We start from the raw sequence: 57,671 nt of genomic DNA on the forward strand, positions 1-57,671 counted from the left end.
GCCCTCTTTTTTCAGGTCGCGCATGTATTGATCCAGTTCTTCCAGCTTGCCCGCATCGGGGAAGAAGAAGGGATTCTGCTCAATCTGCGCCGCGTCAAACGCCTCGGCCTTGATGGGGCCGAGCTGGGAGAGAAAACCGGTGATCTCGATGCCATGCACCTGTTTGAGGTACTTCTTGGCGATCGCCCCAGCTGCTACCCGCATCGCGGTTTCGCGGGCGGAGGAGCGACCACCGCCACGATAGTCCCGCTGACCATACTTCTGGTGGTAGGTGTAGTCAGCGTGACCCGGCCGGAACAGATCCTTGATATCGGAGTAATCCTTGGAGCGCTGATCGGTGTTCTCGATGAGCAACCCGATGGAGGTGCCGGTGGTCTTGCCCTCAAACACTCCGGAGAGGATCTTCACCTCATCCGACTCACGGCGCGGCGTGGTGTAGCGGGAAGTGCCCGGCTTTCGCCGATCCAGATCCCCCTGCAGATCCGCTTCGCTTATCTCCAGCCCCGGCGGGCAGCCATCAACCACGGCGCCCAGCGCCAAGCCGTGGCTCTCGCCAAAGGTGGTGACCCGAAAGAGTTGACCAAAACTGTTCCCTGCCATGCGCGCTCCTGCTTAGTTCTTGTAGATGGCGAAATGATCCTGATACTGCACCAGCTCTTCACGGGTCATCACAAAGACGCCATGACCGCCGTTTTCGAATTCAACCCAGGTAAAGGGGATCTCGGGGAACTGGGCTTCCAGATGGATCATGCTGTTGCCTACTTCAACCACCAGCACGCCGTTATCCTTGAGGAAATCTGCCGCATGAGCCAGCAGACGCTTGGTCAGTTTGAGACCATCGGAGCCGGACGCCAGCGCCAGCTCGGGCTCGTGACGGAACTCGTCCGGCAGATCCGACATATCTTCGGAGTCCACATAGGGCGGGTTGGAGACGATGAGATCGTACTTGTCGCCCGCCGGCAGATCGCGGAACAGATCGGAGCGGATCGGAATGACCTGCTGCTCCAGCCCGTGATCGTTGATGTTGCGCTCGGCCACGTTCAGCGCATCGATGCTGATGTCGATGGCATCCACTTCCGCTTCCGGAAACTCGTGGGCCATGATGATGGCGATACAGCCGGAGCCGGTGCACAAGTCCATGATCCGGGTCGGTTCATGTTTGAGGAAGGGCGCGAAACGGTTGGCGACCATCTCGGCAATAGGGGAACGGGGAATGAGCACCCGCTCGTCCACGTAGAACTCCCAACCGGCATACCAGGCCTTGTTGGTCAGGTAGGCGGCCGGTACCCGCTCCTGTACACGGCGGATAATCAGCTCGGCGATGCGGTGACGCTCGCTGCTGGTGAGACGGGAGTGGCGCATGGCCGGGTCTACATCCGGTGGCAGATGTAACGCGGGCAGTACCAGCTGCACAGCTTCATCCCAGGCGTTGTCGGTTCCATGACCGTAAAAAATCCCGGCGTCGTTGAAACGACTCATGGCCCAACGCAACATGTCCTGGATGGTGTGCATCTCGGCAACCACCTCATCGATAAATATCTTGTCCAAATCCACCTCCAAGTCGAGTAATATCCGGCCCGAGCCCCGTTTACGTTGCGGGCAAGACGCATACCTAATACATGAGCATCTGATGAAAAAAACGCCCTCACCGACAGACGAGGAAACCCTGCTGTTCCGCGATGCGATAAAAGGTACCCGGAAAATCAAGCAAGATACCATAAGGGCCGAGTTACGCCCGGTCAAGCAGAAACGCGAATTGCGCGAAACCCGCGAAAAGCTTGGGGTTGACCACTATTTCAGCGATGAGTATCAGCCCCATCTCGACGACGATGGGCCGACCCGTTACGTGCGGGAAGATGTGTCAAAATTTGAGCTGAAAAAGCTCAAGCGGGGCATTTATCCGCCGGAGATCTACCTGGATCTGCACGGCATGAACCAGCAGCAGGCAAAACAGGAGCTGGCCGCCCTGCTCACCCTCTGCCAGAAAGAGAACATTCACGTCGCCTCGGTGATGCACGGCATCGGCAAACATATTCTCAAGCAGCGCATTCCCAGCTGGCTGGCCCAGCACCCCAATGTGCGCGCCTTCCATCAGGCCCCCCGTGAATGGGGTGGCGACAGCGCCATTCTGGTGTTGCTGGATATTGAAGAGTAGAAGGGAGTAAAAGCAGTGCCCCCACTCGCCCAGCCTAACGGGCCACTCGAATCGTAGCAGTGATAGAGTCGGGACAAGATTGGCCGCTAACCGGGGGATTTGATGCTGCGATAACCGAGAGTGGCACCTGAGGTTGCACAAAAGCAGCACCGCATCACCTCCAAGGAGACATATTCAGTCAGTACACCCATAGCCATTACCGGAAAACCCCTCCAGGCGCCGACCGGTGCGTTTGTGGTGCGCTGACAATCCTGGCTGTGGAAAAATCGGTAGCAAAGGGGGCGGCCAGCATCTTGTAGCGGACTTTGTAGCGGACTACACCACAATGGCTACCCCCCTCTAATATACCGTCACAAGAAATCACCATCTTGTTCACCATCCAGTCCACGTTTAAAGGCATATATTGCCAGCCTAACATCCCGTTACACTAAGTTGATTCGTGCAGAAAACAAATGAAATTTGCAATTTATCAGCGCTCGTTTCAGATGGTATTGATACAGTTCACCATTGTTCAGGCATAAGATAACCACTCTCACCTCCCATCATAACAGTTATGGAGGCTCTGATTATTCATCTCGCTGACAATATGAGATATTGCCACTCACTACTGGCCTGCGAATATAAGACAAGCTCACCCGAGCCCATATAAATATGTTCGTCGCAGCCATATTCCACGCTATTTAATTGGAACCTGCATGATGAAGTTATTCACTCCCCTTGTGATTGCCACGGCGATCTTCTCTTCCGTGGCAATAGCGACCCCTTCTCCCCATATCGTCGGCGCCACCCTTGGCTATGGCACCCAGTCATTCAAAGCCAAAAATGGGGAGCAGGCCGATGGCGGTGACAGCGTTACCGCCGATCTCTATTACCGTTATATGTTCAACGATTATATCGGTATCGATTCCGGAGTATTGTTTGGTAGCGGTGGTGTGGTCAGCGCCCTCTTCGATGCCACCCTCAATGACGTGAAAGATATCCATTACAAAGGGATCCGCTCTGCCCTGTATGCACAATACCCGGTCTCTTCCGGCAACAGCTTTTATGCCAAACTGGGCGCCAACGCCCACAGAGTCGAATACACCATCAACAAGGAAGATCAGAGCGACTCCGGGGTCGGTTTTTATGGCGCTGCGGGTTGGCAATATCGCTTTGATTCCGGCATCGGGCTCAATGCGGAGTACCAATATATCCCCATGCCTCGACTCGATGTCAAAGGGGTCAGTGTCGGCCTCAACTACCGTTTCTGATCCCGCCTGATGGGGCGATAACGGACAGATAACGGGTAAAAAAGCAGGGAGATATCTCCTCCCTGCTGCCTGCTTGTTTCCACTACCGATAGATCATGGTGATTGACCATGATCCCAACGGCAACCTTATTTGGTCACCACCACAGCCCAGGGACCACCTTTGGCGGGCTCATCTCCTTGCGTCCACCATTTGGCCTGATAGACGGTGCCCTTGTAGCTCACCTTGTTGCCCGCGGTATAGACCTTGCTGGCCTCCCAGGCAGGCTGGCCATCAAGGGGCGGGTCAACCGGATCGACTGGGGCAGGATCGAGCTTGGCGACGATCCGCACTTTCGGCCAGTTGGCGTGGGAACCGTAGAAGTTGGTCACGCACTTCTCGTAATCGCCCGGCGCCAGCGCAGAATAAGCGGTCTGAAAGCCCACCAGCTCGCACTCGAAAGAGTAACCGCCCGGGCGATCCGGATAGTATTTCCAGTTGCCATCCCAGTTGGTGTAAAGCACGTCGGTGGCACCGTTAAGATTGAGACTGCCATAGGGCGTCTGCTGCCAGCAGGTGTTCTTCTCATCTGCCTTGATCGGGATCTGGTAATGGTTGGCCAGCCCTTCCCAGTAGCGGATACGATTGACCGGCTGCCCCTTGTCCTTGTTCTGCTCGCCGCACTCGATACCGCCGTTGATGACGTTGATAGTGGTACCGAAGCCATAGCCAATGCCGGCATCGGCCTCCCGTTTTGAGGGTACCCAGGTGCGATCAATCACGTGCAGCATGGCCGGTTTCGGGGCCTGCGGGGTGAGGAAGAACCAGATGGCCGAAGCGAGGTTGAGCCAGGAGTCCGCCACCAGCCCCGGGTTGTTGAGCAGCACGGAGGCATCGCCATCAAACATCGCCTCGGAGAAGGCGCCGTAGTTGAAGTGGTAGGAGAGCTGCTTGGCGCCGCGGCCGAAGTACCCCTGACCCGTGCTGCAAGGCCACTTCTTGTTCTGCCAGTCGTTCTGGCCACAGCCGGTGGTGTAGCCGGTCTGTCCCTCTGACCAGCCCATCTCCCGCACATGCACCAGCGCCTGTTGCCACTCCTCCAGCCCCAGCGGGTTATCAGAGACGTTCTCCTTGGCAATATGGCCGCCCGTCTCCTGAGAGAAGTGGGCAAAGGCCGTCACAATGGATTTTTTACAGATCGCATCAGAATCGCGCCCATCGGTATATTCACCGCAGAACGCAGGAAATTTACCGATGGCCCGCAAGAAGCGGACATAGGTATATTCCGGCGCGGCCATCTGGGTTAAATATTCCCATTCAGATTGGGGAAATACCCGTTCAACCCGTTTTACGTTGTCAGGATTGCTTGCCAGACCCGGTTCAATGGCATCGACTATTTTATTTGACCGGGTGGCCAGTGCCTTGGCCCATATTGCATACATGGGGTTGGCCGTCTTGGCCTTTTCCACAGCGGCCAGATCCGGGGCCGCAATCACATATCCTCCCGCATTTTGCGGATCGGGTTGAATATTCATGGCTGCACTCATTGCGGCATAGCTTGGCAATGTGCAAGCGGCAGCGATCAGCCAGGCACAACGCTTGGGTTTGAACATGTTTATCGTCCTTGTTTGAATTAATGCGCTCCAAGAGTAGGTGTTCCAACAACTAAATTCACGATGAAAATTAAGAAATGCGCGTAATTTGTGAACCATTTCACCTTGTGCTACTCAACGCAGCTAAAACGACATAAAAGAACTCAAACGATGACCATTTTGGCCTGTTTTGTCACCCGTATGGGGAGGCGAAAGACGATCAGATGATCTGTCACCAATTTATTATTCGTGGCAAAAAAAATGGCTGACCCGCTTCACCCGTCAGCCATCAACAATGTTCAAATAACGCTCACAAAAAGCTCGGTGTCAGGAGCGCACGGCACGGATCAGGATATTGCGCGGGGTCATGGGTTTGGCACAGAACTCCCCCACTTCGACCCGATAGCCCTGCTCTTGCAAAAAGAGCGCGCGATCCAGCGCCAGCCAGATCTCGAGGGGACGGCGAAATAAATGACGTACCAGCTCCATGCGGGCGATATCACCAAAGCGACGCTCCCCGTGTTCCAACCAGGCGGGATAGTCCAGCCCGGCGGGCAGCACAATCCCTTTGCGCTCGGAAGCCCAAACGCAGAATGCCTCGAAGGTGCCGGTCAGCAGGCTCTTTTGCATATTGGGCACCGGCAGATACTCATCCACCCCGCGCACCTGACGCTGCAGGCAGTCAAACCCGAGCCGCCACACCACTTCCTGCTCGCGCAGACGGGCGATCCGCGCACCGCCGGTCACCGTCTCCTGCAACGGCAATTTGAGATCCGCCTTGCTCAACACCAGCTCGCTGGCGTTGGCCGCTACCGACAGCGGGCGATAGTGGCTGCTGCGGATCAGGTGGTAACAACAGGGAGAGATGGTCACTCCGCTAGCACTGCGCTCGGCTACCCGTTCCAGCAGATGGGTGTGTAGCTCGCCGCAGGCATGAAGCGCCATGGCATGGTGCTCGGGGGCGATCAGCGCCGCCGACTCGGGGGCAAAGGCATCGGCGCAGGTAAAAGTTATATTGGCGCCATCCCGCTCGGCCAGCAGCCGACCTTCGTCACAAAGCTGATCTTGCAACTCCAGACTGAGGATCGGAGCCTGTCGATGAAGTGATACCAGCCGCCCAAGGTGGCCCTTGCCAGCACACCACTCCAGATAGGGGCCCTGATGGGCAGGCAGACAGGCGGTGAACGACTCGATCTGGGCCTGCTTGCGCCCCGGCATATGCAGCGCCATCTCCTTGCTGCAGGTGATGGGCTCAGGGGTAAACGGGGCAAGCTGACTGAGTTGCTGCAGCTCGGCTCCCTCGGCAATCCAGGGGGCAAGAAGACTGCTGAGGGCATCCATATCCGCATCGAGCTCTGCCAACTGGCCGAGCGTCAGCCCATTGAGCAACGCCGCCAGTTCGGGCGCCTCATCGGCAAAGGCCATGGTCAAATGATGATATGGCTGATATTGCCACCAGCGTCGGTAGCGGGTGAGCAGTCGATCCAGTTGTTGAAAACGTTGAGCCAGCACGAATGCCCCTGCCTTGCAGTCAAAAAGGAGGCTCATTCTAGCGATCCCGCTTCAAATTGCACTCTCAATACCAAACGATCAGCGCCGCGCAACAGCACCGCCAACCCTGTGAGCCAGGGCAGACCTGACAAAGTACGGGGTTTTATGCTATATTCCGCCGCCTCTTTCACGCACCCCGCCAACGCGGGATGCTTTATCACTAGCTATGGGACCAACAACATGACCATCAACGCCATTCTGCAAGCGCGCGCGGGCGCCAAGTGTGAACTGTGCAGCGCCGAGCAGGCGCTGACCGCCTTCGTGGTGCCTCACTCCCCCGCCAGCGACGATGATCACAGCGTTGCTATCTGTGACACCTGCCGTGGTCAGCTGGAACAACCGGATACCCTGGTGGTCAACCACTGGCGTTGCCTGAGTGACAGCATGTGGAGCCAGGTGCCTGCGGTGCAGGTGATGGCATGGCGCCAGCTGAAAGCACTCTCCGGCAAGGGTGAAGTGTGGGCTCAGGATCTGCTGGACATGATGTACATGGAAGACGAAGCCAAGGCCTGGGCTGAAGCTGGTATTGCTGACGAAGATGACGACAGCGTACCGACCGTTGACTCCAACGGCGCCGTGCTGCAAGAGGGCGACTCCGTTACCCTGATCAAGGATCTGGATGTGAAAGGCGCCGGTTTCACCGCCAAGCGCGGCACCCTGGTCAAGGGCATCCGTCTGACCAACAACCCGCTTCATATCGAAGGCAAGGTCAATGGCGTGCAGATCGTACTGGTTGCTGCCTACCTGAAAAAGGCCTAAGCCAAGGGCTTTTGCTCTGCTGTCTGCTGCCAGAGCACAAGCACAACGGAAAAAGGATGGCGTCACGCCATCCTTTTTATACCCGCTTGCCGTAAACGGCCAACCTGAGCCCATAACAGGCCAGCCAAAGCAACAAGGCGCATCCGGATGGACGCGCCTTGTTTACATGGCCGATGCCGTTAACCGGCAGCGAAAACGGTCACTCAGGAGGAGAGCTTGCCATCCAGCTCGGCAATCTTGGCAGACCAGTAGGCCGGGCCGGTTTCGTGGATATTGTTGCCTTCGGAGTCGACCGCAACAGTCACCGGCATATCTTCCACTTCAAACTCGTAGATCGCTTCCATGCCGAGATCGGCAAAAGCTACCACACGCGCCTTCTTGATGGCCTTGGCCACCAGATAAGCGGCGCCGCCTACCGCCATCAGATAGACGGCCTTGTGCTGTTTGATGCTCTCGACGGTTTTCGGGCCTCGCTCGGATTTGCCGATCATGCCGATAAGGCCGGTTTCACCCAGCATCATGTCGGTGAACTTGTCCATCCGGGTGGAGGTGGTGGGGCCAGCCGGGCCAACTACTTCGTCACGCACCGCATCGACCGGGCCAACGTAATAGATGAAGCGGTTGGTGAAATCGACCCCTTCCGGCAGCCCTTCGCCATTTTTCAGCATGTCGGCGATACGCTTGTGGGCGGCATCGCGACCGGTGAGGATCTTGCCGGAGAGCAGCACGGTATCACCGCTCTTCCAGCTGGCCAGCTCGGCCTTGGTGATGCCATCGACGTTGACGCGGCGCACATTGCCACCCGCTTCACGGGTGATCTCCGGCCAGTCACTCAGTTTCGGCGGAGTCAGTTCGGCAGGGCCTGAACCATCCAGCTCGAAGTGAACGTGGCGGGTGGCGGCGCAGTTGGGGATCATCACCACCGGCTTGGAAGCGGCATGCGTCGGCGCAGATTTCACCTTCACATCCAGCACGGTAGTGAGGCCGCCCAGACCCTGGGCACCGATCCCCAGCTTGTTGACCTTGTCGTAGAGCTCGACCCGCAGCTTCTCTTCGGTGGTTTGCGGGCCACGGGCGATCAGCTCCTGAATGTCGATGTGCTCCATCAGGGCCTCTTTGGCCAGCACCGCCGCTTTCTCGGCGGTACCGCCGATGCCGATGCCCAGCATGCCGGGCGGGCACCAGCCTGCGCCCATGGTCGGCACGGTTTTCAGCACCCACTCGACGATATCGTCAGAGGGGTTGAGCATCACCATCTTGGATTTGTTCTCGGAGCCGCCACCTTTGGCCGCGATGCTCACTTCCACCTTGTTGCCGGGGATCATGTCGATATGCACCACGGCAGGGGCGTTGTCTTTGGTGTTTTTGCGACTGCCGGCCGGATCGGCCAGCACGGAGGCGCGCAGCGGGTTGTCAGGATTGGTGTAGGCACGACGGGTCCCTTCGTCCACCATCTCCTGCACCGTCATGTCGCTGTCCCACTGGACTTGCATGCCGATCTTGACGAAACAGGTCACGATGCCGGTGTCCTGGCAGAGCGGGCGATGACCTTCGGCGGACATGCGGGAGTTGATCAGGATCTGGGCCAGCGCATCTTTGGCGGCCGGGTTGGCCTCACGGTCATACGCCGCTTTGGCAGCCTGAACAAAATCCAACGGGTGGTAATAGGAGATGTACTGGAGGGCATCTGCGATAGAATCGATGAAATCCTGTTTTTTTATAATGCTCATATCATCCTCACTGGTCCTTGTCTCTGCCACGGAGCAGGGCAAGGGCTTCCATATGATGGGCCGTGCTGACGTGCTGGCTAAAAACTATCAACCAGCAAAAAACGAACGACACGGCAGTTTTTTCTTAAGTCACCGACACCTATGATACGCTTGCCCACCAGCACCGACTAGGGTTCGGGAACCAAACTGTTGCCTGTGTAACATAAAATGACGCCAACACTTCATATCCATCATCTAGACCATAGTGCTGAGCTCCATCAGCTTTTTGCCCGCCTGCAACATCAGCCGTGGGCCATGTTGCTGGAATCGGCGGGGCCACTCGGCGCCGATAACGGCTTTGATATCATCACTGCCGACCCGCTGGCGACCCTCGAAACCCGCGGCGAAGTGACCACTCTGCGTGTCGGGGCGAATATCAGCAAACACCACGAAGATCCCCTCGCCCTGCTGGCCCATACCCAGCAACAGTTGCTGGGGGAGCTGGAGCTGTGCGCCACTCACCTGCCCTTTATTGGTGGCGCCCTCGGCTTGTTTGGCTATGATCTCGGCCGCCGCTTCGAACGACTGCCGGTGCAGGCCGCCGCCGATATCGCGGTGCCGGACATGGCGGTAGGCATCTACGACTGGGCGCTGCTGCGCAATGTGGCGACCGGCGACTGGCAGCTGGTGCACTGGGGGGATGAAGCAGGCCTTGCCAACCGGCTGGCCTGGTTTGAACAGCAGCAGGCCAAACCGGCCCCTGCTTTTGCCTTGTTGGGGGCGTGGCAGAGCAATATGAGCCGCGCCGAGTATGGCGAGAAGTTTGCCCGCATTCAGGAATATCTCGCCGCGGGGGATTGCTACCAGATCAACCTGACCCAGCGTTTCAGCGCCCCCTATCAGGGGGATGAGTGGCAGGCCTATTGCCTGCTGGCAACCGCCAACAAGGCCCCCTTCTCAGCCTTTATCCGCCTGCCGGAGAGCGCGCTGCTGAGCCTCTCCCCCGAGCGGTTCCTGCTGCTCGATGGCCGTCATATCGAAACCAAACCCATCAAGGGCACTCGCCCTCGCCACCCCGATCCGGCAATCGATCGGCAAGTCGCGCAGGAGCTGGCGCAGGCGGACAAGGACAGATCAGAGAATCTGATGATCGTTGATCTGCTGCGCAACGATATAGGTCGGGTCAGCCGGCCTGGCTCGGTCAGCGTGCCTCATCTGTTTGCGGTGGAGTCGTTTCCAGCGGTACATCATCTGGTCTCCACCATCCATGGTGAGCTGGATGCACGCTGGCAAGGGGTCGATCTGCTGCGCGCCTGTTTCCCTGGTGGCTCCATCACCGGCGCCCCCAAGATCCGCGCCATGGAGATCATCGAAGAGCTTGAGCCCCAGCGCCGCAATGCCTATTGCGGCAGCATCGGCTACCTCAGCCAGCATGGTCGGATGGACACCAGCATCTGCATTCGCACTTTGATCGCCGAAGCGGGTCGCCTGCACTGCTGGGCCGGTGGCGGCATCATCGCCGACTCCGACGCCGACAGCGAATATCAGGAGACCTATGACAAGGTTGCCCGCATCCTGCCGCCGCTGTCGGCGCTGTAATCCTCCCCACTGTCAGGCCAACGCACAGGAGAGCTCCCCGCCATGGATCGCCACGAACTGCTGACCCGCTTCCAGTTGCAGCGACCCGCCCCGGCCCATCGCCTCGCCATTGGCGGGCTCAGTCCGGCGGCGGTGTTGATCCCGGTGGTGATGCGCGACGAGGGGCTCAGCGTGTTATTGACCCGGCGCAGCCCACGGCTGCGTCATCATGGGGGGCAGATCAGCTTTCCCGGCGGGCGACAGGATCCCGGTGACGAAAACCTGATTGCCACGGCGCTGCGGGAGACCGAAGAGGAGCTCGGCATTCCGGCCCGGCTCATTGAAGTGATCGGCACCCTCAACCCGCTCAATACGGTGTCACGATTCGAGGTGCTGCCGGTGCTGGGGCTGCTCGATGGCAACTATCCCCTCATCCTGAGTCCGGATGAGGTGGATCACGCCTTCGAAGTGCCGCTGACCCATCTGCTGGATCGACGCAACCACATCCCCCTAACCCTTTCCAGAGGGGGGAAAGCACACACCATCTACTGGATCCCCTGGCAACAGCACTTTATCTGGGGGGCTACCGCCAGCATGATCAACCAGCTAGCCCAGCATCTCGCAAAATAACAATTTACCCACATTTGGCTGAGCGAGATTTAATCATTAACACTAAAATAACGTGCCAATTGATAAACAATAATTGAATTTTTCTTGTTTTGATCACATTTCCATAAGAAAGTGCGGTTTTTCGTGCCGTAAAGATGAATTTGATCAACATTTTTGATTAGAAAAACCGTATCCTTGCGCCGACTTAATAAGAACCACACATTCGGGGTGAGATAGATGTCAAACACAGTCACTGGCACGCAGGGAGTTGCGGCGTCAACAGAGCAAGGGATCAGCTCTACTCAAACCACTCGTTGGGAAAAACGCGACTCTACCTGGGTCATCAGTCTGTTCGGGACCGCGGTTGGTGCGGGTATCCTGTTCCTGCCGATCAACGCGGGTATGGGCGGTTTCTGGCCGCTGGTCGTCATGGCGCTGCTGGTAGGTCCCATGACCTATCTGGCCCACCGTGGTCTGGCCCGCTTCGTGCTCTCCTCCAAAAAGCCAAACGCAGACATCACCGAAGTGGTGGAAGAACACTTTGGCGTGGGTGCCGGTAAATTAATCACCCTGCTCTACTTCTTCGCCATCTACCCCATCGTGCTGATCTACGGCGTGGGTATCACCAACACCGTGGAAAGCTTCATGGTCAACCAGCTGCAGATGAGTGCTCCGCCGCGCTGGATCCTCTCCATCGTGCTGATCATGGGCATGATGTCGGTGATGCTGGCCGGTGAAAAGCTGATGCTGAAAGTGACCGAGCTGCTGGTTTATCCGCTGATCGCCATTCTGGCCGGTATCTCTTTGTACCTGATCCCGGACTGGACCGGCGCCGCGCTGGAGCAAGTGCCCTCTGCCAAGGATTTCGCTACTACCCTGTGGCTGACCATCCCGGTACTGGTCTTCTCCTTCAACCACAGCCCGGCTATCTCCAGCTTCTCTCTGGCCCAGCGCCGCGACCACGGTGATCAGGCTGTCGAGAAAGCCGATGCCATCCTCAAGCGTACCGCCATGGTGCTGCTGGGCTTCGTGATGTTCTTCGTCTTCTCCTGCGTCATGAGCCTGACACCGGCCCAGCTGGCAGAAGCCAAGGCTCAGAACATCGCCGTACTCTCCTATCTGGCCAACCAGCATGCCAGCCCCATCATCTCCTACTTCGGTCCGTTGGTTGCGTTCGTCGCCATCGTCTCCTCCTTCTTCGGCCACTATCTGGGTGCCCGTGAAGGTCTGAAAGGGATGATCGTGCAGAACATGCGCAAGTCCGGCAAAGAGCCGAACGCCAAGAAAGTCGAGATGTTCATCATCGCCTTCTTCATCCTGACCCTGTGGGGCACTGCCATTGCCAACCCCTCCATCCTGGGCATGATTGAATCTCTTGGCGGCCCGATCATCGCCACCATCCTGTTCATCATGCCGATGTACGCCATCAAGCGCGTACCGGCCATGGCGAAGTATCAGGGTCATATCAGCAACGTCTTCGTAACCGTGATGGGTCTGACCGCTATCTCCGCCATCCTCTATCAGCTGGTCGGTTAATCCCCTACCTGCCGCTGATAGCAAAAAGCCAGCCGAACAGTCGGCTGGCTTTTTTATCTCTGCAATCTGTGCCTCCGCGATTCCCCTGCTCTCTCCTTATTACTCTCCTCACCTTGTTGGATATCTGCATGCTCACCAGCACCATGACTGAGCACATCGGGCATCAACATGACCCCTCATGCCCGCAGCTCAATATCGCCAACACGTTTACTCCCCCTCACCAAACCATGATGGCGTATCTGATAGGACGGGTTCATCTGCCGCAGCCAGCTATCTTCGTTTTTATGTGATGCTGTGATGCTGTGATGCTGTGATTGTCTTGAAGATCTGGGGTAAGCCATAGCAATCGGCTGTTAGCAGAGCAGACAAAGATGTGTAACGCACAACAGAAGGAGTAATCACGACTCAAAGGGATAAAGATGAGGCAACGCCTTGGACAAGGGCGACAGAATATCCGGTACATCAGCCAAAGAGCCTGCTTAAAGAGGAAAAGAGAGCAAATCCGGCAATAAAAAGCGCCCTCCGAAGAGGGCGCAAGTGTGTTGCGAAACTGACCGTTGCGAGATCAGGCTTCGCGGCTCGGTACCGGAGCCACATCCAGCAAGGTTTCATCTTCAGCCATGCAAGCTGCAGCGGTGAACAGCACGTCGGTGGAGCTGTTAAGGGCAGTCTCGGCAGAATCCTGAAGTACGCCGATGATAAAGCCGACGGCCACCACCTGCATGGCGATGTCGTTGCTGATACCAAACAGGCTGCACGCCAGCGGGATCAGCAGCAAGGAGCCACCGGCTACACCGGACGCGCCACAGGCACTGACGGTAGCTACCACAGAGAGCAGCACGGCCGTTGCCATGTCCACTTCCATCCCCAGGGTATGTACCGCCGCCATGGCGAGCACAGTGATGGTGATGGCCGCACCCGCCATGTTGATGGTGGCACCCAGCGGGATGGAGACAGCGTAGGTATCTTTGGGCAGGCGCAGTTTTTCACACAGCGCCATGTTGACAGGAATGTTGGCGGCAGAGCTGCGAGTAAAGAAGGCGGTCACGCCACTCTCTTTGAGGCAAGTCAGCACCAGCGGATAAGGGTTGCGCTTGATCTTCCAGAAGACGATCAGCGGGTTGACCACGAAGGCGATAAACAGCATGCAGCCGATCAGCACCACCAGCAGTTGGGCATAGCCAAACAGGGCGTCGAAGCCGGTCTCAGCCAGAGTGGAGGCAACCAGACCCAAGATCCCGAGCGGGGCACAGCGGATCACCGCTTTCACGATGGCGGAGACACCGTGAGACAGGTCAGTGATCAGCGCCTTGGTGCTCTCGTTGGCATGGCGCATGGCGATACCCAGACCGATGGCCCACGCCAGGATCCCGATATAGTTGGCATCCATCAGCGCCTTGACCGGGTTGGTCACCACGTTGAACAGCAGGGTCTGCAGCACCTCGGTGATCCCGCCTGGCGGGGTGATCTCGGCAGTATTGGCCACCAGATGGAGGTTGGAGGGGAACAGGAAGCTGGCAATCACCGCGACCACGGCCGCAGAGAAGGTACCAAACAGATAGAGCAGCAGGATCGGTCGCATATTGGTCTTCTGACCCTGCTTGTGACCAATGATGGCCGCCATCACCAGTACGAATACCAGCAGCGGGGCTACTGCTTTCAGTGCGCCAACAAACAGACTGCCGAGCAGACCTGCCGTTTTCGCCCACTCGGGCGCAAATAGTGCCAGCAAGATACCGAATACCAGACCAACCAGGATCTGGCTGACCAGACTGGTGCTATTGACCAGCCGAAGGAGGGGGTGTTGTTGTGTCATCAAAAAAGTCCCTAAGCACCGTAGTGCATGAATCATGAGTCCTGTCTGCAACCACTCATCGGGAGACCCCTGTCGCCCGAATGTGGTGTCTGTGGCCAGCCTTCTGCCGGGCCGATCCGCCAGTCACCGGATTGCATGACGGAATATCCCATTCGCCATCTTTTTTTTCCAGAGACTCACCAAAAAATATCCCGTTTCCATCACAAAAAACCGCAACAAAACCTTAACCACAGCGCAACCACCCATTTTTGTACGTTTTATCGACACTCTCTGCCCTTACCCTCACGACCATTCCTGTGTCACCCGTGACCGGCATCGCTGTGCTATCATCCCCCATTTGCCGCGGAGCCTTACCATGATCCCATCCCTGCTCAACCAATATTTTGGTTTCTCCGCACTCAGGCCAGGTCAGGAAGCGGTGATCAGCCGGGTGCTGGCAGGTCAGAGTGCCGCCGCCATCTTTCCCACCGGCTCCGGCAAGTCCCTCTGTTATCAACTGCCGGCCCTCGCCCTGCCTCACCTGACCCTGGTTATCTCGCCGCTACTGGCGCTGATGCACGATCAGCTCGCCTTCCTTAAAAGCAAGGGAATAAGCGCCGCTACCCTCGACTCAAGCCAGAGCCCGGAGGAGAGCCGACGAGTGATGCAGCAGGCGCTGGATGGCCAGCTCAAGATCCTGATGATCTCGGTGGAGCGACTCAAGAACGAGCGCTTTCGCCGCTTTATCCAGCAAGTGCCGCTCTCGCTGCTGGTCGTCGATGAGGCGCACTGTATCTCGGAGTGGGGCCACAACTTTCGCCCCGACTACCTCAAGCTGCCGAGCTATCGCCATGATCTGAAGATCCCGCAGGTATTGCTGCTCACCGCCACCGCCACACCGGCGGTGATTCAGGATATGCAGACCAAATTCGGCATCGCGCCGGAGGGGGTCGTGGTCACCGGTTTCTACCGCCCCAATCTTGATCTGGCGGTCATTCCCCTGTCGCCCGACGCGCGGGATAGCTGGCTCGCGCAGGAGTTGGCCAACGATCCGGCGGCCCCCACCATCGTCTACGTCACTTTGCAACACACCGCAGAAGCCTGTGCCGAGCAACTCATTAGAGAAGGGATCAACGCCCGCGCCTATCATGCCGGACTCGACTCGGTGCTGCGCAGTCAGATCCAGCACGACTTCATGGCGGGCAAGGTGGATTGCATCGTCGCCACCATCGCCTTTGGGATGGGGATCGACAAAGCGGATATCCGGCGGGTCATTCACTACGATCTGCCCAAATCCATCGAAAACTACAGCCAGGAGATTGGCCGCGCCGGAAGGGATGGCCAACCATCGCGCTGTATCGTGCTGGCCAACCAGAGCCAGCTGCCGGTGCTGGAGAACTTCGTCTACGGCGATACGCCGGATTTGAGTGCCATCCTCCAGCTCCTTGCCATCATCAAGCAGAGCGGGAGCGAGTGGGAATTCACCCTGCTGCGTCTCTCCAACGACACCAATATCCGCCAGTTGCCCCTTAAAACCCTGCTGGTCTATCTGGAGATGGCAGGCATCATCACACCGGCCTACAGCTACTACGCCGACTACCGCTTCAAGTTTGTGCTGGATAAAGGCGAGATAGTGAGCCGCTTCAATCCGGATCGTCGCCAGTTTCTGGAGCAACTGTTCGCCTGCGCCCCGCAAGCCCGCAGTTGGTGCACCATGGACTTTGACGCCCTCTGGCAGGGCTATCAGGGGGAGCGACAGCGGGCGGTTGCGGCGCTCGACTACCTGCAGCAGCAAGGCTGGATCGAGCTTGAAAGCAAACAGATGACCGAGGTCTACCGGATCACCCGTCAGGGGTGGGACAACGAGCAGGAGGCTAACGCGCTCCATGCGCTCTTCTTGCAAAAAGAGCAGAGTGAGTTGGCCAGACTGCAAGCCATGCTCGACTTTTTCACCTCGGATGAGTGCCTGAGCCACCGCCTCGCCCGCTATTTTGCCGATGAGGTGGCGCCGGTTCATTGTGGCCACTGTTCGGTTTGTCGCGGCGAGGTGGCGCATCTCCCGCCCCTGCCCTCACTGACCATGCCAAACGAGGCGGGGATCCGCGCCTGGTGCGATCCGCTGATTGCCAAGACCGGTTCCGTGGATGCGCGTGTTCTGGCCCGTTTCCTGTGCGGTATCGCCACACCGCTGACCAGCCGGGTCAAGGCCAAATCGCTGGCGGGCGCTGGCCAGTTGGCCGCGCACCCGTTTGCCCGCGTCCTGGCGGCAGTGCAACAAGCCTACCCTTGCTAGATGAGTGCTGGTGGCTTCAATAGCCACCAGCAGAAACAAGCGTTTAAAGACGCAGAAAAAGAAGACCCTCGCGGTTGCGAGGGTCAAGCCAACGGAAACGTGCTTAAACAGAGCTTGGTGAGGCAACAGTCAACTCTCTTGCTAAAGCGTCTTGCTGCTCACACATCGCCAATCTAGGGCACTCAAAATGTAGCGTCAATGTAAAAATTAGAGCCAAAACTCCAAACAAAGTGATTTACGTTGACGTTCACGTAATGACATTCTCATCCATAACCCCGCCAACCCGCAGCCCCATTGCCTTTCGTCAAACCCCTTAATCTTTTCGCAATAAGTTCCCTGTTTCCCATAAACATTTATTTTTTATGTCTTTGACATTTACCTCACTATCGTGGCAAAAATAATTTAACAGTCAGTAACATAGCGGTGTTGTTGACTGACCCTCCCCGCAAAAGGATCGGGCAGGTTTCTTCAGAATTTAACCTATCAACCGTGATGGATTACTGGAGTCTGTTGACTAGGCTTTAAAAGCGCACAACACAAAAGCAGTCATCCACTTTTTTCAGGGTAAGCGACTATAACGAGGGCAAAGTTATGGGCATATTCGAGCATTACCAACAGCGATATGAAAAAGCGAGAGAAGAGGAATATACCATCCAGGAGTTCCTGGATATGTGTAAGCAGGACAAAGCCTGCTACGCCTCCGCAGCCGAACGTCTGCTGACCGCCATCGGTGAGCCGGAGATGGTAGACACCTCAGCCAACCCCAGACTGAGCCGACTCTTCTCCAACCGCGTCGTGGCACGCTATCCCGCCTTCAAGGATTTCTACGGGATGGAAGAGGCCATCGAACAGATCGTCTCCTACCTCAAACACTCCGCCCAAGGGCTGGAGGAGAAGAAACAGATTCTCTATCTGCTGGGCCCCGTTGGCGGCGGTAAATCCTCGCTGGCAGAGAAACTCAAATCCCTGATGCAGAAGGTGCCCATCTATCGCATCAAGGGCTCACCGGTCAACGATCACCCCTTCTGCCTGTTCGATATCGAAGAGGATGGGGAGATCCTGGAGAGAGAGTACGGCATCCCACGCCGCTACCTGCGTCCCATCATGTCCCCTTGGGTGGCCAAACGCCTGCACGAGTTTGGCGGCGACATCACCAAGTTCAAGGTGGAGAAGGTCAACCCCTCCATCCTCGACCAGATCGCCATCGCCAAAACGGAACCCGGTGATGACAACAACCAGGACATCTCCTCACTGGTCGGCAAGGTCGACATCCGCATGCTGGAGCACTTCGCCCAGGATGATGCCGATGCTTACTCCTACTCCGGTGCGCTGTGCAAGGCGAACCAGGGGATCATGGAGTTTGTGGAGATGTTCAAGGCGCCTATCAAGGTGCTGCACCCGCTGCTGACTGCAACACAGGAGGGGAACTACAACGGCACCGAGGGGCTCTCCGCCCTCCCCTTTGACGGCATTCTGCTAGCCCACTCCAACGAATCCGAATGGCAGCAGTTCCGCAACAACAAGAACAACGAGGCCTTCCTCGACCGGGTCTACATCGTCAAGGTGCCTTACTGCCTGCGCGTCTCGGAAGAGGTGAAGATCTACGAGAAGCTGCTGATCAACAGCGAGCTGACCGAGGCCAAGTGCGCCCCGGGTACCCTCGAACTGCTGGGCCAGTTCTCTGTGTTGTCACGGCTGAAAGAGCCGGAAAACTCCAGCATCTACTCCAAGATGCGGGTCTATGATGGCGAGAGCCTGAAGGACACCGATCCCAAGGCGAAGAGCTATCAGGAGTATCGCGACTACGCCGGTGTGGACGAGGGGATGAATGGTCTCTCAACCCGCTTCGCGTTCAAGATCCTCTCCCGCGTCTTCAACTTCGACCACGCGGAAGTGGCCGCCAACCCGGTGCACCTCTTCTATGTGCTGGAGCAGCAAATCGAGCGCGAGCAGTTCCCGCAAGAGCTGCACGATCGCTACCTTGAGTTCATTAAGGGCTATCTGACCCCGCGTTATGTGGAGTTCATCGGCAAGGAGATCCAGACTGCCTATCTCGAGTCCTACTCCGAGTACGGTCAGAACATCTTCGATCGTTACGTCACCTACGCCGACTTCTGGATCCAGGATCAGGAGTACCGTGACCCCGAAACCGGCCAGCTGTTTGATCGGGCTTCGCTCAACAGCGAGCTCGAGAAAATTGAAAAACCTGCCGGGATCAGCAACCCGAAAGATTTCCGTAACGAAATCGTCAACTTCGTGCTGCGTGCCCGGGCCAACAATGCAGGCCGTAACCCCAACTGGACCAGTTACGAGAAGCTGCGCACCGTGATCGAGAAGAAGATGTTCTCCAACACGGAAGAGCTGCTGCCGGTTATCTCCTTCAACAGCAAAACCTCGGCCGAGGAGCAGAAGAAGCACGATAACTTTGTCGAACGGATGATGGAGAAAGGCTACACCCGTAAACAGGTGCGACTGCTCTCCGAATGGTATCTCAGGGTACGCAAGTCATCCTGACCCTGACTGTTCAAGGGGGAGTTATGGCGCATTTTATCGACCGCAGGCTCAACGGCAAAAACAAAAGCGCTGTCAATCGGCAGCGCTTCATCCGCCGCTACAAGAAGCAGATAAAACAAGCGGTCTCGGATGCTGTCTCCAAGCGCAGCATTCAGGACGTAGACAAGGGCGAGAGCATCAGCATCCCGACCAAGGATATCGGCGAGCCCCATTTTCATCAGGGGCACGGTGGTAAACGGGAGATGGTGCATCCCGGCAATGACCAGTTCGTCTCCGGCGACAAGATTGACCGTCCCAAAGGAGGGGGCGGCGGACAGGGTTCCGGCGAGGGACAGGCATCCAATCAGGGTGAAGGGGCCGATGATTTCGTGTTCCAGATCTCCAAGGATGAGTATCTCGATCTGCTGTTTGAAGATCTGGAGCTGCCCAGGCTGCAGAAAACCCAGCTCAATCAGCTGATGGAGGTCAAAACCTATCGGGCGGGCTACACCTCAAATGGGGTGCCCGCCAACATCAACGTGGTGCGCTCGCTGCAAAATTCGCTGGCTCGGCGAATGGCGTTGCAAGCGGGCAAGAAACGCCAACTGCATGAACTGGAAGATAGGCTGACTCGGCTGGCCGCCGATCCCAACGAGCACTTTGCCGAAATCGCCCTGCTCGAGAAGGAGATCAGGGAGCTGAAACGACGGATCGATGCGGTGCCGTTTATTGACACCTTCGATCTCAAGTTCAACAACTTCGTCAAACGGCCCGTCCCCTCCAGCCAGGCGGTGATGTTCTGTCTGATGGACGTCTCGGGCTCCATGGATCAGGCCACCAAGGAGATGGCAAAACGTTTCTATATCCTGCTCTATCTGTTCCTGAGCCGGACCTACAAGAACGTCGAGGTGGTCTATATCCGCCACCACACCCAGGCCAAGGAGGTGGACGAACACGAGTTCTTCTACTCCCAGGAGACCGGCGGCACCATCGTCTCCAGCGCCCTCAAGATGATGAATGACATCATCAACGAGCGTTACCCCGCCAACCAGTGGAATATCTATGCGGCGCAGGCGTCGGATGGTGACAACTGGGCAGATGATTCACCGCAATGCAGGGAGATCCTGGTGCGGGACATCATGCCAAGGGTGCGGTACTACTCCTACATCGAGATCACTACCCGTGCCCACCAGACCCTGTGGCACGAATATGAGTCGGTAGCCAGCCAGTTCCCCCACTTTGCGATGGAGCACATTCGCAAGGTCGAGGATATCTATCCGGTGTTCCGCGAGCTGTTCAAGAAACAAGCGGCGTGAGGAGGTCACATGATCGAAACTGAAAAACGTGTAGCGCCACTGGATGACGGACCAGACTGGAACTTCGATCTGCTGGAGACCTATCACCAGGAGATCGCCCGGGTCGCCCGTTTCTACAAGCTGGACACCTACCCCAACCAGATCGAGGTGATCACCGCCGAGCAGATGATGGATGCCTACTCCAGCGTCGGCATGCCCATCGGCTATCAGCACTGGTCGTTCGGCAAGCGTTTTATCCATACCGAGCGCAATTACAAGCGCGGACAGATGGGACTGGCCTACGAGATCGTCATCAATTCCGATCCCTGCATTGCCTATCTGATGGAGGAGAACACCATGCCGATGCAGGCGCTGGTGATGGCCCACGCCTGCTACGGTCATAACTCCTTCTTCAAGAACAACTACCTGTTCAAGGCGTGGACCGATGCCTCCTCCATCATCGACTACCTGCTGTTCGCCAAGAACTACATCACCCAGTGCGAAGAGAAGCATGGCATCGAGGCGGTGGAACAGCTGCTCGACTCCTGCCATGCCCTGATGAACTTCGGGGTGGATCGCTACAAGCGTCCCCAGAAGATCTCGATGGCAGAGGAGAAGCGGCGTCAGAAGGCGCGGGAAGATTATCTGCAGACTCAGGTCAACGAGCTGTGGCGTACCCTGCCCAAGCAGCATAAAGCGGCGGGTGTGGAGGACAGGCGCTACCCCGCCGAACCCCAGGAGAACATTCTCTACTTTATCGAGAAGAATGCCCCCTTGCTGGAGCCCTGGCAGCGGGAAGTGGTGCGTATCGTGCGCAAGATCAGCCAGTATTTCTATCCGCAAAAGCAGACCCAGGTGATGAACGAGGGATGGGCCACCTTCTGGCACTACACCATCCTCAACCACCTCTATGACGAGGGCAAGCTGAGCGATCGATTCATGATGGAGGTGCTGCACAGCCACACCAACGTGGTCTATCAACCGGCCTACAACAGCCGCTACTACTCGGGGATCAACCCCTATGCGCTGGGGTTTGCCATGTTTACCGACCTGCGCCGCATCTGCGAGAACCCGACCGAGGAAGATAGATACTGGTTCCCCGACTATGCCGGCAGCAACTGGGTGGAGACCCTTCATTTTGCCATGCAGAACTTCAAGGACGAGAGCTTTATCAGCCAGTTCTTAAGCCCGAAAGTGATGCGGGATATGAAGTTGTTCGCCATTGATGACGACGATCTGAAGAATTATCTGAAGGTCTCCGCTATCCACAATGACGAGGGCTACCGTCAGGTGCGCAATACTCTGTCGGCCCAGTACAACCTCAGCAATCTGGAACCCAATATTCAGGTCTACAACGTTGCCGTGAAGGGGGATCGCTCCCTTACCCTGCGCTATGTGCCCCACAACCGCATCCCCCTTGGCGACTCACGCCATGAGGTGCTCAAACACCTGCATCAACTGTGGGGGTTTGATGTAGTGCTGGAGCAGGACAACGGTGAACTGCCACCCGATATTATCGGCCGCTGCCCGGAGCGCAAACCGGGGATCTGACCCGCGATCAGATATCTCTACGGCCCACTTCGGTGGGCCGTTTTTTAATCGGTTGCTTCTGCCAGCATGAGCGCAGCCCAAGCCGTAAAACCGGGACAAACCACAATATAAAAAGAGGCCCGCATGGGGTGCGGGCCTCTTTGCCTTGCGGTCATTCTGCTGCGATTATCAGTAGAAGGTCTGCTGCTCTGCCGCCATCGCCTTGAGACGGGCACAGGGAGCAAACCGGTCGCCGTGGCGCTTCTGGTAATACTCCAGACGGCCAACCAGATGATCGATCCCGAGGGTGTCCATATAACGGAACGGGCCGCCAAGGAAAGGCGGGAAACCGATGCCGAAGATGGCGCCGATATCGCCATCACGGGCAGACGCCACCACACCGCTATCCAGCGCCATGGCCGCTTCGTTGAGCATCAGCAACACGCAACGCTCGGCGATCTCCTGACGAGCCAGCTTGGCAGACGGCTTGATGCCGAGCACGCCATAGACGCTCTCGTCCACCGTCTTCTTGCCCTCTTTGCCAGTCAGCTTGTTGCGCGGTGCCGCCTTGCCATAGAGGTAGAAGCCCTTGCCGTTCTTGCGTCCCTTGCGATCATTTTGCAGCAGCTTGTCGAACGCCTTGGGCGCCTGGAACTGCTCGCCGCCCAGCTCTTTCTCGAGAATGGGGGAGATCTTGGCGCCCACATCGATCCCCACCTCGTCCAGCAAGGTGATGGGGCCAACCGGGAAGCCAAAGTCCAGCAACGCGCTATCCAGCACCTCCACCGGCTCCCCTTCCAGCACCAGTCGCGCCGCCTCATTCATGTAGGGGGCAAGGATGCGGTTGACGTAGAAACCGGCTTCGTCCTTCACCACGATGGGCGTTTTGCCCTGGGCGCGGGCAAAAGCCAGGGTAGTAGCGACCGTCTCGGCACTGGTGCCAGCGTGGGGGATGATCTCCGCCAGCGGCATCTTGTCCACCGGGCTGAAGTAGTGCAGCCCCACGACTCGCTCCGGGTGCGCCGCCTCTGCCGCAATCTGGTTGATGGGCAAGGAAGAGGTGTTGGAGGCAAACACTGTGTGCTCACCACACTCGCGCTCCACGTCTTTCACCATCTGGTGTTTGAGATTGAGATCTTCAAACACCGCCTCCACCACTATGTCCACCCGGTGAAAACCGGAGTAGTCGAGGGTGCCGGTCAGCAGGCTCATCTGCTTTTCCAGCTCGCTGCGCAGGATGTGACGGCGCTTGAGCTTCTTGGCCAGAATGTCATAGCTGTAGCGCATGGCATTGCCGATCCCGGCACTTGCCACATCCTTGATCCGCACCGGCACGCCCGCCTTGGTAGCGGTGACGAACGCGATGCCGCCCCCCATCAGACCACCGCCCAGCACGGCGGCATGGGCCACCTTGCGCGGCTCGGCCCCCTGATAGGTGACCTCTTTCTTCATCTCGGTGGTGGCAAAGAAGATGGAACGCAGGGCGGCAGACTCAGCAGTCATCACCAGCTCGCCAAAGTGGCGGGATTCAGCGGCCAGACCGGCCTTCATCCCCTCCTCCACGCCGATGCGCACAACATCCAGGATCCGCTCCGGCGCCGGATAGTTGCCGCGGGTCTTGGCTTTCACCCCCTTGCTGGCCTGATCAAACAACACCTTGCGGCCCAGCTTGTTGGTCTCCAGCACCTTGCCCTGCAGATCCCGTTTCAACTGATGGCGCGGTTTGCCCTTCTTGGCCAGCTTGATGGCAGCATCCAGCAAGATTGACGGCGGCACCACATCGTCCACCAGCCCCAGTTTTTTGGCTTGTTTGGCCCGGACCTGCTTGCCGGTCAGCATCAGATCCAGCGCCTTGGCCACCCCGATGAGGCGCGGCAGACGCTGGGTACCGCCAGAGCCCGGCAGCAGACCGAGCTGCACTTCCGGCAATCCCAGCACAGATTTTCCGTGATCGGTCACCACCCGACCATGACAGGCCAGCGCCAGCTCCAACCCACCACCGAGGCAGGGGCCATGAATGGCGGCGATCACCGGAATGGTCAGCCCCTCGATCTCGGCAAAGATCTCCTGCCCTTCCCGCGACAGGGTCTCGGCATCCTTGGCACTGGTGCAGGCGGCCAGCATGGTGATATCAGCACCGGCGATGAAGGAGTCCTTCTTGCCGGAGGTGATCACCAGACCGATCAAATCCTTGTTGCGTTTCACCTCTGCCAGTACGGAGCGGATCTCCTCGACAAAGGCGGCCTTGAGGGTATTCATGCTCTCGCCCGGCACATCCATGGTGAGGATGCCGATGCCATCTTTGCGAACATCCAGGGAAAAAGTCTTAACGCTCATCATTCAACCTCCAACACCATAGCCACGCCCAATCCACCCGCCGCGCAGGCTGTGTTGAGCCCCAATCCCCCGCCGCGACGACGCAGCTCGTGCAGGGTCTGGGTGATCATCCGCGCACCGGTCGCGGCAAAGGGGTGGCCATAGGCCAGCGAACCACCGAGGACGTTGAACTTCTCCATGTCCACCTCGCCGATGGCCTGATCGCGACCCAGCTTGTCACGGGCAAACTCGTGGCTGGCAAACATCTTGAGGTTGGCCAGCGTCTGGGCGGCAAAGGCTTCGTGCATGTCGATCAGGGTCAGATCACCGAGCGTGATGCCGGCTCTGTCTAGCGCCAGCGGCGTGGCATAGGAGGGGCCCATCAGCATGTCTTGCCAGACATCGATGGCCGAGAAGGCGAAGCTGCGGATATAGCCAAGCGGTTCGAGGCCCAGCTCTTTCGCCCGACCTTCCCGCATCAGCAACACGGCAGCGGCGCCATCGGTCAGCGGCGTGGCGTTGGCTGCAGTGACTGTGCCATGAACCCGGTCAAACACCGGTTTGAGCTTGGAGTAGCTCGCGAGATCCGAGCTTTCACGGATATTGTTGTCCCGCTCCAGCGGTGACTTGTAAGGCGGTACATGAGCGGTAAACACCTCGCCGCTGAGCTTGCCATCAGCCCAAGCCTGCGCGGCCAGGGTGTGGGAGCGATGAGCCAGCGCATCTTGCGCCTCGCGGTTGATCTGGTGGCTCTTGGCCATCTGCTCGGCGGTCTGCCCCATGGAGAGGCCAGTAGAGTATTCCGCCACCGCAGGCGGCACCGGCAGCAGATCCTTGATCCTCAATGTCCGCAGAATATTGAAGCGCTGCTGCAGATTGCGCGCCTTGTTGAGATCCACCAGGGCGCGGGCCAGCTTCTTGCTCACTCCGATAGGCAGTACGGAGGAGGAGTCAGCACCGCCGGCGATGGCGATGTCTACGGTACCGGCCATGATGGATTCGGTGACGTTGGCCACCGCCTGAAAACTGGTGGCGCAAGCGCGGGAGACGCTATAGGCATCGGTATTGACGCTCATGCCGGTACCGAGCACGATCTCGCGGGCAATGTTGGGGGCTTCCGGCATCTGAACCACCTGACCAAACACCAGCTGGTCGATAAGCTTGGGATCGAGATCGGTACGGGCGAGCATCTCGCTCACCACCAGTTTGCCGAGATCGACTGCAGGCACGCCATGAAAGGCGGTAGCCTGCTTGGCAAAGGGGGTACGCAGCCCCGCCACGACGGCAATCCGTTCGCCCTGGCGAGTCGTCAGTTTCAATGGCTGTTTCATCCTGGCTCCTTGGTTTAAAAGGCAGAGGTCTGACCTCATTGCGCCACATCTTAACAATCCAATCACAAGTTTCATACAGCTGATTGAAACTAAATTAAGCACGGCAAGGCCCCTTTGCTCGCCCTTGGGGAGCAACTGGAGTATAAAAAGATCAACTTCCATAAAAACAACGGGTTTATCGCATGGCAGCGGCCGAGTTCAGAGCACTTAGGGACTATCTTGGCAGTCAGATCCTGGGGCAGGAGGAGCTAATAGAAGGGCTCCTGATTGCACTGTTATGTGAAGGACATGTGTTAATCGAAGGGGCTCCCGGGCTGGCCAAAACCCGCGCCGTCAAGGCGCTCGCTGGCGCCGTCGAAGGGCGCTTTGCCCGTATCCAGTTCACCCCCGACCTGCTTCCCGCGGATCTCACCGGCAGCGAGGTGTTTCACCCGCAGGATACCAGTTTTGTATTCCAGCCAGGCCCCCTCTTCAACCATCTGGTGCTGGCGGACGAGATCAACAGGGCGCCGGCCAAAGTGCAATCAGCGCTGCTGGAAGCCATGGCCGAACACCAGATCACCGTGGGCAAAAAGAGCTGGCGGCTGCCGCCCCTCTTTATGGTCGCCGCCACCCAGAACCCTATCGAGCAGGAGGGAACCTATCCCCTGCCGGAGGCCCAGCTCGACCGCTTTCTGCTCAAGCTGATGGTGGATTACCCGAGCCCCACCATGGAGCTCGCCATCTTGCAGCTCAACGCCAGCGGCGAACAGCTTGGCGCGGCACCAGTGACCCTGAGTCAGACCAGCTTGCAGCGTGCCCGCAGCGAAGTGCTGGCGGTGACCATGCAAAGCCGACTGGAGCACTATCTGGTGGAGCTGGTCTGCGCCACTCGCCCGGGCAGTGGTCTTTGCCCTGCCCTTGAGCCATTGATTGCCGTGGGGGCCAGCCCTCGGGCTACGCTGGGGCTGGCTCGCTCCGCCCGCGCCCGAGCCTGGCTTGCCGGACGAGATTATGTGCTGCCGGAAGATATCCAGCTGCAAGCCTATCCGGTGCTGCGCCATCGCCTTATTCCCAGCTATCAGGCACTGGCCGACAATCTGGATAACGACATCCTGATCGCCCAACTGCTGGATCAGGTGCCATGTCCCTAGCGCCGGACCTCCATCCCGATATCGCCCTGTCGCTGCCACGGCTGCTCAATATCCGGCTCTGGGCGAAAGCCAAGAAGCCACCTAACTTAGGCCGAATCAATAGCGAACGCGGCAAACTTGGCCGCTCTCCCGGACTCACGTTTCGCGAGCTGCGCGCCTATCAGGCGGGTGACGAGGTACGCCATATCGACTGGCGAGTGACGGCGCGCCTCGGTCGTCCCTATACCCGCCTCTATAGCGAGGAGCTGGATCAGGCGCACTGGCTGCTGCTTGATCTCTCCCCCGCCATGTATTTCGGCTCCACACGGCAGCTCAAGGCGCGTCTGGGATGCGAGCTGGCAGCAGCCCTGATCTGGCAAGGGGAGAAGCAGCACAACACCCTGATCTGCCACGGGCTTATCCCAAATCACCAGAGCCAGCGCGGCAGCGTGCTGCCCCTGCTCGAATCCCTCTGCCATCACTACCAGCAAGGGCTGGCACGTCGGGTACTATCCCATTCACTGGCCGACACCTTGGCCAGCGTGAAGCTGCCCCATGGTGCCAAACTGACGCTGATCACCGACCACAGACCCTGTGAGTCAGCGCTCTGTCAGCAGTTGCAGCTGCTCTCCCGCCGCCACGATATCCACTATTGGCAGATCCGCGATCCCCTTGAGGCTGCCCTTCCCCCTGACGGCCAGCTGCCGGTGGCCATCGATCGGCCAGCCCAGCACTATCAGGGCTGGCTGGATGGGGGCCATGCCGGTTTCTCCCGCCGCTACCAGCAAGCTGCCGAACAGCAGCTGGCCCATGGCAAGCAGCTGTTGCTGCCGCTGGTGCAGCGCCTCTATCTGCTCGATAACAGCCAGACGCTGCAACAGCAGTGGCAGGAGGGGTTATGTCATCAGGGATGAGCTCGCCCACCGAACTCGACAGCGCCAGTCCCGCCTCCGAGGCCATCACTCCGCCGCTGGCCGCCCTGATGCGCGACATCCACCCGGGGCCGGATCTGATTGAACAGAGTCTTGACCCCAGAGTGCAGGCGCTATTGTGGCTATTGATCACAGCGTTATTACTGCTGCTGATCGCCCTGATTGCCAAGAGGGTGATACGTTACCGCCGCTGGTGTCGTCAGCTGGAGGGAGATCCGGCACTGCTGGTGGCACGCATACAGGAGGCCCTGCGTCATGAAGTACTGCAACGCTGGCCCGAGGCGCGCCAGCTTCAGGGAGAGGCGTGGCTCGCCTTCGTCGATCGTCACGGTGGCAGCGATTTCAGCCAGTTCTCGTCTCACTGGAGCAGTTGGCTCTATGGCAGCCAGAACCCGACTCGCGAGCAGAGCGAACAGCTTCGGCAACATTATCGCCGCTGGGGTAAGAGCCTCTTCTTGCAACGCTATCCCCGCTTGAAGCGTAAAGCTGCGCGGAGGCAGCCATGATCCTGGCCTGGCCCTGGTTTGCGCTGGCGCTGGTGCTGCCCTTGCTGGTGCGCTTCGGCTTGCCACCCCTGCGCCGCGGTTATCTGGCTCATCCCGGGTTTGCGCTGCTGCGCCCTCAGGCCGGATTGCCGCTCTGGCGCGCCATGCTGCTCTGGTGCGCTCTTATTCTCGCCCTCTGCCGCCCCCAGTGGTGGGGGGAACCGGTTATCCAATATGAAGGGAGTCGGGATCTGCTGCTGGCAGTGGATCTGTCAGACAGTATGCGCACCCCTGATATGCTCGATAACGGCGAGCAGCAAGCTCGGTTGACGGCGGTGCGCCAGCAGATCAAGGAGCTGATCGCCAAACGGGCCGGAGACAGGGTGGGCCTCATCGTATTTGCCGATCACGCCTACCTGCTCTCTCCCCTCACCCAGGAGATTCCGGCGCTGTTGACCTTGAGCGACGAGCTCGATTTTGATCTGGTCGGCCGAACCACCGCCCTTGGCGAGGCGATCCAGCTGGCACGTCAGCATGGGAATCCTGGTCGCCCCACCGCCCTGCTGCTGGTCACTGATGGCCGCAATACCGCAGGCAATGCCGACCCGCTGCAGGAGGCCAAACTCGCCGCAGCGCAGGGAATACGGATCTACACGCTGGGGGTCGGTGCCGATCCCGATACTTTTATCCAACCCTACGATGAGGTGGGCAGCGGTCAGGCCGATCCCAGCAGCGAACTGGACGAGCCGCTCCTGAAAGAGCTGGCCCAGACAGGCCAGGGTCGTTACTTTCGGGCACGCACCCAAAGCGATCTCGATGCCATCAACGCGACTCTCAATGCCCTTGAACCTGCCCCAATGCCGATTGCCCAGTACCAGCCGGTGATCGAGCTCTACCCCTGGCCGTTGGCACTGCTTTGTGGCTTGCTGCTTCTGCCATCAGGGCAAGGCAGACTGGAGTTTCGCATGGTGCGTAACTGGCTGGCACAAGGCGCGCGCAGATGGAGCTGATCTTGCTCCGCCCCCTGTGGCTGATCGCACTCATCCCCTGGCTCTGGCAAGGGTGGCGCCGTCGTCGCCAGCCCCCGCTGCTCGCACCTGCGATGCAGGCTTATCTGCTGCCAGCATCCCGTCCTCAACGCCCCTGGCTTTGGTTGGCAACCCTGCCCGTCATTTTGGCTCTGAGCGGACCGGCACTGCGCGGTGAGCTGCAACAGCAGCCTGCAGCACCGCTAGATATCTGGCTACTGGACTTGTCACGCTCGATGACCGCCACCGATCTCAAACCGGATCGGGCAACCCGGGTCAGATGGCAATTACAGCAGCTGCTGAGCCGCGCCAAGGGCGAGCGCATTGCGCTGATCCTCTACGCAGGCGACGCCTACCTCGCCATGCCGCCAACCCGGGATCATCAGGCCCTTTCGCTGCTACTGCCCGACTTGCGCCCCGATATCATGCCGCTGCAGGGCAGCAACCCGGCACGGGCTGTGGCACTTGCCATGAAGCAGCTGGCCCCCGGTGAGCAGGCCCGTCTACTGCTGATCACCGACGACCTCACCCAGAATCAGATGGCCCAAATCGCTGCTCTGTGGCCCTGCCAACAACGCCTTCTCTGCCGCGACACCCAGTCGGCACGCCTCGATATTCTGCTCGCCAGCAGTGGTCAACCGGCCCCCATGCCCGCCATTCCGGCCAATGAGTTGGGGTTTGCCACCCGCATGCCCGCGCAGTTGCCCGTCCCCGATAGTCAGGCCATTGCCGCTCTGGCCAACCGTCTCGGCGGTGAGCTGCAGTGGCTTGGCAGCGATGTCCCCCGCTTTGCACCGCTGCCCACCACTACCTCGGCCCTCACCCCGGCGCCACTGGATCTTGGCCCCTGGTTGCTGATCCCCTTGTTACCGCTCGCCTTGCTGGCCAGAGTCGGCGCCCGGTTGATGATGGCGCTGATGGTGGGAGCTCAGTTGCTTGCGCCACAAGATCTGCAAGCAGCAGAGAAGGGAGATCTGCAAGCGATGCAGGCTTATCAAGAGGGGGATTTTCAGCGGGCCGCCCGCACCTTCAACGGTCCCGTCTGGCGCGGCAACGCCTGGTATCGAGCCGGTGCCTATCGGCAAGCCATCGCAGCCTATCAGGAAGCAGCGAGTGCCACTGCCCACTACAACCGCGGTAATGCCCTGCTGCAACTGGGGGAGTTTGCCGCAGCCAAAGAGGCCTATCTGGCGGCCCTGGCGCTTGAACCCGGTCATGAAGATGCGCTCTATAACCTCTCTCTGTTACAGGGCGCAGCGGCGGCGGCTCCCGATACCAGCAACAGCAAGCAACCCGAACCATCGGCCGCTCAGCAGGCGACGGCAATGCCCCTGCCCCCCTCTCCCCCGGTGTTGCTGCTGGAACAGCGACTGCGCAAAGAGGCGCTGCGCCGGGATCTGATCAAGGTGGAGGAGCCCTGGTGACGCGGGCAGGATGGGGGCTGTTGCTCGCACTCGCGAGTCCACTTGGTTGGGCCCTGCCCCCCCGGGCAGAGCTGCTGCCGGGGGCCGACCCCAACGATTGGCTACTGATCATCGAAGCAGATGGCGAGCGCCAGAGCAACGAACTGGAGATCTCCCCCCTACTGCGCCAATTTGCAGTGGGCAGAGTGACCATGAGCCGGGTCACCACCCCGGTACAACAACTGACTCGCTGGCAGATCCCGCTGCACCAGAGCGACTCACCCGCTAATACAAAGGTGGTGATTGCCCCGCTCAAGCTGGGAAATGAGTTTACCCCCTCGCTCACCCTGCCATTGAGAGAGGTGAAAACAGCGGCGCTGCCGCAACCCGCTGCCCCCTCGCCCCTCGAGATGCAGGCTAGCCTTGAGCATCAGGGCCCGCTCTATCCCGGCCAGCCGGTGATCTACCGGCTGACACTGTGGCTACCTACCAGCATGCAAAACCCGGCCCTGAGCGAGCTCAGCTCTGCCCACTTTACCATCCGTCGCCTCGGTAGCGACGAGTGGATCGCCCCCGTTCAGGCTGGTCTACCCGGCCGGCTCACCCGCAGCTGGCTCGTTCAGGCAAAAGCGCCTGGGCTATGGCTCCTCGACTCACCCCGCTTGCAGGGGCAGCTCACGCAGCAAGGGAACAAGCCGCAAAAACTCTCGGCCCGCGCGGCACCGCTAGAGGTGAGGGTCGACAAAGCCCCCGCCACGCCGGTGGCCACCCGGCTGACCCTGAGCCAACGTCTTGAACCGGCCACCACGGGGGAAGTGGGTGAACCGCTGATCCGGATCCTCAGCCTGACCATGGAGAATGGTGACAGCGGTCAGATACAGCTTGCCCCCCTGATGGCCCATCAACTGCCAAGCGGCATACAGGCACATCCCGATGGCGAGCAACAGCAGGAGCGTTACCGCGATGGCAAGCTGCTGTTTGAGCGACAGTGGCGCCAGACTCTGGTCGCGGAGCAGAGCGGTGACTATCAGCTGCCCCCCATTGATCTGCCCTGGTTTAATACCCAAAGCGGCCGGATTGAGCAGGCCAGCCTGCCCGCCATCACGCTGACGTTTCAGGCAACAGCAAATCGGCAACCTGATGAGCAGACATCGCAGGTGGCACTGCGAGAGAGCCTTTGGTGGGTCGTGCTGGCCATAACACTGCGTGCGCTATGGCGCCGCAGCGCCCGCTGGCGAGCCTTCTATCAACTGCAACGTGCCCTTGCCCGACACCAGCCGGATGCCAGTCGCAAGGCACTGATCCTGTGGGCGACCTTGCGCTGGCAGGTCCCCTATTATCAATTAGGCCAGTTGCCTGACGCTGGGCATAATCGGGTCGGCAACGCGCTCGCCGCACTCGAGCGAGCCTGTTTTGCACGGCCCTCTTCTGCCCCTCCCATCGAGTGGCGCGCTCTGGCGCGTACCCTCAGGGCTGATGAAACCGCCGGTATTGCGCACCTGATTTACCTGCTGGCGCACGGGAGTTAGCGCTCCCGCCGCCACGCCCCCTGACAAGGATTGCCCTATGGCACTGCTGTTTTTTAGAAAAAAACGTGCTCAGCAGAATATTGGTGGAAATGATCCGGCCACTTCGCCGGTCTCTGATCCCATGGCTGACAAACAAACCAAATTTGAAGCACTGGTTCATGCGCTGCACGGCGATCTATACCGGTATGCCTACTGGCTGACCCGGGATCCCAACGTAGCGGAAGATCTGGTGCAAGAGACCTTCCTGCGTGCCTGGAAGGCTATCGACACCCTGCAGGATGACAAGGCGGCCAAGGGGTGGCTGATCACCATCCTCAGACGGGAGAACGCCCGCCGCTTTGAACGCAAACAGCTGGAACTGGTGGCTCTCGACGATCACCCTCAACCCCAGCACGATACGCTGCACAGTGAACAGGAGATGGAGAACGAGTGGTTGCACCGTCACATCGCCCGGTTGCCGGAGGAGTATCAGGAGCCACTGCTGCTGCAAGTCGTGGGAGGATTCAGTGGTGAGGAGATTGCCGAGATGCTCGGCCTCAACAAGAACACCGTCATGACCCGACTGTTTCGCGCCCGCAACCAGCTCAAGGAGGCGATGGAGCAGAAGAACCAAGCAAGAGGACACGGACATGGATGAACTCGAATTTCGCCGCAACGCCATGATCCAGCCCAACGATCAACAACCGGACTTTCTCAAAACCGCTGAAGCAAGCCAGGCCAATCGGAACTACCTCGACGAGATGAAGCAGTTCGACAGAAGCCTCAAGCGCGCCATGCAGGTAGAGGTTCCCGCCGGACTGGCCGAGCGGATCCTGCTCAGGCAAGCCATGCTGCAAGACAGTGATGCGCCAGATGATATGCCGCCATCCCGCCCCCTTGGCACGGCACCAGTCAAGCTCCGGACATCAACATCCTGGCGCCAGATCGCCCTGGCTGCATCGGTCGCCTTCCTGCTGGGAATGAGCACCCGCTGGATCACGCTGCCAGAAACGGCTCCTGCGGCCCTCTCCCTCGCACAGGTGGCGATGGCTCATGTCTATGGCGAAGAACCCTTTATTGAAGGTGTCGATGAGCAGGTCAATCTGCATAACATAAATGCCAAGATGGAGAAGTATGGCGCCACCTTAAGCGGGATGGATGGGCTCAAGGTGACCTATGTCAATCACTGCTCGTTTTATCAGGGACCAGCCTTGCACATGGTGATCCAGGGAAAGATGGGGCCAGTCACTCTCTTTTTAGTGCCCAAACATGTGCCATTAACCCTGCAACAGGCCACCTTTGAAGATGGCACCCTCAAAGGGGAGATAGTCCAGCTCAAAGGCGCCAATATGGTACTGATTGGCGAAATGAAAGAGCCACTTGCCCCCGTTGCCAACGCCCTGCAGTCACGTCTGCAGTGGGACATTTAACATCGCTGGTTAACAACCTCAGATCCATCCTCAATAGCAGGCGGCGGTCACGAGCCGCTGCCTGTTCCCTCCCTGATTACTCCCTTTTGTCACTCATTTGCCTCAAGATTTCGAAAAATTGACAAAATTATTTTTGTGACGGAGATCAGCAATCCAGGTCAATATTCCGCCTTTAGACCCTGAAAATGATGAATTAAACAGCAAGTTAAAACAAATGATTAACACATCGATCACTTTTATGTATTCTGCTGTCACTGGTCTGATTTCTTACCTCCTACCAGATCCATAGAATCACGCCAGAATTGATTGGGAAGAAGCTGAAATAAAAACGGATTTTGTCGAGGTTTGCATTGAACGTGCAGCCAATATCGGCAAAAAAATCTGCCTACAAGAGAGAACACCATGACGACAACTATTTTCAAGAAGAGCCTGATTGCCGCCACCATCGCGCTGGCCACCGGTCAAGTCCATGCCGCGGCATTCCAATTGAACGAGCACTCGGCCTCCGGTCTGGGTCGCGCCTATGCCGGCGAAGCGGCTATCGCCGACAACGCCTCCGTATTGTCCCGTAACCCTGCCGCCATGACCACCTTTGACAAGATGGCAGTTTCCGTCTCCGGTACCTACATCAAACCGGACGTAGATGTTAATGGCAGCGTTGGTACTCCCTTTGGGCCAATTCCCGCCAGCGAATCAGGCATTGCTCCGGCAGCCTTCGTTCCTGCTGCTTACTTTATCCAGCCGCTGAATGACCAGTGGGCCTGGGGTATCGGGCTCTTCTCCAACTACGGGCTGTCTACCGAGTACTCCAAAACCTTCCCTGCTGGTGCAGGTGCTGGTGATACTGAGCTGATGACTCTCAATATCAACCCGAACATCGCCTATCGCATCAATGAACACTTCAGCGTCGGTGCAGGTATTAATGCTGTTTACGGTGCAGCCGAACTGAACCGCTATGCCGGTCTGCTGGGTCCGTTGAACCCGCCGAGTCAAGGCGGTCCGCTGGCAACGGATACTCGTCTGGCTCACCTGAAAGGCGACACCTGGGGTTTTGGCTGGAACGTAGGTACTCTGTACGAAGTCAATGAAAACAATCGCTTTGCGTTGACTTATCGCTCACAAGTCGATATGAGCTTTGATGGTGACTTCCAGGGACTCACTTCAGGGAACCGCGTTGTTGATGGCAATCTGAAACTGGATCTGCCTGCTCAAGCAGAGTTTGCCGGTTATCACCGTTTGAATCAGCAATTCGCCGTACATTACTCCGTGAACTGGACTGACTGGAGCGCATTCCAGGAGCTGAAAGCAACCAGTAACCAATGCGCTGGCGGCGTATGTCTGCAAAAGGACGAAAAGTTTAAAGACTCTACTCGTTACTCTATCGGTGGTACCTGGTATATCAACCCGGCTTGGGAAGCACGTATTGGTTTTGCATATGATAACAGTCCTATCGAACCGGAATATCGTAGCCTGAGTATCCCGGACTCCGACCGTGTCTGGTATAGCGCTGGCGCCACATACCATATCAACACCGATATGAGTGTTGATTTCGGCATGGCCTATCTGGATGGTAAAGAGGTTGATGTCAACGAGGGTCTGCGTAACCACTCAGACGCTCTGCGTTGGAAAGGTTCTTCCCACGGCAACGCCTTCCTCGCCTCAGCCCAGTTCAACATGAAGTTCTGATTACAGCTCACTCCAAAAGAGCGCCAACAGGCGCTCTTTTTTTATCCGAAAACCCATTTCAGCGCACACATGTAGCACACATGTGTTTATTTTTCCTTTTCAATCAATCTATTAGAGCACATCATTCCAGCATTTAATCTTGTTTTCTCCAGATAGATGCCATTGCCGTTGCCTTACTGGTCATACCATATAAAATCCTGCCCTCATTGATATGACCGATTAAACCTTCGGGTAACAGCAAGGACTTTTCCATGCATTCCATCCTCAAACCGTCCGCGATCGCCCTACTGGTGATCGCGGGTCAGACCCACGCAGCCGGATTCCAGCTAGCTGAACAATCCGCCACAGGCCTTGGACGCGCCTTTGCCGGTGAGGCAGCCATCGCGGATAACGCCAGTGTGCTCTCCCGCAATGCAGCAGCCATGACCCGCTTCGATCAGATGGCGCTGTCTGGCGGTGTCATCTATGTCAGTCCTGACGTCAATATTGAAGGTAACACCCGCTTGCCGACCCAAGCTGGTATCGTCACCTCGGATGCGAGTGCGCACGATATCGCGGCCGCAGCCTGGGTACCCAACGCCTATTTGATCATCCCGCTCAATGAACAGTGGCGCCTCGGCTTCTCGGCCACCTCTTACTACGGCCTTGGCATCAAGATGCCAGACAACTACAGCGCTGGGCACTTTGGTAATGTTTCCGATATCAAGACCATGGATCTGGGTACCTCACTTGCCTACCGCATCAATGAGATGTTGTCGGTGGGAGCCGGTATTTCAGCTATTCAGGGTGAGGGCGAAGTCGGCGGCACCTTCCCCTCGCGCAACCTGATAGCAAAGCATCTGCAAGGAGATGGCTGGGCATGGGGCTGGAATGTCGGCGCGTTGCTGGAACTATCCAAACAGACCCGGATTGGCCTCTCATACCGCCACGATGTCAACTTGACACTCTCGGGTGACGCCATCATTGGCCTGCCCAGCGGCAAAGAACTCAGAGACACAGGTTCTCTGGATCTTCCGCTACCGGCAACGGCAGAGCTTGCAGCATTTCATCAGCTGACTGAAAAACTGGCTATTCATGGCAGCCTGAACTGGACCAACTGGAGCAAATTTGTCCAGCTGGAAGCAGATCTGGATACACTGCCCAACATGCATATCAAGGATGAACACTGGGAAGATAGCTGGCGCTATGCGATCGGGATGACCTATCAACTCACTCCACAGTGGCAACTGCGATCAGGAGTAGCTTACGATGCGAGCCCTGTACCAGCAGATCGCCGTACCATCTCCATTCCGGATGCAGACCGAATTTGGTACAGCCTGGGGATGGGTTATCAATTCACCCCCAACCTGACCATGGATCTGGGGCTGACCCTGATCGATGGCAAGAAGGTTGATGTTACTGAAAAAATGGCTTTGCAACCTGGCAACCCGCAGAGTATTTCCACCTTCCAAGGGACATCCGAGGGAGATGCCTGGCTGGCTGGCGCCCAATTGAGTTATCTCTTCTAAATTCCTTCCCTGCAGAAAAACGCTATGCCAATTATTGCCTTACCGAACAGGGTCAAAACTGGCATAGTGTTCCGCAACACCATAAAATCAACCCAGTACCTTTACTGGAGCAAGGCATGTATTCCTACGTAGCAAGACAGCCGATCCTCGACAGAGACCTCAATACCCATGCCTATGAGCTGCTCTTTCGCGATAGTCTGAATAATGTCTTCCCGAGTATCTCCTCCCAGCAGGCGACGTCACGCCTGGTGGTTGAACAGTTTCTGCAACAAAATATCGATCAGCTGTTGGGGGGCCGCCCCTGCTTTATCAATTTTCCCCACTCACTGCTGCTGGAGGGATTGGCAGAGTGCCTGCCGCCCGAAAAAGTGGTGATTGAGATCCTGGAAGATTCTCCACCGGATGATGCCCTGCTGGAAAAGGTGAAACAGCTGCACAAGCTGGGTTATCAGCTGGCCCTCGATGACTTCACCATGTCGCCGGATTGGGAGCGCTTCCTCCCCTTTATTCACATCATTAAGTTTGATCTTCGCGCTACCCCCCTGCTGCAGATCAAGGTGTTTATCCAACGTCATCAAACGCTGGGGCTCACCTATCTGGCGGAAAAAGTAGAGGACAAGGCTGAGTTCGAACGGGTCAAACAGCTGGGGATCCAGCTGTTCCAAGGCTTTTTCTTCAGTCGACCCGAGATGGTCAAGCAAGCTACCATGGAGCCGGCTCAGGTCGTAGTGATGCAGTTGCTCAACGTGGTCAACGAGGCAGAGCCTGATATCAACAAGATTGAGCAACTACTCGGTCAGGATATCTCTTTATCACTCAAGCTGCTGCGCTACGTTAACCATCTCAAAGGTCACACCAACCCTATTTCGTCATTTCGCCAGGCTGCCATCTATCTGGGCAACACCCAGCTAAAGCGCTTTGTCTCGCTGGTGGCGGCGACCAGCGCTGGCAAAGGCAAGAGCGCCGAGCTTTACCAGATGTCGATGATCCGTGCCCGCTTCTGTGAGCTGCTGGCTCATGCCCATGCCCCGAGCCAGCAGGCACAACAGGCATTTATTACCGGCCTCTTTTCCCTGCTGGACGTGCTGATGGAGCAGCCGATGGACAAGCTGCTCGGCACTATTCCCCTTATCGACGATATTCGGCTGGCGCTACTGGAACGCAAAGGCAATCTCGGTTTCTACCTCGCGTTTTGTGAAGATTACGAAAATGCCAACTGGTCAAGAGTCACGGCCAGAACCGCAAAGTTAGGGCTCAACGAGGATAAGGTGAGTCACCTCTATCTGGCCGCCACCACCTGGGTCAACGAACAGCTGCTGGCGATGGAAGCCACCAATTAATTCGTCTCGTCATTCACCTCGACCGCGATAGCGGTCGCCTCACCACCACCGATACAGAGGGCGGCCACTCCCCTCCGTAAATCCCGTTGCTGCAGCGCGGCAATGAGCGTCACCAGAATGCGCGCGCCACTCGCCCCCAGGGGATGACCGAGGGCACAAGCCCCCCCATGCACATTGACCTTGTGATGAGGAATACCGACCCCGTTCATGGCCAGCATGGTGACCATGGCAAAAGCCTCGTTGATCTCGAACAGATCGACCTCTTCCACCGACCATGCCAAACGCGCCAGCAGCCGTGAAATGGCACCAATGGGCGCGGAGGTAAATTCTGCGGGCAATGCCGCGTGGCTCTGATAAGCGACAATCCGTGCCAGCACTGGTACCTGCCAGGCTTTAGCCGTGGCACCATCCATCAATATCAGCGCCGCCGCGCCGTCCGAGATGGAGCTCGAATTAGCCGCCGTGATGGTGCCCTCCTTGCCAAACGCTGGCTTCAGGGTCGGGATCTTCTCCGGTCTGCCCTTGCCCGGTTGTTCGTCCTCGGCCAGCAACAGACGCTCACCGCGATAGACACTTGTCAATTCGGACACAAACGCACCGGATTGCTGTGCGTTGCGCGCACGCTGCAGCGATGCCAGGGCAAACTCATCCATAGCACGGCGAGTCAAACCGGCCTGATCGGCACTGCGCTGGGCATGTATCCCCATTAACTGGCCATCATAGGCATCTTGCAAACCATCGAGGAAGAGGTGATCCAGCACCTGTTGATGCCCCATCCGAAAGCCGCTGCGCGCATTATCCAGTAGATAGGGAGCACGACTCATGCTCTCCATCCCTCCCGCCACCACCACTCTGTTGTCGCCAAGACGGATGGTATCAGCCGCCAGCATCACTGCTTTCATGCCAGAGCCGCACACCTTGTTGATCGTGGTAGCGGGCACTCCATGTGGCAGCCCTGCTTTCAACAATGCCTGCCTGGCGGGCGCCTGCCCCACGCCCGCCGCCAGCACATTGCCCATAAACACTTCATTAACAAGCTCCTTACGAAGCCCACTTTGCTGTAGTGCAGCCTCAATGGCACAGGCTCCCAACTCAGGCGCGGTCACCTCTGCCAATGCCCCCTGAAACGCCCCCATCGGAGTCCGTTTTGCCGCCACAATTGCAATATCCATTTGCCTACCTCTGTTTGTTACATGGCCATAACATAGGGGTTCTGACGCGATGGAACAAGAGTTGCAGTGCAGTTTACGTTTAGGTAAGGTGCAGACAGGATTTAGTTCACCAAGAAGTCTGTATGAACAACAAGGATGAAGGACGGCGCTTCAGCATCAGTGAGCTGGCTCGGGAATTTGATATTACGACGCGCAGCATCCGCTTCTATGAGGATCAGGGATTACTCAATCCAGCCAGGGAAGGGCAGACCCGCATCTACAGCAAGCAGGATCGGGTTCGCCTCAAGCTTACCCTGCGCGGCAAGCGACTAGGTTTCAGCTTGGCCGAAATTAGAGAACTGTTTGATCTCTATGATGCAGATAAGAGCAGCCGTACCCAGCTGCAAACCATGCTCGGGCTGGTCACCGAGAAACGGGAGACGCTGCAGCAACAGATGGAGGATATCAGGATGGTGCTGCTGGAGCTGGATGCCGCCGAGCAGCGCTGCCAACAAGCGCTTAGCCAGCTGGGATAACCGGTTGGCTGTGGCTGACCTGATTGTTCTTTCAGTCCGCTCACAAGATTCCTGATAGCAAAAAGCCACTCCTGAGAGTGGCTTTTCTGCTACCTGACAGTTCGTGATTAAACGCGAACGAAGTCCAGGTGAACCAGCTTGTAACGTACAGGGTGACGCTGGATAGCTTTCACTTTTACGTTAACTTCTTCGCCGTTGATAACCAGGGTCAGTACAGACTCGTAGAATTCCGGCTTTTCTTGCGCCAGGATGAATTTCTTGTGGTCAACGGTGATGGACTGGGCTTCTTTACCTGCACCGTAAACGATGGCAGGAACTTGGTCAGCTTGACGCAGGCGGCGGCTCGCACCTTTCCCCAGGTCAGAACGGACTTCAGCTTGGAATACGAAAGACATAGTATGTATCTCTTTTAAAGGAATGTATGGTGCAGACTGCGACCGGTCGGCACCTCGCAAAACGAGCGGGAATACTACCACGGGCCAAATGCGGATACAAGGTACCGATTCTGCATTTAGCGTCCCTGCTCCAGTCGGGCAAATTGCTGCTGACGCTGGGCCGGGCTCAGGGCATCAAACTTCGCCAGGGTCTCGGCGCGCGGACAGTAAAGGCCATCCCCCGTTCTGACCCGAATGCTTTTGCCAAGCCGTTGCTGATTCTCCGCCACCAGCGCCAACAAATAGCTGTAGGTATCAGCCCCCTGGGCACTGGATAGCTGGTTGGCAATGCGCCACAGGGTCTCCCCTGCCGCGACCTGATGACACACGGTTTGTAGGTCGCCTGCTGCCGGATCAGAGAGGGTGAGCATGGCACCACTGCCTGCGGATAAGCTAGCCTTGCTGCTGACGAGCGCCATATCGGCGCTCGCTACTCCCTCATATCCTTGTGCACCACTCATCCCCGCAGTGCGAAACGTCACGCCTAATTGAGCCAGCAGAGGTTCGCTCTCGTCGGTATCGGTGGAAATATCGACACCACCGAACGTGTTTTGGGGTGTGCGGAACTCGGCGATAAAGGGCGCGATGGATTGCGCGCCATAACCAGGGAAACTACTCCCCTGCTGCACGATTGCCCCCACCTGACCAGGTACGACCCCGTAAGCCATCTCATCGATGCGTCGCAGCCTTGCCAAATAGGTTTTAGAAAGCTGCGCCTCCCCCTCGAACAAATCGAAGGGGGGGACCAGCCGGGCGGGAAAGAGGATCTGCCAGCGACCATGCTTCTGCTTCAGGGCCAGTGGCGGGAACTGGTTGCCACGCCACGCAACAAACATGGCGGGCGGCGTGCGTGTCAGGGGGTAATATTCTGGGTTCAACTGCACCCAGGTTTGTTCCGCGATGGGCTGATAACCGCTGATCACCACCTGCGCCACGCTCAACCAGATCCCCAGCATCCTTGCCTCCCTGACTTCCGTTTAAAAGGGCCCGCCACCTTGGCAACCCCTTCCCACACTCTATATCACGCAGTTAAAACAGACAGATAGCAGCTTAGCACTGAGCGATAGCGTTCAGCACCCGTTTATCGGAGACCGGATAGGGGGTCCCCAGATTCTGGGCAAAAAACGACACCCGCAGCTCCTCGATCATCCAGCGAATATTGGCCACCTCGATGGGAATAAGCTGGGATTTGGGGATCTTGGCCAGCAGCGCCTTGTACTCCGACTCCACGCTGTGCACCTTGAGCATGTAGACCCGATCCCGGTTGGGATCGATGGCAAGCTTCTCGAGGCGCCGTTCGATGGCCCGCAGATAGCGCAGCAAATCAGGCAACCGCTGCCAGCCGGTCTCGGTGACAAAGCCCTTGTGGATCAGGTTACCAAGTTGCTGCTGGATGTCCGACATGGCGAAGGCGGTGTCGAGCTGCATCTTGCCCTTGAGCCGTTTCTTGATCTCATGGGAGAGCGTCAGCACGGCTTCCACCTGCTTGGCCACCTCCACTACCGCATCGTTGAGCTCGGCGCGAACATACTCCTTGAGCGCCTCGAAACCGGCCTCGTCCCAGGCCAGTCCGCCATGCTGCTCGATGAGCTTGTCGCAGCCGCAAGCAATGCAGTCGTCGATAAGCTCGGCCACCTTGCCAAACGGGTTGAAATAGAGCCCCAACTTGGCCTTGTTGGGCAGTTTCTCCTGCAGGTACCTGATGGGAGATGGTACGTTGAGCAGTACCAGACGACGCTGACCGGCCCACATCAGCTGCTGCTGCACCACCGGGCTCTCCACCAGCTGGATGGCGACCGAATCCTTCTCGTCTACCAACGCCGGATAAGCCTTCACCTCGAATCCGCCCCGCTTCTGACTGTACTCTTGCGGCAGCTCGCCAAAGCTCCACAGGGTGAGACCGGACTGCTCGATATCATCGTCCGCCACTTGTGACAGGGTCTCCTGCACCTTGCCGCGCAGCGACTCTTTCAAGGCCTCCAGATCTTTGCCTTCCGCCACCTTCTTGTGTTTGTCGTCCACCACCCGGAAGGTGAGTTTCAGGTGATCAGGCACCGCAGACCAGTCCCAGGATTCACGGGGCACGGTCACGCCGGTCATGCGGCGCAGCTGGCGTTCCATCTCGTCCAGCAGCGGCCCCTGCTCGGGGTTGATACTGGCGAGTAGTGCATCGGCATAGTTAGGCGCTGGCACGAAGTTCTTGCGCATCGGCTTTGGCATCGACTTGATGAGGGCAACCAACAGCTCGTGACGCAGACCCGGGATCAACCACTCGAACCCCTTCACCTCCACCTGATTCAGGAGCGGCAGCGGAATATGCAGGGTCACGCCATCCGCCGCCTCCCCCGGTTCGAACTGATAGGTCAACTTGAGCTTGAGGCGCCCCTGCTGCCAGAAGTTGGGGTAGTCGAGATCGCTGATGTGGGCAGCATCCCCCTTCATCAACATCTCTTTTTCGAAGTTGAGCAGCTCGGCGTCCCGCTTTTGCGCCTCCTTCCACCACTTGTCGAAATGGCGAGCGGAGATCACCTCCTCCGGCAAGCGGGCATCGTAGAAGCGGAACAGATCCTCGTCATCCACCAGAATGTCGCGACGACGGGATTTGTGCTCCAGCGCCTCCACCTCGGCCAGCAGCTTGCGGTTATCGCTGAAGAAACGGTGGCGGGTCTCGAAATCCCCCTCCACCAGCGCGCGGCGGATAAATAGCTCGCGGCACAGCGCCGGATCGATACGGCTGAAGTTGATGGTGCGCTCGTTGACCAGGGTCAGACCATAGAGGGTCACCTTCTCCTTGGCCATTACAGCGCCGTTTTTCTTCGACCAATGTGGGTCGCTGTGGTGCATCTTGATGAGGTGGCCTGCCAGCGGCTCCACCCACTCGGGCTCAATCTTGGCGTTGATGCGGGCGTAGAGACGCGAGGTTTCCACCAATTCTGCGGCCATCACCCACTTGGGCGGCTTCTTGAACAGACCCGAGGCCGGGAAGAGGTGGAAGCGGCCGTTGCGGGCGCCGAGAAACTCCGGTTTTTCCAGATCCTTGTTGCCGATATGGCTCAAGAGGCCGGTCAGCAGCGCGCAGTGCACCGTCTTGAAATCTGCAGGTTCATGGTTGGCTTTAAAACCAAGCTCCTTGACCGTCTGACGCAGCTGGAAGTGAATGTCCTGCCATTCACGCACCCGCAGGTAGGAGAGAAACTCCTTCTGGCACATGCGGCGGAACGGATTGCTGCCAAGGGCATCCTGCTGCTCTTTCAGGTAATTCCACAGATTGACGAAGGCAAGGAAGTCGGAATCCTTGTCCTCAAAGCGTCTGTGCTGCTCGTCGGCGGCCTGCTTCTTCTCCATGGGCCGCTCGCGGGGATCCTGAATGCTGAGGGCCGCGGTGATCACCATCACCTCGTTCAGGCAGCCAGTCTGCGCCGCGCTGATCACCATCTTCGCCAGACGCGGATCAAGAGGGATGCGCGAGAGCTGGCGACCGGTCTCGGTCAGCTGCAGCTTGGCTTCGCGATCGCCGGTGGCGGGCAGCTCGCGCACCGCCTCCAGCTCTTTCAAGAGAGTCAGGCCATCCTTGATATGGCGGGATTCAGGCGGCTCGACGAAGGGGAACGCCTCCATATTGCCAAGGCCGAGCGCCAGCATCTGCAGGATGACGGAAGCCAGGTTGGTGCGCAGGATCTCGGGGTCAGTGAAGGCAGGGCGGCTGTTGAAATCCTCCTCCGAGTAGAGGCGGATACAGATACCGTCTGCCACCCGGCCGCAGCGCCCTTTACGCTGATTGGCACTGGCCTGGGAGACCGGCTCGATGGGCAGGCGCTGCACCTTGGTGCGCCAGGAGTAGCGGCTGATGCGGGCGGTGCCCGGATCGATGACGTAGCGAATGCCCGGCACCGTCAGCGAGGTCTCCGCCACGTTGGTGGCGAGCACAATGCGCCGCCCGGCGTGTTGCTGGAACACCTTGTTCTGCTCGGCGTTGGAAAGACGGGCGTAGAGCGGCAGCACCTCGGTGTCGCGCAGGTTTAGCTTGCGCAAGGCATCGGCAGTATCGCGGATCTCCCGCTCGCCGTTCATGAAGATAAGGATGTCCCCGAGCCCCTCGCGTGCCAGCTCTTCCACTGCATCGAAAATCCCCTGCAGCTCATCGCGCTCTTCCAGCCCTTCGCTCTTGTCACTGGTGAGCGGGCGGTAGCGCACCTCTACCGGATAAGTGCGGCCAGAGACCTCGATCACCGGCGCCTTGTTGAAATGGCGGGAGAAACGTTGCGGGTCGATGGTGGCCGAGGTGATGATCACCTTGAGGTCGGGGCGCTTGGGCAGCAGTTGCTTGAGATAGCCCAGGATGAAGTCGATATTGAGGCTGCGCTCGTGGGCCTCATCGATGATGATGGTGTCGTACTGGGTGAGCATCCGGTCGTTCTGGATCTCCGCCAGCAGAATACCGTCAGTCATCAGCTTGATGTGGGTCTGCTCACTCACCTGATCGGTAAAGCGCACCTTGTAACCCACGTAGTGGCCGAGCTCTGACTCCATCTCCTCGGCAATACGGGCCGCGACGGTGCGGGCTGCCAGACGGCGCGGCTGGGTGTGGCCGATAAAGCCCTTCACCCCGCGCCCGAGCGCCAGACAGATCTTGGGGATCTGGGTGGTTTTGCCCGAACCGGTTTCCCCGGCGATGATCACCACTTGATGCTCTTGAATGGCCTTGGCGATCTCAGCCTGCTTCTGGCTGACCGGCAGGTTGTCCGGATAGGTGACATTGGGCACTCCTGCCAGACGGGTTTGATAGCGCGCTTCGGCGACGGCCAAATCAGCGGCGATAGTCTCGAGCACGGCAGCCTGTTTGCCTTCAGGCAGCTTCTTGACCCCGTGCAGACGGCTAGAAAGGCGGCGGGCGTCGAGATTCATGCAGGCAGAGAGACGGCGGCGCAGCGCCTCGATAGAGAGAGACAAGGTACAAATTCCTTAAATAGGTGCCCAGAGGGGCCATATCGATAAGCTGGGAGCGATCCTAAAGAGCGAGCGGGGGCGGTGCAAGCCTTAACGTAGCGTTATATATGGGAAGACAGAGAGATTGGCCGCTCCTCAAACATGACAAAACAACCATTGTAAGATGGCATAACATAGATAAATGGCAGCATATGAAATAGCCAAGGCAAGCCGAAGCTTGCCTTGGGAGAGAGAAAAACAGGGTTAACCGTGTGTGTGATGGACAAAACAGGTAGTGAGCTGGGCGTGAATGGCCTGCATGACGTTGTGGCGATTGATGACACCGAGCAGACGCCCTTCCTCCACCACCGGATAGATCTTCGGCTTTTGCCCCATCATCATCTCCGCCAGGCTCAAAATGCTGGTATCGGGTCCCACCGACAACACCTCCTTGCGCATCACATCCTTGACCTGCGCCACCTGTTCGCAGTGATAGGCCTCCTTAAGCAGCACTGCGATGCAATCCTGCTCGGAGATCCAGCCAATCAGATGGCCCTGACCATCCACCACCGGGCCACCGAGCTGATGACTGTTCAGAAATTTCTCGACCGCAGCTTGCACCATCATGTCGGCAGTGAAGGTGATGGGTCTGCTCTGCATATAATCCTTGGCTTTTAGCGATTCCATATCTGCTCCCCTACGGTAGTCCATCAAGCTGGCGTCTTGTGCGCCGGTACCGGCACCATGCTCGGCTTGTTCCAAGCATAGCTGGCTCGCGGCAGTATGAGTCAGCGGCCAGCCTCTCCCTCAATTGATGGCATGATCCGGCTCGCGATCCGGAATGGCTGCCATCATCATCTGCGGCAGGTGATCGGCCAGCACCGCCACCACAGCGGGATCGACCCGCCCCTGATCCGCCAGTTGCTGCATAAAGGTCAATGCGTCACGGGCAGGCAGGCCGCGCCGATAAGGTCTGTCCTGCACCATCGCCTGAAAAATATCAGCGACCCGCAGGATCCGCGCTTCGAGCGCCATGGCGGATGCCGGCAGGTGAAACGGATAGCCCTCCCCATCAGGCTCCTCATGGTGATAGGCCGCCCAACAGGCAATCTGTTCAAACCCTTCGATATGACGCAAGATCTGGTAAGTCTCGAAGCTGTGGGTATTGATGATAGCCCGCTCCTCTTTCGTCAGGCTGGCTGGCTTGTCGAGGATTTCGTCCGGAACCCTCAGCTTACCCAGATCGTGCAGCAGCCCGGCAATTTCCAGCATGTCGCAATGCATGGCACTGACCCCCATCTGCTCTGCCAATGCCCGAGACAACCTGCTAACACCAAGTGAATGGGTCATCGTGAATGGACTTTTGGCATCGACGATGCCGGAGAAGATCCTCGCCAGCACCTTCAGCTCACCATTGTTTGTGATACAGGGTTCTCGCTTTTGCAGCATATCCAGCATGTAATCGTTGATTGCACGCGCTTCCAACTGCAGCCAGAATGCCTCCGAACGAGACGCTTTGAGGAAAGCATCCACCAATTCTGGGGCAAAAAATTCGCCACTACACGCTGCCAGCCTCTCCCGGATCTCGGCGGTGTGCATCAACAGCGAACCGTCAGCGTAATAAGGAGCGGCCAGTGCATCGCAGCGATCAACTAGAAAGATAAGATTGGCCTGCCGGGCAACCTTGCGGTCAACTGCCACCATGTCACGCAACAGATACCAATGGGTATGGTGATAACGGATAGGCAGTGCCAGCGGGGCCAACAAACGAAAATCTTTGAGCAACTGATAACCCACCTCGCAATGACGCTGGGAGGACTCCCAATCGAACTCACTGACCAGATGGTGGTGTGTAATGGTCGAGGATACACCTATATCGTGCAGCACTCCCAGCTCAAACAGCAGACGACGCTCCGCTTCACTCATCCCCAAAAACCGGCTGCACTCGGCGGCCATGATCCCGACCCGTTTACCGTGGGCCACATCGCCAATGCCCACCAAGTCCAGTGACGCAGACAAGGCATACACCACCTGTCTGAGATCTACCGGTAACGAGAACAATCTGGCTCCCTGCACTCTATTCATGATCTCTGTCCCACGCGATGTTGTCGTATCAAACTGATGCTGTTTTATGCCTTGCCTTCTATCAATCTAGTCAATAGCACAGCCTTTTACCTTGTTTTTATAGGCATTTATGACCCTGACACCTTGCAAAGACAAAGGTCACAGCTGGATTTATTTGGCCACTCCCATTCAAGTCATTTTTATCCTTTCAAAAATATGCGAGCACACTCTTTTAAATATCGCGATGAGATTGTGAGCAGTTTTAAAACTCATCTCTGAGCGAAAAAATCAACACCTCCACTTTACTTAATTATGACTTAATCAGAATTAAAGAGTGCTCGGCTTGCCAGTAAGATATTTGAATAAAGACACTCCACTACGGACATAGCAGCCCTCATCTCCTAAATTGATTAGCCGAACTGTGAACTCCACCACCCATTTATTCGCCTTATCGCCATCGATAGCGGTAGATACCTCATGCCTTCTCGATACAGCCTTCCATGCGCCCTCCAGCCCACCCGATAGCCGGCGACTGAAGGGCTAGAGAAAAAATATCGGATAACCAGCGGTTATATTCGCTGTTAGGCGACAAGGATAAACGGGATTTATAGAGTGAAACGGTTTAAAGCTGATTTCCAAGCTGCGGTTAAATGGGGCAATTCAGGTCATATCACTCTTTATAGATCATAACGACAGCGATAAAGGGAAATGTGCCCATCCGGGTATTCCATTCCCTCCAACAGCCTGTACGGGATGATATTTCCAATGTGTTAAACGCACGCTGCTTTCATCGCATATTTTGTGTACCAATTCACATCAGATTAGGATGTGGAGCCAATAATGGCCACCGCTGGTAGTGCCACAGCAGCCGCCAAGCCCAATATCTTGCCATCATGAGCGATGACATCGGCTACTGAAACATCAGTGCCTACAACCGGGGATGGTGGGCTGCCAGACCCCGAACCTGGACAGGATCGCCAATGAAGGGGCCCTCTTTACCGATCACTACTGATGTCATTAAAAAATCATCACATCCTGAGAGATAGACTGGTCTTATAGACTCGGTTAACAGAGCAGAAATGCACAAGATGTCGGGATCAACTGCCCAATAAACCGCCACCTGCACGGCTCGCCCTTCGTTCTGCCTGCGCTATGGTTTACCATGCAGGCAATTGTGGTGCCTGGCACCGCCCACCCTGGCGCCAGGCGCCGTCATCGGATACCTCATCTCGAGCAACATGAGCAAAACAGCACACGCGGGCAACGAGCCAACCTTCTACTTCCACGACTACGAAACCTTCGGCATCAGCCCCGCCAAGGACAGGCCGTCGCAGTTTGCCGGTATTCGCACCGATGCGGATTTCAACATCATTGGCGAGCCGCTGGTGATTTATTGCAAACCGCCAGCGGACTACCTGCCGGATCCGGAGGCGTGCCTCATTACCGGTATCACGCCGCAAAAGGCGATGAAGGATGGGCTGTGCGAGGCGGATTTCATTCGCCAGATCCACGAGCAGTTCGCCACTCCGAATACCTGCGTGCTTGGCTACAACAGCATCCGCTTCGATGATGAGGTGACCCGCTACACCCTCTATCGCAACTTCTATGACCCCTATGCCTACAGCTGGCAAAACGGCAACTCCCGCTGGGACATCCTCGACATGCTGCGGGCCTGCTATGCCCTTCGGCCGGAGGGGATCGAGTGGGCCTTTGACGAGGAGGGTAAGCCGAGTTTCCGGCTGGAGAAGCTGACAGTCGCCAACGGCGTGGCCCATGCCAATGCCCACGATGCGCTCTCGGACGTGCTGGCCACTATCGAGATGGCCAAGCTGGTGAAAAAAGCCCAACCCAAGTTGTTTGGTTATCTCTTTGATCTGCGCAACAAAAACAAGGTGAAGGCGCTGATTGACGTGGTGACCATGAAGCCGCTGGCGCACGTCTCCGGCATGTTCTCCCCCTGGCAAGGGTGTGTGAGCTGGGTTTCGCCGCTCGCCTGGCATCCTACCAACCAGAACGCGGTGATCATGGTGGATCTGACCCGCGATCCGACCCCGCTTATCGAGCTCACCAGCGAGGAGATCCGCGAGCGCCTCTATACCAAGAAAGAGGAGCTGGGGGATCTGGCCAGCATCCCAGTGAAGCTGGTGCATATCAACAAGTGCCCGGTGCTGGCGCCGGCCGCTACCCTGACGGCGGAGCGCGCCGACCAGCTTGGCATCGACCGGGAGCAGTGCCGCAAGAGCCTGGATCTGCTGCGCGCCCACCCGGAGGTGCGGGAAAAACTGGTGGAAGTGTTTAATCAGGAGTTCGCCGGCAGCAATGACAGCGACCCTGATACCCAACTCTACGCCGGCTTCTTTGGCCACGGCGACAAGTCCACCATGGATCTGGTGCGCGCCACCCCCGCAGATCTGCTGGGTGAGCGGGAGTTTGCCTTTACCGACGCGCGGCTGCCGGAGATGTTGTTCCGCTACCGCGCCCGCAACTGGCCACACACTCTGAGCGAAACCGAGCAGAAGCGCTGGCGCCTGCACTGCAGCGACTACTTCAGCCGCCGTCTGCCGGACTATGTGCCCCGTCTCGAGGCGCTGGCAGAGCAGAACCAGAGTAACGAACGGAACTTTGCGATTCTCAAGAGTCTCTATCGTTATCTGGAAGATTTATGAGTTGTGAGTAGTTTCACACTAAATCCTTCCCGCCAGCCCCCTTCTTCAGGTCATAATGACGAAGGGGATTTTCCCAAAAACCAATATCTTGCGACATCCTGAGCGGATGTATCCCAAGCAAGTAATCTCTTTGGCCGAACGGAAGCCATTTGCTGATGCCTCGTCACCACGCACTGCTCGGATTACTGACCCTGCTGCCGCTGGCAGCCAACGCCGCATACCGGTTCGATGTGCCGGATTATCTTGCTCGCCTGCCCGAGCAGACCTATCGCATCGTAGAACAGAATTTCAACACTCTTTATCAGCAGACTGACTTCACCCCCCAGATCACCAACAGCTACTTCAACCGCTCCCATCTGTACAAGTTTGTCGGGGTGCCGCTGGCCATCAGTGCCCAGTCCGGTTTCCAGCTGGAGGTGTTTGGTCAGGTCTATAACCGCGCTTCGCAAGCCTATATGCACTTGAGCGAGGATATGTCCCTCTATCGGGTGATGCGGGTCGATGTGATGGGGAACCCCAATGATCAACTGGCCATCGGTTTTGGTCTGGGGGTACCCATCACCCCGTTGCTGACCCTCAAGGCGATCGCCTCCGGCAGCGACATCCCGGGCTATGGCTCCGCCAAATACGCCGTCGGGGTCGAGTGGCGTTACTGATACCGTCTCCCAAATCACAAAAACTCAGGCTCCCGAAGGAGCCTGAATTGTGTGAGAGGCGAGCCTTATCAGACGTACCGGATCACCCGCCCTTCGCCCTCTTGCAGGGTCACAGCCGTACCGACTGCCTGCCCCTGCCAAAAATCGGTTCCCCCTTCCGGCAGCAGAAACTCCTGTGGTTGCCCCTCCCAGTTGAACAGACAGAGCAAAGTGCCGCCCTCGGGCAGGCTTACTTCACCACAGGCAAAGTCCATCGACTCGAAACGGGCAGAGGGTGCACGGGACGCACAAAGCTCAAGCAGCTTGCGCAGTTGCGCCGCTTGCTCCTCATCGAGATCCTGCAGTCGATCACCCGCCAGCATCATGCCACCGCTCGCCACCAGTGCAGCCAGATGGAAACTGTATTCAGCTTTACTTGCCTGCTGGCTTGGCAGATCCCGCAGGCAAATGCAGTCGGGGTCGAGGGCCCAGAGTTTGTCGTTCTGCCAAGCGCGGCAGAAGGCCTCGCGGGCGATCTGGCGATAGCGGTGGCCATTGCGCTCCACGTCATCGCTCACCCGCATGCCGTGAACCAGACCAAGGCTTGGCCAGATGGGGGCGTTGCAACCGAGCAGGAAAGCCCCTTCACCAGCACCACGCAGGATGGCCGCCATACCGCGTCGATAGGCTTCAACCCGGGTGGCGGCCGGATCGTGGAAACGGCCACCGTGGATTGCACCCCAGAAGTTGGCATCGAGCTTGAAGTAGTGGATGCCCCACTGTTCGCGCAGGGTGCGGAACACCTGCTCAAGGTGCGCCTGCACCTCGGGGTGGGTACCGTCCAGCACATACCAGGGAGTACAGCGCCAACCGCCATAGGTGACACGCTCGGAAGGGAGCGGCAGGCCGTCATCCCCCTTCACAAACCAGTCGGGGTGATCCTGAAACACCTGTGAACCGGGCTCTGCAATAAAGGGAGCGACCCAGAGAGCGGGCTCGCAGCCAGCCTGTTTGATCTCCGCAGCCAGCGATGCCACCCCCTGCTCGAACTTGGCCGACGGGGTGAGCCAGTCGCCCATCTTGGCCTGATAGCCGTCGTCGATTTGCACATAACGCAGGGCCGGGAAGCGCTCGGCGCGCACCTGCAGGTTCTCGCGAATGTCGGCAGCACTCACCTCAGCGTAGTAGTGATACCAGGAGCACCAGCCGCTCGGGCGCTCACTCACCTGGCCGATCAGCGAGCCGTGCTCGGCCTCGATCAACCGTGCCAGCTCGGCCAGCAGATCCTCGCGCTCCGCTCCTTTGAGACAGATCAGCGCCTCGCTCTGCCAGTGCTCACCGGCCGCAAGTTTTCGCCCTTCGCAATTCATCAGGATCTGCAAGCGGCCATCGGGATAGAGGCGAAACTCCCCACCAAAACGGTGGCAGCTGGCAAAGGCGAGCAGCAGCCACCCCTTGCCATGTTCCACCAGCAACAGGTTGTGAATGGTGTGATAGCCATTGTCATCGGTGATGCGATAGACGCTGGCATCAGGGCAACGGCCGACATGTTGCGGTGATTGCCAGCTACCCATGGTCTGGGCCAGCATCTGGAATCCTTCGCCATAGATGGCGCTCTCCACCGGCAGGCCAAGCTTGCCGTCAAACAGCACCCAGCGCTCAACCAGAGTGGCATCAGCGCCGGTGTTGTCGAGTCGCACCCGGCACAGGGGTCCTTCCCACTGACGGGTTTGCAGCAGATGGGGTGGCAACGCATTATCGTTCGCCAGCTGGCGAACTCGGGACAAGAGGGATGTCATCACTACTCCTTGTAGTTCGAAAAGGGTTCTATCAGACGATGTTCAACAGATAATCTGCATACAAATCAGCTTCAAATGAACTGATTTCAGTTGTTATTGTTTTAATGCCGCGACCCGGCCTCTCTGGTAAACTGCGATTTTTCTTCCCAGTCGATGAGGTTCACGTGATCGCGCAACGCGCCTTGCTGTACTTTCGTGACTTTATGGTCATCGTCGCCTGCCTGCTGGCAGGCAAATCCGTGGCAGCCATCCTGCCGTTTGCCTTTCCCGGCAGCATCATCGGCATGCTGCTGCTGTTTGTGCTGCTCTCCCTGCAGCTGATAAAGCTGCACTGGGTCGAGCTGGGGGCCAGCTTGCTGCTGCGCCACATGGGCGTTTTGTTCGTGCCGGTTGCGGTCGGGCTGGTGGCCTGGCTAGAGCCCCTGCGCCAATCCTTCGGCGTCATCATGCTCTGCATCGTGCTCGGGATCGTGCTGATCCTCGCCACCGTCGGTCGGCTCTACCAGAGGATGAACAAATGATCTTCTGGCTCGCTATTCCCCTGACCCTGGCGCTCTATTTCGCCACCCGTGCCCTCTATCGCCGCCTACCCTGGCCCATCATCAATCCGGTGCTGGTGCCGACCGCGGTGATCATTGGCCTGCTGCTCTGGCTCGATCTGCCCCTTGAGCAGTACGAGCGCGGCAGCAGCCCCATTACCATGCTGCTGGAACCCGCCGTGGTGGCGCTGGCGCTGCCGCTCTATCAGCAGGCGCGCCAGATCCAGGCCAAGCTCAAGCCCATCCTAATCTGTACCCTCGCCTCCGTCTTGATCTCGGTGTGCACAACCCTGCTGATCGGTCATTTTATGGGCACAGATCCGGCGCTGCTCGCCTCATTGGCGACCAAATCGATCACCACCCCGCTCGCCATGAGCGTCAGCCACTCCATCGGCGGCATTCCCGCCATCGCGGCGGCCGTTGTTGTTGTGGTGGGAATTGTCGGCGCCCTGATCGGCTACCCGCTGCTCAAACTGCTGAAAGTGACCGACCCGGAAGCGCAAGGGCTCGCCATGGGGGCCTGTGCCCACGCCATCGGCACCGCCACCTCCGCCGAGAAGGGGATCACCCAAGGGGCCTTTGCATCGCTCGCCATGGTGGTATGCGGGATCCTCACCGCGGCCGTTGCGCCCCTCCTTTTTGCCATCTATCACTGGCTCACCTGACCGATGATTAACCACCCCGACGGCTCTGCAGCGCTGTCGGGGTGCGACCTGCCGCACAATTTGCACAAGACAAACGTTTCCATTACCATCCCCCTCCGTTTGCCCGTCAGGGCGTGAGCCTGCTCACACATTTACCCGAGCTTGCTCCCTACAATGGCCGCCCAATTGGCCTTTGAGGACACACTATGCATCCCCGTTTTGCCAAGCCATTCGATACCCTCTCTGCCCCGCTCAAAGCAGCCGTGCAGCCCATGCTGGATAGTGCCGACTTCAACGCCCGCTTCACGCCGGAGCAAGTCGCCACCCTGAAAGCCGCCACAGGTCTTGACGATCGCGCCCTGCGCCTCGCCCTGTTGCCGCTGGCCGCCGCCTGCTCGGTGGCGCCCATCTCCAAATTTTACGTCGGTGCCATCGCCTGCGGCCTGAGTGGCACCTGGTACTTCGGTGCCAACATGGAGTTTGCGGGGCAAGGTCTGTTCCACTCGGTCCACGCCGAGCAGTCCGCCATCTCCAACGCCTGGCTGGGTGGCGAGACCGGGATCTCTGAAATCACCGTCAACTACACCCCCTGCGGCCACTGCCGTCAGTTCATGAACGAGCTGAGCACCGCCAAGATCCTTAAAGTCTCCCTGCCCGATGACCTGAGCGCCCTGCAATCCTTCCTACCCCACTCGTTTGGCCCGGCAGATCTCGACATCACTGATGCGCTGATGAGCCCGCAGGATCACGCAGAGCTTCAGCTTCAAAGCGAAGATCCGCTGTGGCAAGCCGCGCTGGCCGCAGCCCGTCAAAGCTACGCCCCCTACAGTCAGGGCTATGCCGCGGTGTCGCTGCAGTTTGCCGATGGCCGCATCTTCTCTGGCCGCTACGCCGAGAACGCCGCCTTCAACCCCAGCCTGCCGCCGATGCAGATGGCCTGCGCCCATGCGGTGCTTAACGGCGAAGATCTCGCCACCATCCGCCGCGCCGTGCTGCTGGAGAACAAAAACGGCCAGATCAGCCAGCGTGACTCCGCCCAGTCCACCCTCAAGGCGCTGGGCTCGGTCGAGCTGGAGTATCAGGCGGTCTGACCCGACTTTGCTTAGATAAACGAAAGCCCCCGCACCTTGGTGCGGGGGCTTTTTTACTGGGCCGTTTAACCGGGAGCAGCCGGTGATCCTCACTGCTTGGCGCGGTTGATCACCCAGTCTGACCGGTTGCTGATCAGACAGGTTTCAGCCGCGCGGTGAAGTGGCGCAGCAGCGGCGGCTCGTAGTCAAAGGTGAGCCCGCGAATGTCGCTGGCCCGCGCTTTCACCGCGATCAGGCAGTCGGCCACATAGTCCATGTGATCCCGGGTGTAGACCCGACGCGGAATGGTGAGACGCAGCAGCTCGAAGTCCGCCGCCTCCTGCTTGCCGGTGGCGGGATCGCGCCCCAGCAGCAGGGAGCCGATCTCCACCCCGCGCACACCCCCTTCCAGATAGAGCTCGCAGGCGAGCGCATGGGCGGGGAACTGCTCGGCCGGAATATGGGGCAGCAGCTTTTTGGCATCGACAAAGACCGCATGGCCGCCGGTGGGGGTCTGGATGGGGATCCCCGCCTCGACCAGCCGCTCGCCGAGATAGGCCACCTGACTGATACGGTAGGTGAGATACTCCTCATCCATCCCCTCGCGCAGGCCGATGGCGAGCGCCGCCATGTCCCGCCCGGCGAGGCCGCCATAGGTGACAAACCCCTCCATCGCCACGCAGCGCACCTGCACCGCGCGGAACAGGTCGAGATCTTCCCTGAAGCAGCAGAGCCCGCCGATATTGACCAGCCCATCCTTCTTGGCCGACATGGTGAAGATGTCCCCCAGCGCGAACATCTGGCGCACTATCTCCTTGATGCTGCGCTTGGCATAAGCCGGATCCCGCTCCTTGATAAACCAGGCGTTCTCGGCAAAGCGGGCGGCGTCGATCACCACCGGAATCTGGTGACGACGGGCCAGTTCGGAAACCGCCTCCATATTGGCCATGGAGACCGGCTGACCACCGGCGCTGTTGCAGGTCACCGTGATGATGATGCCGGCCACGTTGTCGGCCCCCAGGGTCTCGATGGTGTCGGTCAGGCGAGGGAGATCAAAATCCCCTTTCCAGGCATAGGGGGCCGTGGTGTCGAGGGCTTTCGGGGTAAGCAGGTTGATGGCCCGCGCCCCAGCCAACTCCACGTGAGCCTTGGTGGTGTCGAAGTGGTAGTTGGAGATGAAGACCGGCGCCTTGCCCTTACAGCGCTTGACCAGCTCGGGGAAGAGGATCTGCTCGGCCCCGCGCCCCTGGTGGGTGGGCATCACATGCTGGTAGCCAAAGATCTCGCGCACCGTGCGCTCCAGCTCGACGAAGTTGCGGCTGCCCGCATAGGCTTCGTCCCCCATCATGATGCCGGCCCACTGGCGATCGGACATGGCACCGGTGCCACTGTCGGTCAGCAGATCGATATAGACATCCTCGGCCAGCAGCAGGAAGGGGTTCCAGCCAGCGGCCTCGAGGGCGGCACGGCGATCGGCGCCAGTGGTCTGTTTGATGGGCTCGACCATCTTGATACGAAACGGCTCGGGTATACGACGCATAAACGACTCCTCACCGGCGCGGGGCCAGTGTGTATGAAATCGGGATTGGCAAAGAGGCCGGGGCGATCAGGGTCGTCCGGCTGACAAATTCAAACGGCGGGTGCCGCCAATCAGCGGTGAGGAAAGTCGAAGGTGAGAATGGGATCCCGGGTATACCAGTGGGCGAGCAGGCAAGCTGCCCGGGGCGTAGCTGTCATGATTGGCATCACTCCCCTCCATATCGGTTGTAGACAGTCGGTGGTCAACAAGATCCATTGATGGATGCTGCCAACGGGCAGCCTCGCTACGTTAACGGCTGGTTAATTGGCAAACAAGGGGCGCACCGACGGGCTGTGCGCCCGCTCACAAAGTGGGCATCTGCGCGGCAAACCGGCAGTGAGGTTGATCCGCCCGCGCCCCCGCTTCGTTATTCTCCCTACCCATACGCCACATCCCCCATCAGCCAGGGCCGTAAGCCATCATGCATCGCAAACCCCATCTGCCCGAGAAGATCTGCCCCGTCTGCCAACGCCCCTTCAGCTGGCGGCGCAAGTGGGCGCGCAGCTGGGAAGCGGTTCGCTACTGCAGCGAGCGCTGTCGCCACGCTCGTCACAGCAGCCAGCAACCTGAGGGGGAGCGAGTCTGATGGAGCTGCGCCTGATTCTCGGCGATCAGCTGAACGCCGGTCACAGCTGGTTTCGCACCCCAGATCCGGCGATCTGCTACCTGATGGCGGAGCTGCGCCAGGAGACCGACTACTGCCGCCACCATCGCCAGAAGGTGCTGGCCTTCTTTGCCGCCATGCGCGCCTTCGCAGCAGCCCTCACCCAAGCTGGCCACCGCGTCTGTTACCTGACCCTGGATGAGAGCGCCCGCTGGCCCGATTTGCCCGGCTTGCTGGAGGCTCAACTCGAAGCACATCAGGCCAGCAGCTTTGCCTGGCAGAGCCCAGACGAGTGGCGCCTTGCCAGCCAGTTGAAAAGCTGGGCGGCGGGCCTGGCCATCCCTGCCACCGAGGTGGAGAGCGAGCATTTTCTCACCCCCCGCGATGGCTGGCAGCGCTATCCTCACAGCCGGATGGAGTTCTTCTACCGCGCCCTGCGCAAGCAATACAGGGTGCTGCTCGATGAGCGCGGCCAACCCCTTGGCGGGCGCTGGAATTTTGATGACGAGAACCGCGCCAAGCTGCCGGCGAGACAGCCCATCCCGGAACCCCTCACCTTTGCCAACGAGGTGAGCGAGATTGATGCCATGCTGACCCGCCACGGGGTCAGCACCATCGGCGAGGCAGATGCCAGCAGGCTGCCGTGGCCCATCACAAGGCGCCAGAGTCGCGATCTGCTGGCCCATTTTCTGGCGCACTGCCTGCCTCACTTTGGCCACTATCAGGATGCCCTGAGCGAGCGGGGCTGGAGCCTGTTTCACAGCCGTCTGTCGTTTTCCCTCAACAGCAAGATGCTTCATCCGCTTGAGGTGATCCGCGCCGC

General features: G+C 58.3%; 45 protein-coding genes (2 of these 45 only partly in view). 29 read left to right on the forward strand and 16 right to left on the reverse strand.

The window, feature by feature from the left end:
* Positions 1 to 600 carry the 5' portion of a chorismate synthase gene (gene aroC, locus G5367_RS01285; RefSeq protein WP_421243608.1) on the reverse strand. The gene continues 489 nt to the left of window position 1, outside the view, so only the first 600 of its 1,089 coding nucleotides appear in the window; its start codon is at positions 598 to 600; its stop codon lies beyond the left edge, outside the window.
* A 12-nt stretch (positions 601 to 612) separates the two neighbouring features.
* The gene (gene prmB / locus G5367_RS01290; protein ID WP_005345333.1) at positions 613 to 1,548 is read right to left on the reverse strand and encodes a 50S ribosomal protein L3 N(5)-glutamine methyltransferase; all 936 of its coding nucleotides are present in this window, start codon (positions 1,546 to 1,548) and stop codon (positions 613 to 615) included.
* An 82-nt stretch (positions 1,549 to 1,630) separates the two neighbouring features.
* Between prmB and smrB the strand changes: the two genes are divergently transcribed.
* Together smrB and G5367_RS01300 are read left to right on the forward strand one after the other, a co-directional pair.
* Entirely contained in the window at positions 1,631 to 2,155 is a 525-nt protein-coding gene (gene smrB, locus G5367_RS01295; RefSeq protein WP_005333198.1) for an endonuclease SmrB, read from the forward strand.
* Between the two features lie 695 nt (positions 2,156 to 2,850).
* Positions 2,851 to 3,405 carry a porin family protein gene (locus tag G5367_RS01300; RefSeq protein WP_421243609.1) on the forward strand — a complete coding sequence of 185 codons (555 nt, stop codon included), beginning with the start codon at positions 2,851 to 2,853 and terminating at the stop codon, positions 3,403 to 3,405.
* Between the two features lie 126 nt (positions 3,406 to 3,531).
* On the opposite strand, the gene G5367_RS01305 is transcribed toward G5367_RS01300, so the two are convergent.
* Both G5367_RS01305 and G5367_RS01310 read right to left on the reverse strand, forming a co-directional pair.
* Positions 3,532 to 4,995, reverse strand: a complete 1,464-nt coding sequence (locus tag G5367_RS01305) for a chitinase (RefSeq protein ID WP_421243610.1) — start codon at positions 4,993 to 4,995, stop codon at positions 3,532 to 3,534.
* A gap of 306 nt (positions 4,996 to 5,301) precedes the next feature.
* A complete protein-coding gene (locus tag G5367_RS01310) occupies positions 5,302 to 6,522 on the reverse strand; it encodes a methyltransferase (RefSeq protein WP_421243611.1) in 1,221 nt (406 codons plus the stop codon).
* A gap of 183 nt (positions 6,523 to 6,705) precedes the next feature.
* Here G5367_RS01310 and G5367_RS01315 point away from each other — a divergent pair, with 183 nt between their 5' ends.
* Complete coding sequence (locus tag G5367_RS01315) at positions 6,706 to 7,284, forward strand: PhnA domain-containing protein (protein ID WP_005333203.1); 579 nt, start codon at positions 6,706 to 6,708, stop codon at positions 7,282 to 7,284.
* 203 nt (positions 7,285 to 7,487) lie between these two features.
* On the opposite strand, the gene G5367_RS01320 is transcribed toward G5367_RS01315, so the two are convergent.
* Entirely contained in the window at positions 7,488 to 9,014 is a 1,527-nt protein-coding gene (locus G5367_RS01320) for a fumarate hydratase (protein ID WP_005351759.1), read from the reverse strand.
* A gap of 294 nt (positions 9,015 to 9,308) precedes the next feature.
* On the opposite strand from G5367_RS01320, the gene pabB reads away from it, so the two are divergent.
* The 3 genes from pabB (at position 9,309) to G5367_RS01335 (ending at position 12,716) form a co-directional block, all read left to right on the forward strand.
* Entirely contained in the window at positions 9,309 to 10,592 is a 1,284-nt protein-coding gene (gene pabB, locus G5367_RS01325) for an aminodeoxychorismate synthase component I (RefSeq protein ID WP_234916130.1), read from the forward strand.
* A 42-nt stretch (positions 10,593 to 10,634) separates the two neighbouring features.
* Positions 10,635 to 11,201, forward strand: a complete 567-nt coding sequence (locus G5367_RS01330; RefSeq protein ID WP_005351753.1) for a CoA pyrophosphatase — start codon at positions 10,635 to 10,637, stop codon at positions 11,199 to 11,201.
* 216 nt (positions 11,202 to 11,417) lie between these two features.
* Entirely contained in the window at positions 11,418 to 12,716 is a 1,299-nt protein-coding gene (locus G5367_RS01335; RefSeq protein ID WP_164536753.1) for a serine/threonine transporter, read from the forward strand.
* 565 nt (positions 12,717 to 13,281) lie between these two features.
* Here G5367_RS01335 and sstT read toward each other — a convergent pair.
* The gene (sstT, locus tag G5367_RS01340; RefSeq protein ID WP_088868995.1) at positions 13,282 to 14,532 is read right to left on the reverse strand and encodes a serine/threonine transporter SstT; all 1,251 of its coding nucleotides are present in this window, start codon (positions 14,530 to 14,532) and stop codon (positions 13,282 to 13,284) included.
* A 355-nt stretch (positions 14,533 to 14,887) separates the two neighbouring features.
* On the opposite strand from sstT, the gene G5367_RS01345 reads away from it, so the two are divergent.
* The 4 genes from G5367_RS01345 to G5367_RS01360 all read left to right on the forward strand — a co-directional run bounded on the left by G5367_RS01345 (position 14,888) and on the right by G5367_RS01360 (position 22,143).
* Positions 14,888 to 16,804: a RecQ family ATP-dependent DNA helicase gene (locus tag G5367_RS01345; protein ID WP_421243612.1), complete on the forward strand. Its 1,917-nt coding sequence runs from the start codon at positions 14,888 to 14,890 to the stop codon at positions 16,802 to 16,804.
* A gap of 591 nt (positions 16,805 to 17,395) precedes the next feature.
* Positions 17,396 to 19,318 carry a PrkA family serine protein kinase gene (locus tag G5367_RS01350; protein WP_421243613.1) on the forward strand — a complete coding sequence of 641 codons (1,923 nt, stop codon included), beginning with the start codon at positions 17,396 to 17,398 and terminating at the stop codon, positions 19,316 to 19,318.
* Positions 19,319 to 19,341: 23 nt separating this feature from the next.
* On the forward strand, positions 19,342 to 20,613 hold the full coding sequence (locus G5367_RS01355; protein WP_421243614.1) for a YeaH/YhbH family protein: 1,272 nt from the start codon (positions 19,342 to 19,344) through the stop codon (positions 20,611 to 20,613).
* Positions 20,614 to 20,622: 9 nt separating this feature from the next.
* Positions 20,623 to 22,143, forward strand: coding sequence for a SpoVR family protein (locus G5367_RS01360; RefSeq protein ID WP_019445117.1), 1,521 nt, complete (start codon positions 20,623 to 20,625; stop codon positions 22,141 to 22,143).
* 168 nt (positions 22,144 to 22,311) lie between these two features.
* Here G5367_RS01360 and fadJ read toward each other — a convergent pair whose 3' ends face one another.
* Together fadJ and fadI are read right to left on the reverse strand one after the other, a co-directional pair.
* Entirely contained in the window at positions 22,312 to 24,459 is a 2,148-nt protein-coding gene (fadJ, locus tag G5367_RS01365) for a fatty acid oxidation complex subunit alpha FadJ (protein WP_421243785.1), read from the reverse strand.
* Positions 24,459 to 25,769, reverse strand: a complete 1,311-nt coding sequence (gene fadI, locus G5367_RS01370) for an acetyl-CoA C-acyltransferase FadI (protein WP_421243615.1) — start codon at positions 25,767 to 25,769, stop codon at positions 24,459 to 24,461. The genes fadJ and fadI overlap by 1 nt, the downstream gene beginning before the upstream one ends.
* 182 nt (positions 25,770 to 25,951) lie before the next feature.
* Here fadI and G5367_RS01375 point away from each other — a divergent pair, with 182 nt between their 5' ends.
* The 11 genes from G5367_RS01375 (at position 25,952) to G5367_RS01425 (ending at position 38,201) form a co-directional block, all read left to right on the forward strand.
* Complete coding sequence (locus G5367_RS01375; RefSeq protein WP_421243616.1) at positions 25,952 to 26,902, forward strand: AAA family ATPase; 951 nt, start codon at positions 25,952 to 25,954, stop codon at positions 26,900 to 26,902.
* Positions 26,893 to 27,795, forward strand: a complete 903-nt coding sequence (locus G5367_RS01380; protein ID WP_421243617.1) for a DUF58 domain-containing protein — start codon at positions 26,893 to 26,895, stop codon at positions 27,793 to 27,795. The genes G5367_RS01375 and G5367_RS01380 overlap by 10 nt, the downstream gene beginning before the upstream one ends.
* Positions 27,780 to 28,319 (forward strand): DUF4381 domain-containing protein, encoded by a 540-nt coding sequence (locus G5367_RS01385; protein WP_421243618.1) that lies wholly within the window; start codon positions 27,780 to 27,782, stop codon positions 28,317 to 28,319. The genes G5367_RS01380 and G5367_RS01385 overlap by 16 nt, the downstream gene beginning before the upstream one ends.
* Positions 28,316 to 29,308 carry a VWA domain-containing protein gene (locus G5367_RS01390; RefSeq protein ID WP_421243619.1) on the forward strand — a complete coding sequence of 331 codons (993 nt, stop codon included), beginning with the start codon at positions 28,316 to 28,318 and terminating at the stop codon, positions 29,306 to 29,308. The genes G5367_RS01385 and G5367_RS01390 overlap by 4 nt, the downstream gene beginning before the upstream one ends.
* Positions 29,299 to 30,750, forward strand: coding sequence for a VWA domain-containing protein (locus G5367_RS01395; protein WP_421293788.1), 1,452 nt, complete (start codon positions 29,299 to 29,301; stop codon positions 30,748 to 30,750). Before G5367_RS01390 ends, G5367_RS01395 begins: the two co-directional genes overlap by 10 nt.
* Positions 30,751 to 30,770: 20 nt before the next feature.
* Entirely contained in the window at positions 30,771 to 32,258 is a 1,488-nt protein-coding gene (locus G5367_RS01400; protein WP_421243786.1) for a hypothetical protein, read from the forward strand.
* A 37-nt stretch (positions 32,259 to 32,295) separates the two neighbouring features.
* Positions 32,296 to 32,895, forward strand: a complete 600-nt coding sequence (locus G5367_RS01405) for a sigma-70 family RNA polymerase sigma factor (RefSeq protein WP_421243621.1) — start codon at positions 32,296 to 32,298, stop codon at positions 32,893 to 32,895.
* Positions 32,888 to 33,667, forward strand: coding sequence for a DUF3379 domain-containing protein (locus G5367_RS01410; RefSeq protein WP_064341244.1), 780 nt, complete (start codon positions 32,888 to 32,890; stop codon positions 33,665 to 33,667). Before G5367_RS01405 ends, G5367_RS01410 begins: the two co-directional genes overlap by 8 nt.
* Before the next feature lie 402 nt (positions 33,668 to 34,069).
* Positions 34,070 to 35,353: an outer membrane protein transport protein gene (locus G5367_RS01415; protein WP_216978735.1), complete on the forward strand. Its 1,284-nt coding sequence runs from the start codon at positions 34,070 to 34,072 to the stop codon at positions 35,351 to 35,353.
* 251 nt (positions 35,354 to 35,604) lie between these two features.
* Positions 35,605 to 36,861 carry an OmpP1/FadL family transporter gene (locus G5367_RS01420; protein ID WP_216978734.1) on the forward strand — a complete coding sequence of 419 codons (1,257 nt, stop codon included), beginning with the start codon at positions 35,605 to 35,607 and terminating at the stop codon, positions 36,859 to 36,861.
* Between the two features lie 116 nt (positions 36,862 to 36,977).
* A complete protein-coding gene (locus G5367_RS01425) occupies positions 36,978 to 38,201 on the forward strand; it encodes an EAL and HDOD domain-containing protein (protein WP_005345291.1) in 1,224 nt (407 codons plus the stop codon).
* Here the strand turns inward: G5367_RS01425 and G5367_RS01430 are convergent.
* On the reverse strand, positions 38,198 to 39,373 hold the full coding sequence (locus G5367_RS01430; RefSeq protein ID WP_421243622.1) for a thiolase family protein: 1,176 nt from the start codon (positions 39,371 to 39,373) through the stop codon (positions 38,198 to 38,200). The genes G5367_RS01425 and G5367_RS01430 overlap by 4 nt on opposite strands.
* A gap of 122 nt (positions 39,374 to 39,495) precedes the next feature.
* On the opposite strand from G5367_RS01430, the gene G5367_RS01435 reads away from it, so the two are divergent.
* On the forward strand, positions 39,496 to 39,888 hold the full coding sequence (locus tag G5367_RS01435) for a MerR family transcriptional regulator (protein WP_005345281.1): 393 nt from the start codon (positions 39,496 to 39,498) through the stop codon (positions 39,886 to 39,888).
* A 107-nt stretch (positions 39,889 to 39,995) separates the two neighbouring features.
* Here G5367_RS01435 and rplY read toward each other — a convergent pair whose 3' ends face one another.
* The 5 genes from rplY to G5367_RS01460 form a co-directional block, all read right to left on the reverse strand.
* Positions 39,996 to 40,283 (reverse strand): 50S ribosomal protein L25, encoded by a 288-nt coding sequence (gene rplY / locus G5367_RS01440; RefSeq protein WP_005345280.1) that lies wholly within the window; start codon positions 40,281 to 40,283, stop codon positions 39,996 to 39,998.
* A 116-nt stretch (positions 40,284 to 40,399) separates the two neighbouring features.
* Positions 40,400 to 41,278 carry a hypothetical protein gene (locus G5367_RS01445; protein WP_421243623.1) on the reverse strand — a complete coding sequence of 293 codons (879 nt, stop codon included), beginning with the start codon at positions 41,276 to 41,278 and terminating at the stop codon, positions 40,400 to 40,402.
* A 94-nt stretch (positions 41,279 to 41,372) separates the two neighbouring features.
* Positions 41,373 to 45,272: an ATP-dependent RNA helicase HrpA gene (gene hrpA / locus G5367_RS01450; protein ID WP_421243624.1), complete on the reverse strand. Its 3,900-nt coding sequence runs from the start codon at positions 45,270 to 45,272 to the stop codon at positions 41,373 to 41,375.
* Positions 45,273 to 45,512: 240 nt separating this feature from the next.
* Positions 45,513 to 45,935 (reverse strand): CBS domain-containing protein, encoded by a 423-nt coding sequence (locus G5367_RS01455; RefSeq protein WP_005333273.1) that lies wholly within the window; start codon positions 45,933 to 45,935, stop codon positions 45,513 to 45,515.
* A gap of 120 nt (positions 45,936 to 46,055) precedes the next feature.
* Positions 46,056 to 47,333, reverse strand: a complete 1,278-nt coding sequence (locus G5367_RS01460) for an HD domain-containing phosphohydrolase (protein WP_421243625.1) — start codon at positions 47,331 to 47,333, stop codon at positions 46,056 to 46,058.
* A gap of 1,217 nt (positions 47,334 to 48,550) precedes the next feature.
* Between G5367_RS01460 and sbcB the strand changes: the two genes are divergently transcribed.
* Positions 48,551 to 49,978 carry an exodeoxyribonuclease I gene (gene sbcB, locus G5367_RS01465; protein ID WP_421243626.1) on the forward strand — a complete coding sequence of 476 codons (1,428 nt, stop codon included), beginning with the start codon at positions 48,551 to 48,553 and terminating at the stop codon, positions 49,976 to 49,978.
* A 155-nt stretch (positions 49,979 to 50,133) separates the two neighbouring features.
* Positions 50,134 to 50,634 (forward strand): hypothetical protein, encoded by a 501-nt coding sequence (locus G5367_RS01470; protein WP_421243627.1) that lies wholly within the window; start codon positions 50,134 to 50,136, stop codon positions 50,632 to 50,634.
* 68 nt (positions 50,635 to 50,702) lie between these two features.
* Here G5367_RS01470 and G5367_RS01475 read toward each other — a convergent pair whose 3' ends face one another.
* The gene (locus G5367_RS01475) at positions 50,703 to 52,412 is read right to left on the reverse strand and encodes a glycoside hydrolase family 36 protein (RefSeq protein ID WP_421243628.1); all 1,710 of its coding nucleotides are present in this window, start codon (positions 52,410 to 52,412) and stop codon (positions 50,703 to 50,705) included.
* Positions 52,413 to 52,576: 164 nt separating this feature from the next.
* Here G5367_RS01475 and G5367_RS01480 point away from each other — a divergent pair, with 164 nt between their 5' ends.
* The 3 genes from G5367_RS01480 (at position 52,577) to cdd (ending at position 54,686) form a co-directional block, all read left to right on the forward strand.
* On the forward strand, positions 52,577 to 52,933 hold the full coding sequence (locus G5367_RS01480; protein ID WP_204476987.1) for a CidA/LrgA family protein: 357 nt from the start codon (positions 52,577 to 52,579) through the stop codon (positions 52,931 to 52,933).
* Positions 52,930 to 53,616, forward strand: coding sequence for an LrgB family protein (locus G5367_RS01485; RefSeq protein WP_421243629.1), 687 nt, complete (start codon positions 52,930 to 52,932; stop codon positions 53,614 to 53,616). The genes G5367_RS01480 and G5367_RS01485 overlap by 4 nt, the downstream gene beginning before the upstream one ends.
* A gap of 185 nt (positions 53,617 to 53,801) precedes the next feature.
* Positions 53,802 to 54,686: a cytidine deaminase gene (gene cdd / locus G5367_RS01490; protein ID WP_421243630.1), complete on the forward strand. Its 885-nt coding sequence runs from the start codon at positions 53,802 to 53,804 to the stop codon at positions 54,684 to 54,686.
* Positions 54,687 to 54,819: 133 nt separating this feature from the next.
* On the opposite strand, the gene G5367_RS01495 is transcribed toward cdd, so the two are convergent.
* Positions 54,820 to 56,205, reverse strand: a complete 1,386-nt coding sequence (locus G5367_RS01495; protein WP_421243631.1) for a tryptophanase — start codon at positions 56,203 to 56,205, stop codon at positions 54,820 to 54,822.
* A 460-nt stretch (positions 56,206 to 56,665) separates the two neighbouring features.
* On the opposite strand from G5367_RS01495, the gene G5367_RS01500 reads away from it, so the two are divergent.
* Positions 56,666 to 56,830: a DUF2256 domain-containing protein gene (locus tag G5367_RS01500; protein ID WP_123172992.1), complete on the forward strand. Its 165-nt coding sequence runs from the start codon at positions 56,666 to 56,668 to the stop codon at positions 56,828 to 56,830.
* A protein-coding gene (locus G5367_RS01505) for a cryptochrome/photolyase family protein (protein WP_421293789.1) crosses the window boundary here: on the forward strand, positions 56,830 to 57,671 show its 5' portion. The gene runs 679 nt beyond the window's last position; only the first 842 of its 1,521 coding nucleotides appear in the window; it begins with the start codon at positions 56,830 to 56,832; its stop codon lies beyond the right edge, outside the window. The genes G5367_RS01500 and G5367_RS01505 overlap by 1 nt, the downstream gene beginning before the upstream one ends.

This window comes from Aeromonas sp. 604282 (genome assembly GCF_049170575.1).
Lineage (GTDB): Bacteria > Pseudomonadota > Gammaproteobacteria > Enterobacterales > Aeromonadaceae > Aeromonas > Aeromonas veronii_A.

Bases quoted from the DNA above. Each gene is read 5' to 3' on its own strand.
- fadJ (WP_421243785.1), bottom strand. From the start codon at position 24,459: ATGAGCGTTAAGACTTTTTCCCTGGATGTTCGCAAAGATGGCATCGGC.
- G5367_RS01355 (WP_421243614.1), top strand. From the start codon at position 19,342: ATGGCGCATTTTATCGACCGCAGGCTCAACGGCAAAAACAAAAGCGCT.
- G5367_RS01345 (WP_421243612.1), top strand. From the start codon at position 14,888: ATGATCCCATCCCTGCTCAACCAATATTTTGGTTTCTCCGCACTCAGG.
- G5367_RS01360 (WP_019445117.1), top strand. From the start codon at position 20,623: ATGATCGAAACTGAAAAACGTGTAGCGCCACTGGATGACGGACCAGAC.
- G5367_RS01430 (WP_421243622.1), bottom strand. From the start codon at position 39,373: ATGGATATTGCAATTGTGGCGGCAAAACGGACTCCGATGGGGGCGTTT.
- sstT (WP_088868995.1), bottom strand. From the start codon at position 14,532: ATGACACAACAACACCCCCTCCTTCGGCTGGTCAATAGCACCAGTCTG.
- G5367_RS01385 (WP_421243618.1), top strand. From the start codon at position 27,780: ATGTCATCAGGGATGAGCTCGCCCACCGAACTCGACAGCGCCAGTCCC.
- fadI (WP_421243615.1), bottom strand. From the start codon at position 25,769: ATGAAACAGCCATTGAAACTGACGACTCGCCAGGGCGAACGGATTGCC.
- G5367_RS01320 (WP_005351759.1), bottom strand. From the start codon at position 9,014: ATGAGCATTATAAAAAAACAGGATTTCATCGATTCTATCGCAGATGCC.
- G5367_RS01305 (WP_421243610.1), bottom strand. From the start codon at position 4,995: ATGTTCAAACCCAAGCGTTGTGCCTGGCTGATCGCTGCCGCTTGCACA.
- G5367_RS01495 (WP_421243631.1), bottom strand. From the start codon at position 56,205: ATGCGTCGTATACCCGAGCCGTTTCGTATCAAGATGGTCGAGCCCATC.
- cdd (WP_421243630.1), top strand. From the start codon at position 53,802: ATGCATCCCCGTTTTGCCAAGCCATTCGATACCCTCTCTGCCCCGCTC.
- G5367_RS01485 (WP_421243629.1), top strand. From the start codon at position 52,930: ATGATCTTCTGGCTCGCTATTCCCCTGACCCTGGCGCTCTATTTCGCC.
- smrB (WP_005333198.1), top strand. From the start codon at position 1,631: ATGAAAAAAACGCCCTCACCGACAGACGAGGAAACCCTGCTGTTCCGC.
- G5367_RS01375 (WP_421243616.1), top strand. From the start codon at position 25,952: ATGGCAGCGGCCGAGTTCAGAGCACTTAGGGACTATCTTGGCAGTCAG.
- G5367_RS01300 (WP_421243609.1), top strand. From the start codon at position 2,851: ATGATGAAGTTATTCACTCCCCTTGTGATTGCCACGGCGATCTTCTCT.
- G5367_RS01500 (WP_123172992.1), top strand. From the start codon at position 56,666: ATGCATCGCAAACCCCATCTGCCCGAGAAGATCTGCCCCGTCTGCCAA.
- G5367_RS01445 (WP_421243623.1), bottom strand. From the start codon at position 41,278: ATGCTGGGGATCTGGTTGAGCGTGGCGCAGGTGGTGATCAGCGGTTAT.
- G5367_RS01405 (WP_421243621.1), top strand. From the start codon at position 32,296: ATGGCACTGCTGTTTTTTAGAAAAAAACGTGCTCAGCAGAATATTGGT.
- G5367_RS01435 (WP_005345281.1), top strand. From the start codon at position 39,496: ATGAACAACAAGGATGAAGGACGGCGCTTCAGCATCAGTGAGCTGGCT.
- G5367_RS01420 (WP_216978734.1), top strand. From the start codon at position 35,605: ATGCATTCCATCCTCAAACCGTCCGCGATCGCCCTACTGGTGATCGCG.
- G5367_RS01335 (WP_164536753.1), top strand. From the start codon at position 11,418: ATGTCAAACACAGTCACTGGCACGCAGGGAGTTGCGGCGTCAACAGAG.
- G5367_RS01460 (WP_421243625.1), bottom strand. From the start codon at position 47,333: ATGAATAGAGTGCAGGGAGCCAGATTGTTCTCGTTACCGGTAGATCTC.
- G5367_RS01350 (WP_421243613.1), top strand. From the start codon at position 17,396: ATGGGCATATTCGAGCATTACCAACAGCGATATGAAAAAGCGAGAGAA.
- G5367_RS01380 (WP_421243617.1), top strand. From the start codon at position 26,893: ATGTCCCTAGCGCCGGACCTCCATCCCGATATCGCCCTGTCGCTGCCA.
- G5367_RS01425 (WP_005345291.1), top strand. From the start codon at position 36,978: ATGTATTCCTACGTAGCAAGACAGCCGATCCTCGACAGAGACCTCAAT.
- G5367_RS01475 (WP_421243628.1), bottom strand. From the start codon at position 52,412: ATGACATCCCTCTTGTCCCGAGTTCGCCAGCTGGCGAACGATAATGCG.
- G5367_RS01330 (WP_005351753.1), top strand. From the start codon at position 10,635: ATGGATCGCCACGAACTGCTGACCCGCTTCCAGTTGCAGCGACCCGCC.
- G5367_RS01390 (WP_421243619.1), top strand. From the start codon at position 28,316: ATGATCCTGGCCTGGCCCTGGTTTGCGCTGGCGCTGGTGCTGCCCTTG.
- G5367_RS01315 (WP_005333203.1), top strand. From the start codon at position 6,706: ATGACCATCAACGCCATTCTGCAAGCGCGCGCGGGCGCCAAGTGTGAA.
- G5367_RS01395 (WP_421293788.1), top strand. From the start codon at position 29,299: ATGGAGCTGATCTTGCTCCGCCCCCTGTGGCTGATCGCACTCATCCCC.
- G5367_RS01470 (WP_421243627.1), top strand. From the start codon at position 50,134: ATGCCTCGTCACCACGCACTGCTCGGATTACTGACCCTGCTGCCGCTG.
- pabB (WP_234916130.1), top strand. From the start codon at position 9,309: ATGTTGCTGGAATCGGCGGGGCCACTCGGCGCCGATAACGGCTTTGAT.
- G5367_RS01415 (WP_216978735.1), top strand. From the start codon at position 34,070: ATGACGACAACTATTTTCAAGAAGAGCCTGATTGCCGCCACCATCGCG.
- G5367_RS01455 (WP_005333273.1), bottom strand. From the start codon at position 45,935: ATGGAATCGCTAAAAGCCAAGGATTATATGCAGAGCAGACCCATCACC.
- G5367_RS01410 (WP_064341244.1), top strand. From the start codon at position 32,888: ATGGATGAACTCGAATTTCGCCGCAACGCCATGATCCAGCCCAACGAT.
- G5367_RS01310 (WP_421243611.1), bottom strand. From the start codon at position 6,522: ATGAGCCTCCTTTTTGACTGCAAGGCAGGGGCATTCGTGCTGGCTCAA.
- sbcB (WP_421243626.1), top strand. From the start codon at position 48,551: ATGAGCAAAACAGCACACGCGGGCAACGAGCCAACCTTCTACTTCCAC.
- rplY (WP_005345280.1), bottom strand. From the start codon at position 40,283: ATGTCTTTCGTATTCCAAGCTGAAGTCCGTTCTGACCTGGGGAAAGGT.